This window comes from Marinobacter sp. UBA2688 (genome assembly GCF_002352785.1).
GTDB classification, from domain to species: domain Bacteria; phylum Pseudomonadota; class Gammaproteobacteria; order Pseudomonadales; family Oleiphilaceae; genus Marinobacter; species Marinobacter salarius.
Window position 1 is genome coordinate 64,481 of sequence record NZ_DELU01000007.1, and the last position, 57,671, is coordinate 122,151.

Annotated in this window: 54 protein-coding genes (2 of these 54 running past the window's edge); 24 read left to right on the plus strand and 30 right to left on the minus strand. The window is 56.5% G+C overall.

Features of this window, described 5'->3' with window-relative positions:
* The 11 genes from rfbA to B3M52_RS01725 all read right to left on the minus strand — a co-directional run.
* Positions 1-503: the 5' portion of a glucose-1-phosphate thymidylyltransferase RfbA gene (gene rfbA / locus B3M52_RS01675; RefSeq protein ID WP_286748583.1), read on the minus strand. 370 nt of this gene lie to the left of the window's left edge; only the first 503 of its 873 coding nucleotides appear in the window; the start codon lies at positions 501-503; the stop codon falls past the left edge of the window.
* On the minus strand, positions 500-1,375 hold the full coding sequence (gene rfbD / locus B3M52_RS01680) for a dTDP-4-dehydrorhamnose reductase (RefSeq protein ID WP_286748584.1): 876 nt from the start codon (positions 1,373-1,375) through the stop codon (positions 500-502). Before rfbD ends, rfbA begins: the two co-directional genes overlap by 4 nt.
* Complete coding sequence (rfbB, locus tag B3M52_RS01685) at positions 1,372-2,424, minus strand: dTDP-glucose 4,6-dehydratase (RefSeq protein WP_286748585.1); 1,053 nt, start codon at positions 2,422-2,424, stop codon at positions 1,372-1,374. Before rfbB ends, rfbD begins: the two co-directional genes overlap by 4 nt.
* An 86-nt stretch (positions 2,425-2,510) precedes the next feature.
* Positions 2,511-3,476: a Wzz/FepE/Etk N-terminal domain-containing protein gene (locus tag B3M52_RS01690; RefSeq protein ID WP_126812081.1), complete on the minus strand. Its 966-nt coding sequence runs from the start codon at positions 3,474-3,476 to the stop codon at positions 2,511-2,513.
* Complete coding sequence (locus tag B3M52_RS01695; protein WP_227544158.1) at positions 3,476-5,974, minus strand: SLBB domain-containing protein; 2,499 nt, start codon at positions 5,972-5,974, stop codon at positions 3,476-3,478. The genes B3M52_RS01690 and B3M52_RS01695 overlap by 1 nt, the downstream gene beginning before the upstream one ends.
* A 17-nt stretch (positions 5,975-5,991) precedes the next feature.
* Complete coding sequence (locus tag B3M52_RS01700; protein WP_286748586.1) at positions 5,992-7,485, minus strand: capsule assembly Wzi family protein; 1,494 nt, start codon at positions 7,483-7,485, stop codon at positions 5,992-5,994.
* Between the two features lie 245 nt (positions 7,486-7,730).
* The gene (rfaH, locus tag B3M52_RS01705) at positions 7,731-8,225 is read right to left on the minus strand and encodes a transcription/translation regulatory transformer protein RfaH (protein ID WP_286748587.1); all 495 of its coding nucleotides are present in this window, start codon (positions 8,223-8,225) and stop codon (positions 7,731-7,733) included.
* The gene (gene cysQ / locus B3M52_RS01710) at positions 8,222-8,989 is read right to left on the minus strand and encodes a 3'(2'),5'-bisphosphate nucleotidase CysQ (RefSeq protein ID WP_286748588.1); all 768 of its coding nucleotides are present in this window, start codon (positions 8,987-8,989) and stop codon (positions 8,222-8,224) included. Before cysQ ends, rfaH begins: the two co-directional genes overlap by 4 nt.
* 281 nt (positions 8,990-9,270) lie before the next feature.
* Positions 9,271-9,714 carry a pilin gene (locus B3M52_RS01715; RefSeq protein WP_075196486.1) on the minus strand — a complete coding sequence of 148 codons (444 nt, stop codon included), beginning with the start codon at positions 9,712-9,714 and terminating at the stop codon, positions 9,271-9,273.
* Between the two features lie 29 nt (positions 9,715-9,743).
* Entirely contained in the window at positions 9,744-11,297 is a 1,554-nt protein-coding gene (locus B3M52_RS01720; RefSeq protein ID WP_151982639.1) for an O-antigen ligase family protein, read from the minus strand.
* 112 nt (positions 11,298-11,409) lie between these two features.
* Positions 11,410-11,913 (minus strand): pilin, encoded by a 504-nt coding sequence (locus tag B3M52_RS01725; protein ID WP_201296223.1) that lies wholly within the window; start codon positions 11,911-11,913, stop codon positions 11,410-11,412.
* Positions 11,914-12,297: 384 nt separating this feature from the next.
* On the opposite strand from B3M52_RS01725, the gene pilB reads away from it, so the two are divergent.
* The 11 genes from pilB (at position 12,298) to B3M52_RS01780 (ending at position 25,117) form a co-directional block, all read left to right on the plus strand.
* Entirely contained in the window at positions 12,298-14,013 is a 1,716-nt protein-coding gene (gene pilB / locus B3M52_RS01730; RefSeq protein ID WP_273064373.1) for a type IV-A pilus assembly ATPase PilB, read from the plus strand.
* A 2-nt stretch (positions 14,014-14,015) separates the two neighbouring features.
* Positions 14,016-15,236 (plus strand): type II secretion system F family protein, encoded by a 1,221-nt coding sequence (locus B3M52_RS01735; protein WP_126812063.1) that lies wholly within the window; start codon positions 14,016-14,018, stop codon positions 15,234-15,236.
* A gap of 85 nt (positions 15,237-15,321) precedes the next feature.
* Positions 15,322-16,197 (plus strand): prepilin peptidase, encoded by an 876-nt coding sequence (locus tag B3M52_RS01740; protein WP_075196491.1) that lies wholly within the window; start codon positions 15,322-15,324, stop codon positions 16,195-16,197.
* Positions 16,198-16,800 (plus strand): dephospho-CoA kinase, encoded by a 603-nt coding sequence (gene coaE, locus B3M52_RS01745; RefSeq protein ID WP_075196492.1) that lies wholly within the window; start codon positions 16,198-16,200, stop codon positions 16,798-16,800.
* Positions 16,801-16,805: 5 nt separating this feature from the next.
* The gene (tsaA, locus tag B3M52_RS01750; protein WP_036209925.1) at positions 16,806-17,552 is read left to right on the plus strand and encodes a tRNA (N6-threonylcarbamoyladenosine(37)-N6)-methyltransferase TrmO; all 747 of its coding nucleotides are present in this window, start codon (positions 16,806-16,808) and stop codon (positions 17,550-17,552) included.
* Positions 17,553-17,584: 32 nt separating this feature from the next.
* Positions 17,585-19,945 (plus strand): hybrid sensor histidine kinase/response regulator, encoded by a 2,361-nt coding sequence (locus B3M52_RS01755; protein ID WP_371915667.1) that lies wholly within the window; start codon positions 17,585-17,587, stop codon positions 19,943-19,945.
* Positions 19,946-19,965: 20 nt separating this feature from the next.
* Positions 19,966-20,154, plus strand: a complete 189-nt coding sequence (yacG, locus tag B3M52_RS01760; RefSeq protein WP_036209919.1) for a DNA gyrase inhibitor YacG — start codon at positions 19,966-19,968, stop codon at positions 20,152-20,154.
* 101 nt (positions 20,155-20,255) lie between these two features.
* On the plus strand, positions 20,256-20,810 hold the full coding sequence (locus B3M52_RS01765) for a YfaZ family outer membrane protein (protein WP_075196493.1): 555 nt from the start codon (positions 20,256-20,258) through the stop codon (positions 20,808-20,810).
* Between the two features lie 154 nt (positions 20,811-20,964).
* A complete protein-coding gene (locus B3M52_RS01770; protein WP_075196494.1) occupies positions 20,965-23,166 on the plus strand; it encodes a hypothetical protein in 2,202 nt (733 codons plus the stop codon).
* 78 nt (positions 23,167-23,244) lie between these two features.
* Positions 23,245-24,171 carry a glucosaminidase domain-containing protein gene (locus B3M52_RS01775; protein ID WP_075196495.1) on the plus strand — a complete coding sequence of 309 codons (927 nt, stop codon included), beginning with the start codon at positions 23,245-23,247 and terminating at the stop codon, positions 24,169-24,171.
* Between the two features lie 49 nt (positions 24,172-24,220).
* Positions 24,221-25,117, plus strand: a complete 897-nt coding sequence (locus B3M52_RS01780) for an acyltransferase (RefSeq protein WP_075196496.1) — start codon at positions 24,221-24,223, stop codon at positions 25,115-25,117.
* Between the two features lie 21 nt (positions 25,118-25,138).
* Here the strand turns inward: B3M52_RS01780 and B3M52_RS01785 are convergent, their stop codons facing one another.
* The 5 genes from B3M52_RS01785 to zapE all read right to left on the minus strand — a co-directional run bounded on the left by B3M52_RS01785 (position 25,139) and on the right by zapE (position 33,987).
* The gene (locus B3M52_RS01785; RefSeq protein ID WP_286748596.1) at positions 25,139-27,835 is read right to left on the minus strand and encodes a LuxR C-terminal-related transcriptional regulator; all 2,697 of its coding nucleotides are present in this window, start codon (positions 27,833-27,835) and stop codon (positions 25,139-25,141) included.
* Between the two features lie 289 nt (positions 27,836-28,124).
* Entirely contained in the window at positions 28,125-29,486 is a 1,362-nt protein-coding gene (locus B3M52_RS01790; protein ID WP_286748599.1) for a DUF1329 domain-containing protein, read from the minus strand.
* A gap of 33 nt (positions 29,487-29,519) precedes the next feature.
* Positions 29,520-31,412 (minus strand): DUF1302 domain-containing protein, encoded by a 1,893-nt coding sequence (locus tag B3M52_RS01795; RefSeq protein ID WP_126812049.1) that lies wholly within the window; start codon positions 31,410-31,412, stop codon positions 29,520-29,522.
* Positions 31,413-31,639: 227 nt separating this feature from the next.
* Entirely contained in the window at positions 31,640-32,824 is a 1,185-nt protein-coding gene (locus B3M52_RS01800; RefSeq protein ID WP_213479561.1) for a thiolase family protein, read from the minus strand.
* A 65-nt stretch (positions 32,825-32,889) separates the two neighbouring features.
* Positions 32,890-33,987 (minus strand): cell division protein ZapE, encoded by a 1,098-nt coding sequence (gene zapE / locus B3M52_RS01805; RefSeq protein WP_177190585.1) that lies wholly within the window; start codon positions 33,985-33,987, stop codon positions 32,890-32,892.
* Positions 33,988-34,252: 265 nt separating this feature from the next.
* On the opposite strand from zapE, the gene B3M52_RS01810 reads away from it, so the two are divergent.
* Entirely contained in the window at positions 34,253-34,690 is a 438-nt protein-coding gene (locus B3M52_RS01810) for a YhcB family protein (protein ID WP_007155665.1), read from the plus strand.
* A 3-nt stretch (positions 34,691-34,693) separates the two neighbouring features.
* Here the strand turns inward: B3M52_RS01810 and B3M52_RS01815 are convergent, their stop codons facing one another.
* The 11 genes from B3M52_RS01815 to B3M52_RS01865 all read right to left on the minus strand — a co-directional run bounded on the left by B3M52_RS01815 (position 34,694) and on the right by B3M52_RS01865 (position 43,380).
* A complete protein-coding gene (locus B3M52_RS01815; RefSeq protein WP_213479560.1) occupies positions 34,694-35,437 on the minus strand; it encodes a Nif3-like dinuclear metal center hexameric protein in 744 nt (247 codons plus the stop codon).
* 34 nt (positions 35,438-35,471) lie between these two features.
* Positions 35,472-36,527: a histidinol-phosphate transaminase gene (gene hisC / locus B3M52_RS01820; protein ID WP_075196501.1), complete on the minus strand. Its 1,056-nt coding sequence runs from the start codon at positions 36,525-36,527 to the stop codon at positions 35,472-35,474.
* Positions 36,520-37,842 (minus strand): histidinol dehydrogenase, encoded by a 1,323-nt coding sequence (gene hisD, locus B3M52_RS01825; RefSeq protein ID WP_213479559.1) that lies wholly within the window; start codon positions 37,840-37,842, stop codon positions 36,520-36,522. The genes hisC and hisD overlap by 8 nt, the downstream gene beginning before the upstream one ends.
* 171 nt (positions 37,843-38,013) lie before the next feature.
* Positions 38,014-38,661, minus strand: a complete 648-nt coding sequence (gene hisG / locus B3M52_RS01830; RefSeq protein WP_091641007.1) for an ATP phosphoribosyltransferase — start codon at positions 38,659-38,661, stop codon at positions 38,014-38,016.
* Between the two features lie 22 nt (positions 38,662-38,683).
* A complete protein-coding gene (gene murA / locus B3M52_RS01835) occupies positions 38,684-39,946 on the minus strand; it encodes a UDP-N-acetylglucosamine 1-carboxyvinyltransferase (RefSeq protein ID WP_036209888.1) in 1,263 nt (420 codons plus the stop codon).
* Positions 39,947-39,973: 27 nt separating this feature from the next.
* A complete protein-coding gene (locus B3M52_RS01840; protein WP_036209886.1) occupies positions 39,974-40,216 on the minus strand; it encodes a BolA family protein in 243 nt (80 codons plus the stop codon).
* 60 nt (positions 40,217-40,276) lie between these two features.
* Positions 40,277-40,618 (minus strand): STAS domain-containing protein, encoded by a 342-nt coding sequence (locus B3M52_RS01845; RefSeq protein WP_286748610.1) that lies wholly within the window; start codon positions 40,616-40,618, stop codon positions 40,277-40,279.
* Positions 40,615-41,268, minus strand: a complete 654-nt coding sequence (locus B3M52_RS01850) for an MlaC/ttg2D family ABC transporter substrate-binding protein (protein ID WP_286748611.1) — start codon at positions 41,266-41,268, stop codon at positions 40,615-40,617. Before B3M52_RS01850 ends, B3M52_RS01845 begins: the two co-directional genes overlap by 4 nt.
* A gap of 26 nt (positions 41,269-41,294) precedes the next feature.
* Positions 41,295-41,750, minus strand: coding sequence for an outer membrane lipid asymmetry maintenance protein MlaD (gene mlaD, locus B3M52_RS01855; protein WP_007155310.1), 456 nt, complete (start codon positions 41,748-41,750; stop codon positions 41,295-41,297).
* Between the two features lie 38 nt (positions 41,751-41,788).
* The gene (gene mlaE, locus B3M52_RS01860) at positions 41,789-42,568 is read right to left on the minus strand and encodes a lipid asymmetry maintenance ABC transporter permease subunit MlaE (protein ID WP_178380808.1); all 780 of its coding nucleotides are present in this window, start codon (positions 42,566-42,568) and stop codon (positions 41,789-41,791) included.
* Positions 42,568-43,380 (minus strand): ATP-binding cassette domain-containing protein, encoded by an 813-nt coding sequence (locus B3M52_RS01865; protein WP_136633307.1) that lies wholly within the window; start codon positions 43,378-43,380, stop codon positions 42,568-42,570. The genes mlaE and B3M52_RS01865 overlap by 1 nt, the downstream gene beginning before the upstream one ends.
* Positions 43,381-43,606: 226 nt before the next feature.
* On the opposite strand from B3M52_RS01865, the gene B3M52_RS01870 reads away from it, so the two are divergent.
* The 12 genes from B3M52_RS01870 (at position 43,607) to yjgA (ending at position 52,950) form a co-directional block, all read left to right on the plus strand.
* Complete coding sequence (locus B3M52_RS01870; RefSeq protein ID WP_091640993.1) at positions 43,607-44,587, plus strand: KpsF/GutQ family sugar-phosphate isomerase; 981 nt, start codon at positions 43,607-43,609, stop codon at positions 44,585-44,587.
* Positions 44,587-45,144, plus strand: a complete 558-nt coding sequence (locus B3M52_RS01875) for a KdsC family phosphatase (protein WP_036209871.1) — start codon at positions 44,587-44,589, stop codon at positions 45,142-45,144. Before B3M52_RS01870 ends, B3M52_RS01875 begins: the two co-directional genes overlap by 1 nt.
* Complete coding sequence (gene lptC, locus B3M52_RS01880) at positions 45,145-45,735, plus strand: LPS export ABC transporter periplasmic protein LptC (RefSeq protein ID WP_075196505.1); 591 nt, start codon at positions 45,145-45,147, stop codon at positions 45,733-45,735.
* Between the two features lie 82 nt (positions 45,736-45,817).
* A complete protein-coding gene (gene lptA / locus B3M52_RS01885; RefSeq protein ID WP_286748825.1) occupies positions 45,818-46,351 on the plus strand; it encodes a lipopolysaccharide transport periplasmic protein LptA in 534 nt (177 codons plus the stop codon).
* The gene (gene lptB, locus B3M52_RS01890) at positions 46,329-47,054 is read left to right on the plus strand and encodes an LPS export ABC transporter ATP-binding protein (protein ID WP_075196507.1); all 726 of its coding nucleotides are present in this window, start codon (positions 46,329-46,331) and stop codon (positions 47,052-47,054) included. The genes lptA and lptB overlap by 23 nt, the downstream gene beginning before the upstream one ends.
* A gap of 152 nt (positions 47,055-47,206) precedes the next feature.
* Entirely contained in the window at positions 47,207-48,733 is a 1,527-nt protein-coding gene (locus B3M52_RS01895; RefSeq protein WP_075196569.1) for an RNA polymerase factor sigma-54, read from the plus strand.
* 124 nt (positions 48,734-48,857) lie between these two features.
* Positions 48,858-49,166, plus strand: a complete 309-nt coding sequence (gene hpf, locus B3M52_RS01900; protein WP_126812032.1) for a ribosome hibernation promoting factor — start codon at positions 48,858-48,860, stop codon at positions 49,164-49,166.
* 95 nt (positions 49,167-49,261) lie between these two features.
* Positions 49,262-49,732 (plus strand): PTS IIA-like nitrogen regulatory protein PtsN, encoded by a 471-nt coding sequence (gene ptsN / locus B3M52_RS01905; RefSeq protein ID WP_036209861.1) that lies wholly within the window; start codon positions 49,262-49,264, stop codon positions 49,730-49,732.
* Between the two features lie 28 nt (positions 49,733-49,760).
* A complete protein-coding gene (rapZ, locus tag B3M52_RS01910) occupies positions 49,761-50,642 on the plus strand; it encodes an RNase adapter RapZ (protein ID WP_036209858.1) in 882 nt (293 codons plus the stop codon).
* A gap of 7 nt (positions 50,643-50,649) precedes the next feature.
* Positions 50,650-50,919, plus strand: a complete 270-nt coding sequence (locus B3M52_RS01915; protein WP_036209856.1) for an HPr family phosphocarrier protein — start codon at positions 50,650-50,652, stop codon at positions 50,917-50,919.
* Between the two features lie 112 nt (positions 50,920-51,031).
* A complete protein-coding gene (gene mgtE / locus B3M52_RS01920) occupies positions 51,032-52,393 on the plus strand; it encodes a magnesium transporter (protein WP_007155323.1) in 1,362 nt (453 codons plus the stop codon).
* 26 nt (positions 52,394-52,419) lie between these two features.
* The gene (yjgA, locus tag B3M52_RS01925; protein WP_036209854.1) at positions 52,420-52,950 is read left to right on the plus strand and encodes a ribosome biogenesis factor YjgA; all 531 of its coding nucleotides are present in this window, start codon (positions 52,420-52,422) and stop codon (positions 52,948-52,950) included.
* Here yjgA and B3M52_RS01930 read toward each other — a convergent pair.
* The 3 genes in view from B3M52_RS01930 to rng are tightly spaced (at most 55 nt apart) and all read right to left on the minus strand, a layout consistent with a single transcriptional unit that may run on beyond the window.
* Positions 52,947-53,807 (minus strand): carbon-nitrogen hydrolase family protein, encoded by an 861-nt coding sequence (locus B3M52_RS01930; protein ID WP_051947036.1) that lies wholly within the window; start codon positions 53,805-53,807, stop codon positions 52,947-52,949. The genes yjgA and B3M52_RS01930 overlap by 4 nt on opposite strands.
* A gap of 22 nt (positions 53,808-53,829) precedes the next feature.
* Entirely contained in the window at positions 53,830-57,549 is a 3,720-nt protein-coding gene (locus B3M52_RS01935; protein WP_252971560.1) for a YhdP family protein, read from the minus strand.
* Positions 57,550-57,604: 55 nt separating this feature from the next.
* Positions 57,605-57,671, minus strand: partial view of a ribonuclease G gene (rng, locus tag B3M52_RS01940; protein ID WP_286748613.1) — the end only. Its footprint extends 1,415 nt past the window's final position; the window shows 67 of its 1,482 coding nt (coding positions 1,416-1,482); its start codon lies off the right edge, out of view — the gene reads right to left on this strand; it ends in the stop codon at positions 57,605-57,607.

Here is a 57,671-nt window from a genome sequence, read left to right on the forward strand (position 1 = left end):
TAGTCGGACTTTGGATTGGCCGGCTTTTCTTCGATGGATATCGCGTGCTGGTTGTCGTCAAATTCTACAACCCCGAAACGCTCTGGATCCGTGACCTGATAACCGAACACGGTGGCGCCTTTGTCACGTCTTGCCGCTGTTTGCAGCATTTTACTCAAGCCCTGGCCGTAGTAGATGTTGTCTCCCAATACCAGACACACGCTGTCTTTTCCGATAAAGTCTTCGCCAATGATGAAGGCTTGCGCAAGGCCGTCTGGACTGGGTTGGGCGGCGTAACTGAGGTTTATACCCCATTGATTCCCATCATTAAGAAGGCGTTTGAAGCCATCCTGGTCTTCAGGCGTGGTGATGACAAGAATGTCCCGAATGCCCGCCAGCATAAGGACAGACAAGGGATAATAGATCATGGGCTTGTCGTACACCGGGAGGAGCTGCTTGGAAATACCTCTTGTGATGGGATATAAACGTGTGCCGGAGCCCCCAGCAAGGATGATGCCTTTCATTGCTTCTCCAGATATTCACCCAAGGTGAGTGCCAACTGACTTTGCCAATCCGGAAGCTGGATGTTTAAAGCCTGTTCAAGCCTTGTTACATCCAACTTTGAGTTCAGGGGCCTTTTTGCCGGTGTCGGGTAGTCGCTGGTTGGGATGGGATGGGCGTTTTCAAGGTTCAGTGCCAGTTCCTCTCCTGCACTGGCAGCCTGCTTAAAAATTTCCTTTGCGAAGCCCTGCCAGCTGGTTTCACCGCGTGGCGCCAGATGATACAAGCCAGTTTCAAGTTTGCCGAGTATGGCCAGAGTGGTGACCTGCGCAATCAGGCGTGCAGGGGTAGGAGCACCGATCTGGTCTGCCACAATATTAAGTTCCGTCTCGCTTTTCGCGAGGCGAAGCATCGTTTTCATGAAATTGTTGCCGCGTGCGCTATAGACCCAACTGGTGCGGAAGATGAGGTGATCAGCACCGTTTTGTTCAATGGCCCGGTCGCCTTCGAGCTTGGTTTTACCATAGTAACTTAGAGGGCCGGTGGTGCTTGTTTCCTGCCAGGGGGAGTCACCTGTGCCGGGATAGACATAATCGCTGCTGTAATGGACCAGGCGGCAGTTTTGCACTTTCGCCCAAGCAGAGAGCTGTTCAGGTAAACCGGCATTTAATCGTTCAGCATCAGCCTGTTGTTCTTCAGCTGCATCGACCGCCGTCCATGCGGCGGCGTTTACGATCAGTTTAGGTCTGGTGTTGGCCAGGTATGCTGTTACTGCCTGCTCGTCCATCAGATCCAGCTCTGCTCTCCCTGGTGCACTGATTGCACCTAGTGGAGAGAGCGCGCGATGGAGCTCAAAGCCGACTTGGCCGGTTTTACCCAGCAATAAAATATTCATGCGCTTGCACCCAGCCGCTCGCGTTGATAGCTGCCATCCTGTACTCGCTGGCACCAATCGAGGTTGTTGAGGTACCACTCGACGGTTTTGCGGATGCCGGTTTCGAAGGTTTCTTCTGGGGACCAGCCAAGTTCCCGCTGAATTTTGCTGGCATCTATGGCGTATCGAAGGTCATGGCCAGGGCGGTCTTTTACGTGGATGATCAGATCCCGGTAGTTATTTTCCTGAGGACGTAGTTCCTGGAGGATATCGCAGATGGTCTGGACTACTTCAATGTTCTGCTTTTCGTTGTGGCCGCCGATATTGTAGGTTTCGCCTGGCTTGCCTTCGGTGACTACCTTATACAGCGCGCGGGCGTGGTCTTCTACGTAAAGCCAGTCGCGGATCTGGTCGCCTTTGCCGTAGACAGGGAGGGGCTTGCTCTCCAAGGCGTTAAGGATAACTAATGGGATGAGCTTTTCCGGGAAGTGATAGGGGCCATAGTTGTTGCTGCAGTTGGTTACCAGTACCGGAAGTCCGTAGGTGCGCTGCCAGGCTCGAGCCAAGTGGTCGGAGCTGGCCTTACTAGCGCTATATGGGCTGCTCGGGGCGTAGGAAGTGGTCTCGGTAAAAAGATCATTTGTGCCTTCGAGATCACCATAAACCTCGTCGGTGGAGATGTGGTGAAAGCGGAAGTTCTCGCGACGCTCCGCATCCAGACCATTCCAGTATTGACGAGCAGCTTCCAGTAGGGTGTAGGTTCCGACTATGTTGGTTTCGATGAAGGCTGCCGGGCCGTCTATGGAGCGGTCTACATGGCTTTCGGCGGCGAGATGCATGATGGCGTCCGGTTTGTGCTCTGCCAGCACACGGTCTACTTCGGCTCGATTGCAGATGTCGACTTGTTCGAAGACGTAGCGGCTGCTTTTGCTGACTGCCCCGAGGCTTTCGAGGTTGCCGGCGTAGGTGAGCTTGTCCAGGTTGACCACTTCATCTTTTGTGTCGCTGATGATGTGACGAATGACGGCGGAGCCTATAAAGCCGGCGCCGCCGGTTATCAGGAGTTTCATAGTTGGGTCGTTACTTGCTGGTGGTTTTTGACGCTTTGAGTGTTTGATTTTGCTTGGGTTGTCGGATTTCGCCTTGCTCTATCCACCTACGTTGTTTCGGGCTCGCCCTTACCACTACGGATAAACGCACGGACGAAGACGATGAATACGCCTAGCATTCCGCCTAACATGGTGGCCACTATAGCGATAAGAGCTCGTTTGGGTTCACTTTTTTCTTGGGGGACGACGGCCGGGTCTACGGTTTTGAAGACGTATTCTTGCTGCGCGTTTGCCAGCATCACCGTTCGTGTTTCACTTTCTATCAGTTGATAAAACACTTGTTGCATGCCGGCTATGTTGGTCTCATCCAACTTGTCTTTAAGGTATCTGATGCTGGCCTCCGCATCTTCAATATCTTGAGCTCGCATATGTTCGTTGATGTCTTTGACCAACCACTCGGTCCACTGCATTGCAGCCACTGGAGAGCGGCTTTTCACACTTACGGTGATCATCCCATTCTCTTTATTTTCAACAACACTCAAGTGGCCTCCCTTGAATTTTTTTACAAGGTCCCAGTTGGTTGGCTTTAAGCTTTTACCATCTTCACCTTTACCCCATTCATCAGTTTCAGGGTTGTAGATTTCGCGATTATAGACCCACTTTGCCTGCTGGGTATTCCATTCCTTCGTCGCCATGAGTGAAGCCACGAGTTGATGGCGATGAATAAAGTCAGTCAGAAACGCTCTCGATTGAAGTACTTCTTTGGCGATGATTGTCTTGTTGGCACCGTCCCTTCCGATATTAACGCCAGCAAGACTGGCTAGGCTGCCTAGCTGGCCACCAAGACGCCCCCCATTTTCGCCATCTGCGGGCGCGAGAAGTGCATTCGCTTGGTATATATCCGGTTTGCTAAGGGCGTAAGCAACACCTCCGGCGGCAAAGAGTGTGGTGATTAGGATGATTATCCATTTACCGTCCCAAAGGGTTGCAAACAACTCCCTAAGGTCGATTTCATCATCCGGATACTGCAGCAGTTCAGAACGTTGTTGGTGCGTTGTGGTTTGCTCACTCATTAAAGGTTCCCCACAGCCGCTGCACCCAGCGCCATCTGATAAACAATCTGACTCACGTTAGTCCATAGCTCCAACTGGTTCAGCCTGTCCACATCAATGGGCACAATAATGGTGTCACCCGGTGCCAGTTGCTGGCTGCGGCCACCAAACCAGCGACTTTTCTCTGGCAGCATCACCGAGCCGTCGGCCTTCACCACGTACACCCTTTCCTGATCCGCTTGGCGGGTTGGGCCGCCACTACGCTCGAGGTAGTCATCCACGGTTAGCCCCTGCGTGTGAAGGTGACTGGTGGGAAACTGTACTTCACCAAATACGCTGACTGATTGAGGGATGACAGGAACGGTCAACGTGTCACCATCCTGAAGGCGGATGGGCTGGTAGTCATCGCTCTCCACAACCGATGCGAGGTTGATCACCATTCGGCCGACGGGGCGGGAGTCCTGCACTTCTTCCAATAGATCCTGAACCTGTTGGGTGCGTTTGGCATTCTCGCCTCCGAAATCGTCGCCTTCCAATTGCACACCTACCAGGTCGCCCTGCAGCCTTTCTTCCGCTTCACGTAGGCGCTGGGCTTCCAGTTGGCGTAGTTTTTCGCGGGTAAATACAGCGCCTTCCGGGAAGGCATTGTCGGTAAGGCCGCCTGCGCGTTTGATGACATCCCGCAGGGTTTCACCGTCACGGATAGTGTATTGGCCGGGGTAGCGCACCTCGCCGTTAAGCTCAATGGTTTTGGCTCGAGCGAATTCCGGTATGGATTTGATAAGCAGTCGGTCCCGGCTTTTGAGGGTGACAGAGGCCTGGCCTTCCATCACGGCCTGCAGGTTCAGGTTCTGTATCCTGGTTTTACCGGTGCCTTCGTCGTCCACACCGAAGCGCGCCAGTTCGGCGGTATAGAGAGAAGCGGAGTCTTTAAGGCCGCCGGCTACGTATATTGCATCTGCTACCTGCCTTGAGGCAGGCAAAGGATATTCGCCCGGGTAGCGTACCGGGCCAGTCACCTGAATCGTCTGTTGCGGGGCGCCTGGTTTGGCCTGGGCTTTGAGCCTTTGCAGTACTGGGCTGAATAATTGTTGCCTGGTAAAGTTACGGCCTTCTTCCCCGCCATCTACTTTGCCAGCATCTGAGAAGATAAGCAGGCGATCTTGTTCTTCGAGCAGTATGTCCTGTTCGCTTCCGGGGTTCTGAATGGCGTCACGCAGCCGAAGGTTCAGCACGGATACTTCGTCGGTCTTTGGATCAGTGCGAACAAGGGCGGCATACCGCTGGTCAGCCACTGGCACCAGGTCCGTGTCCAGATTATTGATCACCGAGCTTACTCGCATGCCGGGCACCCAGGCGAACTTGCCGGGGCGGGTGGCCGCCCCTTTCACTTCCACATATTGCCCAGTGATGTCGGAGATGGAGGCCACTTCTATGCGGTCACCGGGTTTGACCTTTGCCTGCTTGCCTTTTGTGGTGGTGAGGTTGGCTTCGGCGATGATGCGCAGGAAGTCGTCGTTATTACGTTCAATGCGCACCAGTTGCGGATAGGCCTGCGGTGTAAGGCCGCCAGCCAGATTCACCAGTTCCTGAAGGTTGGTGCCATTTCTCAGCTCATAGAGCGCGGGGCGGTAGACTTCGCCGTCAATGCCTACACGATCGCCTACTGGCGGGATGAAAATTACATCGCCGGGTTGCAGACGATTGTCATCGGAGGTGTCACCCGCTAGCAACAGATCATACAGATCCAGCTCTCCAACCAACTTGCCGTCCCGCTTGTGCTGGATCTTACGCAGGGAGCCGGTACGTTTGATGCCGCCCGACACATAAAGGGCATTGGTAATGGTAGAGAGAGAGCTAACAGTATAAGAGCCAGCGTTTCTTGCCTCCCCCAGCACAAACACCCGCATGCTGCGCAGCTCTCCCAAAGAAACACTCGCCTGCACGCCGATGTACTGCTCGGAGACCCTTTTCTTAATCTGCTCCCTGGCTTGATCAAACGTCAGACCCGCAACGGTTTGGGGGCCTGACTGCGGAAAGCTAATGGTGCCATCCCGGGAAACGGGCAGCTCCAGTTGCTGGTTTTCCTTGCCCCATAGCTGTACCCGCAGTATATCGCCAGGGCCCAGGGTGTAATCGTTGGGAATGGGAATTTCCGTGACCGGCGCAAAAGTCGTGGGGCTTCCGGCGAACAGGTCGTAACCGAAGGGCTTCAGCCCGCCGTTCTTGCGGTCCTGTTCTTTGTTGTCTTCCTGTTCTTGCCGGGCGCGTTCCCTTTCTTCATCGGAGATGGCGTCCACCGGCTCTACCACATTCACGTTCTGTGGCCGCTGGTTCCGTTGGCCTGCCGAGCCGGCAATGGAATCCAGATCCACCCCATACTGGCTGGCCAGGGCTTCCTGCTGGGCCCGGGGCATGCTCTTGAACTGTTCAATCTGGGACTGGCTTATGGATTGGGCGGCGGTGGTTGCTGGCAATACAAGCGCCAGTGACATCAGTAGTCGTTTGGTCAGGTTCACTTAGTCAAATCCGTTTTTTAGAAGCGGTAACGCCAGGCGGCGCCGACAGACCATTGGTCTTTTTCGCCCCCCAGAAGTTCAATCTTTTTGTCGGCGGCCTGGGCCGTGAGGTCCAGCCAGCCATTGAGAAATTGTGTGCCGTAACCCACGGATACCATAGCGGCCGTTTGGTTGCCATCCGGGACGGTATAGAATATGTCGTCGTCAGTTGCAATCGCACGGTTCTGGCCATCTTTATTGAGATCCAGATAGCTTACAGACGCCGACAGGTTACGGCCATCTGGAAAGAAGTTGAACGCACCAATCGTCAGGGTTTCGGCATCGCCATCAAAAGTGGAGGCCATGCTGCGACCTTTGTGGCGGTAACCGCTTTGGTAGCGAGAATGGTTGTAAGTGATGTTGGGCATGGCATTACCCAGAAAGTCATCGGCCAACGTGTTGGAGTACTCTACAAACCATTGCTGGTCACTCTCTAACAATTGAGTGGTCCAATCCGCACCCAGCAGCCAGGATTTGCGGGCCGGGAAGGCGCCGGCCTCATCTTCGCCCATCATCTGGCCGTAGGCGCCCATGGTCTGATCGCCGATGGAAAAACCGTAGCGGGCATCAATACTGGCCAATTGATTGCCGGGGTCGTTCTCTTCCAGTTGGCCATTATCGCGGCCGATCAGGGCATTCCATATCGTAGAGGCGCCTTCAGGCCGGTCTTCACCCCCGAACATGATAGCCCTTGAAAAGCCGATATCCAGGCCCTCGACAGGCCTTACGGTCAGGCGCATACCAATCATCTTGGCCTCGGGAACCGCCCGCTCGCTTTCCAGTTGGCCAGCAAAGGTGGTGAACTGCCAGGGGCCGATCCATTTCAACCAGCTGGTTTCCGGCTCACTGGCGTCTTTACGGTTGAGCCATACGGCGGGCATGGGGCGGGCATTGTTGGACAGGATCAGACTGCTTTGCCAACCCGGGCCCCACCAGCGATCGATGGCGCCTGCACCGAATACCCAGTTGCCGGCGGTAGCTGCCAGGTAGGAGCCGTCCAGGCGCAGGGCTTCATCATCTTCTGGATTGGCTGCAAAGGCTGGCTTCAAACCGAACGCCCAAGATTCGCCCTGCCATTGCACGTTGAGACTGGTTTCAGCTGTTTCACGGGGGCCGGCCTGGAAGCCTCTCACAAAGGTCGGTTCATTGGTGGCGCCCAGCTCGTATTCTGCTCGCCAGCCCTGCTTGCCCTGCTCGTCCATCTCGAACTTCAGGTAGGCCAACGGGCCGCCAATGGCGGGGGCGTCGCTACCGGTTTCCCGGCCGAGGCCGCTGTGCACGGTGCCCATCATCACCGGCCAGGTGGAGGTGGTGCGGTCCAGGTGGCCTCTGTCTGCCAGTTTCTGGAGGGCAAAACGGGCACGGTTGTCACCGGGCTCAATCCAGGGGGCTGCGACGACTATGGAGGAATACATAGAGGTGATCAGGCACGCTACCGCCCCACCGACCAGGGTCCAGTGTTTTGAGGTCATATACCGACAACTTTCTGAAAAAAGACAGGAGAGAACGAACAACACGGCGGGAACAACTGAATCCCAACTGTATCCCTGTCGGTTGATGAAGCTTCTATGTCAAAAGCGTGACGATTTTACGGCATCCTATATGACACGCAAGTGACAAAAGTGCGGACACAGGGCCTCAGCCGCTGCTAAGTTGTTAAGTTTCGTTAAAGTGTAGTGAATGCATGGATGTTAGGTCGAAATTGCCTGATTACGTTTTACTCATCCAATCCTCGGGACCGAATAGTCGACAAGGAGACTTTAACCATTTGTTCCTTCTGCATAAAGCTGATCAGAACAATGGCGCGTTCTTCGCCATCGTAGGCCTGAAAGATGGCGCTGATGCCCTTGAATGGTCCATCTTCCAGATCCACGGCCTGACCGGGCTTGATGCCACCCTGCTCTGCCACTGTGTGCAGGCTGTCTTTTATATGTTTGATGACGTCATCCGGGATGGCGGCTGGTTTATTGGCAAAGCTGACGATCCGCAGGATGCCGCGCGTGGAGCGTAGCTTGGCCCACATGGGGTCGGTTTGCTCCAGGTTCACGAACAGGTAGCCGGGAAACAGCGGCTCCAGCTTTTTGGTGCGCTTGCCAGCCTTGATCTTCTCCACTGTGATTTTCGGGTAGAAGCAGGCGATGTCCTGATTTTGCAGATGAGTCAGGGCGCGGTCACCCTGGCTGGGTTTGTGTTGTAGTGCGTACCAGGTCATTTGTACCAGTTGCCGGCGGCAATGAAGTGAGGATTGAGCACGTCTTCTTTGCCATACTGCAGGGGCGCACCGTCCGTTGTTTCCACTTTGCCCCCGGCGGCAGACAGGACCGCGTGGGCGGCACCAGTATCCCACTCACACGTTGGCCCCAGCCTTGGGTAAATGTCTGCATGGCCTTCGGCGATTTTGCAGAATTTGAGGGAACTGCCGGCCTGTACCAGCTCATGCGCGCCAAGCTTGTCAATAAAGGCTTTGGTTTCGTCGTTCAGGTGGTTCTTGCTGGCCACAACACGTTTTGTTTCGCCGGGCTCGACCACACTGATCCGTCTCGTGCGGCCGGTGCGGTCCCGCTTGTAGGCACCCTCGCCTTTCAGGCCCCAGTAGGCTTCCTTTAAAGCTGGTGCTGTGACCACACCGAGAATGGGTTCGCCGTTTTCGATCAATGCGATGTTAACGGTGAATTCACCGGTGCGCTGAGTAAAGTCCTTGGTGCCATCAATCGGGTCAATCAGCCAGAATCGTCGCCACTGTTTGCGCTCGCTCCAGGGGATCTCTGCACCCTCTTCTGAAAGCACGGGGATATCGTGGCTGAGGCTCCGCAGGCCTGCCACAATCACCCGATGGCTGGCGACGTCTGCCGCGGTAATCGGCGACTCGTCCGCCTTAAAATCGACCTTGAAGTCCGTCATGTAGATGCTGAGCACCTTTTCGCTGGCGGCGTCTGCGATTTTTAGGACATCGGGGAGGATGGAACTGTAGTGCATGAGGGTCGGCTTCCTGCGTCAGGTCAATTACGTTTGCGCTATTATGGGCGATAGTGACGCAACACATCAAAACTAATGCGGAGGAACCTTTCATTGAAGGTTCGAGGGAAATACTGGGGTGGAGGGGTATTAGCTGATAATAACTCTCTCGATCTGCATAAAGTCTATACGTCACCCACACCCACGGAGAAGCAGTTGCGAGCAACGTCAATAGAAAGCAAATCTGTAAGACTTCTTGGTTGGGGCACCGAAGTCAGGTGCTAGTTTGAAGCGGCCAAGACTTAAATGACTGCACAGCCTGACGGACTATAGCGGTCACTCCATCCAGGGGCGCCACTTGTGTCGACAATACAGCTCCAACTCCCCGTAACGGAGCGCTCCAGCCTTAAAACGACACCTGTCAGACTCCCGTGCGCATTGCCCCCCATGGTCACCTCAATGTGACCAGAACCGTCAGGATTCAGCACAGCGATATCGATAGCGGCTGTACCCGTTGTTAACGGTGAGGGGGAATAACCAATATCAGAATTAACCAATGCTCCGCTCTGGGACAAGCGTTCCTCTACAGCAGTTTTGTAAGCCGACAACTCTCCAAGCGCTTGATTTACCTGAGACTGCATAACATATCCCTGGTAGCTTGGTATGGCAATTGCCGCAATAATGCCGACGATCGCCACAACAATCATGAGCTCAATCAAGGTAAATCCGCTGTTTTTTCCAATCATATTACGTATTCCAGAAATCGAGACATACCTTATTCAGCAAAACCCGGACCAACCTCACCAGGTATTGGGCGCGGGAAAAATCCATGTAGCCAGAAGCGCGGCAAAAGAGGAGCATTCTGGCTTTCAACATAAACCCTCAAGTCCTCCGTCATCGCTTCGTGATAGCGCCAAACCTCCTGTATCCACAAAATGCCAAAAAATAAGACGAAAGGTGCAAGCAGCATACTCGGGCGGACCCAACGTTTTACCTCCCCGCTAATAATCTTCGAGTCCGAATCAGTCGTGACCATTGGTAACGATAAAGCCCAAAAAATAGCCAGCACCAGCAAGGCTACAGACATTGTGGCAGGAACAAGAAAGACTGCAGAAACTCCAGCGTGAGCAAGACCCGCTACACATGAGGCAGTAAAAGTGACCATCAAAGAGGCTGCCCCCTGCATGCCCGACCCCATCAGTTTGCGCGGCGAAATAAGCCTTTTCACCGTCACGCAAATGAGAACAGCGACCAAACTTATCAACGCCCAGCCATACTCTGCCGCCCACATCAGATACATGTTGTGCGGATGCCCAAGAGTCCGCGCAGCCAAATAGTTACTGGTAAGAGTGGTGTGAGTGAGCCATGACTGCGCTCCCATTCCCCACGGGAAGTTCTGCAAACTCATTTCCCATGCTTCAACCCAAAGCGGCAGACGCCCTGAACCACCGGAATGCAGACCACGAATCATGGTTTTCTCGAAAACCAGCTCTGGAATAGCCCAGGAAAGCAGACACCACAGAAGCCCACCTAGCAAAACGAATCGCAATGAAGCGGCTAGCCAGGGAATTGCCATCCGGCCGAAAAGGACCATAACTATCAATGCGGCAAGAACCAGACTGACCATCGAGCCCCTCGACGTCGTGAGGAACATCACCCACCACCAGATACCTGCCGTGAAATAGACGCCCACTTGCCAAAGCGAGCGATTCGTGAGTGGTCCATACAGCAGTGCCAACGGAAACAACGGCAGAAACCACGTAGCAAGGTGCCCCCAATAACGCATATTGACGAACCCCCAGGGAATGACGTCAACAAGGTTCGAAAAACTGTCAGTAATGGCAAACGCGTAGGCTGTGAGAGTCATCGCCGCGTAGAAGAAGCAACCAACCAGAATCACACCAACCAACGCAACGGCAGCTCTTTCTGCACACCCCCTTTCACGAATCTTCCAACCCATAATGGGAAACGCCAGAAAGAAAAAGCCGTACATTCCCGGCTCGACCCAGCGATACTCGCTGGCAACAAAAGGAACTGCCAAAAGGAGAAAGCCTGCAGCAACGACAAACGCGGGCCAGTTATCACCCCATAATCGTCGCGTTGAACTCCGAGCGGGTATGAACGAAACAAAAAACGTCACAAAGACAAGAAGAAATACCTGGAAAAAACGTTGGTCAGCAAAGTTGCCAAAATAGACCGGAAGGAAATCGATGAACAGAGAAACGAGAATAACGCACAGAAAAACAGGAAACAGAAAGAGATGAAGAAAAAGACTGGAATGACCAAGCATCAAAGGATCTTCATGAGTGCCGCCTGCCTTCTTCGCCACAAGACATCCTCAGAATCACTATTAATCAGAATAGTAAAACCCCACCGAGCGGCGGGGCTTTTGAACTTCTTAACCAGCCAACCTTCGAGAGGTCGGCCAGTTAAAGCTAGTATTAAGAGTGTTCACAGCTAGCAGGAGCGTAAGAGTCCTTCCAACCCTGTGCAGCAGTACCGCCAGTCATGGAGCAAGAGTATGCACCGGCAAGGCTGCGACTAATAGTGATTACAACGCCACGAACAGAGCCGGAAGCGTCTTCACCCAAACGCACAGACCAAGTCATGTTCGGCAGGCCGCCATTTTCCACATCAAGACCTGCAGCATCACCGTAGGTATCGTCAACCAGGTTAGAGCCGGTCCAACCGATGTTGATTTGACGCGGGTCAGCACCCAGGTTGTCCGCAGTCGCAACAACTTCACCGCCGCTGTTAAAAATGCTTTCAGCGCTGGATTTCAGAGCGTTGATTTCACCAACAACCCGCGAAACCTGTGAGCGGGCGGTGTAGTCCTGATACTGAGGAATAGCAACAGCAGCCAGGATACCGATGATCGCAACTACGATCATCAGTTCGATCAGTGTGAAACCCTTCTGGGCGTGGTTCATTTGAATATTCTTCATTAGTCGACCTCTGTGTTTGTCGTTAATCCACTCGATACGGCCCGGGCCCCGGCGGAGTCGCACCCCGTGACCGGTATCTAGAGCCTGGTGTTGTTAAGCATTGCTCGTGCCAACTAAAATCAACCGCCGACAAATCCCCTATTATCAGCACTTTATAAAACATTGTGAAATCTATCACGCAGACAAATGCGGTCTAGTCGATGCCCTCATGCGTCACTGGGTGACAATTATTGTCAGATGACGCACCCCTGTGCGTCGAGCTTTCAAGACATGGAGACCACTTCATTGAGCGCACACCTTTCCAAACCGTTGCCAGCCATCTAAACTCACTCCATTAGACCAACATCCGTTTCAGACACTTAGGCTGCGTTTTTTACACAATTTATGTCTACCAATAAAAGCAATGTAACGCTTACAGGCTTGGCGAGACGTTTCGTCGACGACGGGCTTATTGATGAATCCACTGCGAAAGATGCCTTTCTTCAAGCATCCCACAACCGCATCCCACTCATTACCTACCTGGTACAGAACAACCTGGCGAACAGCGGAGGGCTCGCCTTCTCCGCTGCGATGGAGTTCGGCGTTTCGGTTCTGGATCTCAACGCCTTTATGCCGGAGATGATGCCCGATAAGGTCGTAGATGAAAAACTGATACGAAAACACAACGCCTTGCCGCTCTATAAGCGTGGGAACCGGCTGTTCATTGCGGTCTCCGACCCGACCAACATTCAGGCGTTGGACGAGATCAAGTTTAATACCGGCCTGAGCACAGACGCCATCCTGGTTGACGACGCCAAGCTCCGGGAAGCCATCGACAAGTATCTCGAGTCCCACGATACGTCGATGGGTGATCTGGATGACGCCGACCTTGAAGGCGTTGAAACCGAAGGCAGTGACCAGGAAGACGATGCCGTTGTCGCGACGAGCGATGTCGACGATGCCCCCATCGTAAAGTACGTGAACAAGATGCTTCTTGACGCCATTCGCGGGGGAGCCTCGGACGTTCACTTTGAACCCTATGAGAAAACCTATCGGGTTCGATACCGCACCGACGGCATTCTGAAAGAAATGTCGCGGCCCTCCATCAAGTTGGCCCCCAAGATTTCTGCCCGGGTAAAAATCATGGCGCAGCTGGATATCTCGGAGCGCCGGGTCCCCCAGGACGGCCGGATCAAGATGAAGCTGTCCAAGACCAAGGCCATCGATTTCCGGGTCAATACCCTGCCGACACTTTGGGGAGAAAAGATCGTTCTGCGGATTCTCGACCCAAGTCAGGCGAAGCTCGGCATCGATGTCCTGGGTTATGAGGAAGAACAGAAACAACTGTACCTGGACGCCCTTGAGCAGCCCCAGGGGATGATACTGGTGACGGGCCCCACCGGCTCAGGCAAGACGGTTTCCCTTTATACCGGCCTGAACATACTGAACACACCCGAAAGAAACATTTCCACAGCCGAAGACCCTGCGGAAATCAACCTGGAAGGCATCAACCAGGTCAACGTCAATACCAGGGTGGGCCTCGGCTTTGCGGAGGCATTGAGAGCCTTCCTGCGTCAGGACCCGGACATCATCATGGTTGGTGAGATTCGCGACCTGGAAACGGCGAACATCGCTATCAAAGCGGCGCAAACAGGGCACCTGGTGCTCTCGACCCTGCACACCAACAGCGCTGCGGAAACGCTCACGCGCATGATGAACATGGGCGTCCCCTCCTTCAACATCGCCACGTCGGTCAGCCTGATCATTGCCCAGCGACTGGGCCGTCGGCTTTGTAACTCTTGTAGACAACCTGCCGACATCCCCAAAGACGTGCTTTTAGCGGAGGGGTTCACACAGGAACAAATTGATACAGGGTTCACGTTGTACCGTCCCAAGGGCTGTGATAAATGCAATGGTGGATATAAAGGCCGCGTCGGGATTTACGAGGTGGTCAAGATTACCGACGAGCTGGCGAACATGATTATGGAAGAAGCCAGTTCGATTAAAATTGCAAAGCAGGCACAGGCCGAAGGCTTCCCGAACTTGCGGCAGTCTGCCCTCAAAAAAGTCATTGAGGGCGTGACCAGTCTTGAGGAAGCCAACCGCGTGACGAAGGATTAAGCATGGCAGAGAAAGCAGAGAAACTTCAGGCGTTCGTCTGGGAAGGCAAAGACCGCAAGGGCAACAAAACCAAGGGCGAGGTGTCTGGCACCAACCTGGCTTTGGTGAAGGCCCAGTTGCGTAAGCAGGGCATTATTCCAGACAAGGTGAAAAAGAAACCAAAACCCCTGTTTGGCGGCAGCAAAAAGATCACGCCTTTCGACATCGCCATGCTTACCCGCCAGCTCGCCACCATGATGAAGGCTGGCGTGCCACTGGTTCAGAGTTTCGATATTGTGGCTGACGGCCTTGAGAACAGGGGTCTTCAGGAGTTGGTTACCAACATCCGTAACGATATTTCTTCGGGTACGAGCTTTGCAGGCGCACTGAAAAAGTACCCCAGGCACTTTGATGATCTGTACTGCAACCTCGTGGACTCTGGCGAAAAGGCGGGCGCTCTGGAGAGCATGCTGGATCGCATCGCGACCTATCTTGAGAAAACAGAGATCCTCAAGAAGAAAGTCAAAAAAGCCATGACCTACCCAGCCGCTATCGTCGTCGTTGCTATCATTGTGACGGCCATCCTGCTGGTAAAAGTGGTACCCCAGTTCGAAAGCTTGTTTAAGGGCTTTGGTGCAGACCTGCCAGTATTTACGCAGATGGTGGTCCGGTTGTCGGAATGGCTTCAGACTTGGTGGTTTGTGGTTTTACTCGGCATTGTCGGAACTATCTTTCTATTCAAGGAAGCTATTCGACGATCTCAGAAATTCTCCGATCTCGTCGATAAATATGTGCTGAAACTGCCCGTTGTGGGCGAAATCCTGGACAAGTCGGCCGTTGCCAAGTTTGGGCGCGTACTTTCCACGACCTTTGCGGCTGGTGTTCCGCTCGTTGATGCGCTCGACTCCGTTGCCGGCGCGACCGGCAACGCCGTTTATCGGGATGCTATCCAGCGAATAAAAAACGATGTTTCGAGCGGTACCCAATTACAGGCCACCATGCGCCAACAGGATGTGTTCCCGGTTATGGCAGTGCAATTGACTGCCATTGGTGAAGAATCCGGTAACCTGGATGAAATGCTGGAGAAAGTCGCCGTCCATTACGAAGCGGTGGTGGATGACATGGTCGACAACCTCACAGCCCTGCTGGAGCCGATCATCATGGCGGTACTGGGCGTACTCGTAGGCGGCTTGATCATCGCTATGTACCTGCCGATCTTCCAGATGGGTCAGGTGGTTGGCTGATCACGCCCTTCCTTTCACCAACCCCTCTCCCCACCCCTCTTCCGCAATGGGAGGGGGGCTTTAATGGCACAGATTGAGAGTTTTGATGATTTCCGTTGATACGTTCCTCGCCACGCCCTGGCTTCTCTATACCGCAGTCATTTTCTTCTCCCTCTGCATCGGTAGCTTCCTGAATGTGGTGATCCTTCGCCTGCCGAAGATGATGCAGCAGGACTGGCGCTGCCAATGCGAAGAGTTCCTGGAGCTATCAGACGATCAGCGCAAGAACGATGAGCCGATTACGCTCTCCAAACCTGCCTCCACCTGCCCTTCCTGCGGTCACGGGATTCGCGCCTGGGAAAACGTCCCGGTCATCAGCTACCTGGTTTTGGGCGGCAAATGCGCATCATGCAAAGCCGGCATTTCACCGCGATACCCAATCATTGAGGCAATTACCGCGCTGTTTTCGGTGGTGACCATTCTGGTCATGGGGCCGTCTGAAGCTGCGCTTTGGTCGCTGTTGCTGGTTTGGGTGCTGATCGCGCTGACGGTAATCGATTTCGACACCCAGCTGCTGCCAGACAGCATGACGCTGCCCCTCATGTGGCTGGGGCTAATCCTGAATTACTTCGGCGTGCTGACGGATTTCAGCAGTGCCTTCTGGGGCGCGGTGGCAGGCTATCTGTCGCTGTGGTCGGTGTACTGGCTGTTCAAGTTGGTAACCGGCAAGGAGGGCATGGGCCACGGCGATTTCAAGTTATTGGCGGCGCTGGGCGCCTGGCTGGGCTGGGAATTGCTGCCGGCGGTGATTTTGTTGTCGTCTTTGGTCGGTGCCGTTGTGGGGATTAGTTTGATGGTGTTCCGCAAGCACGGCCGCGAAGTGCCAATTCCGTTCGGGCCCTATTTGGCGGCAGCGGGTTTGCTGTGCCTTTGGTTTGGTTCGGAAATTCAGGCGGCGTGGTATGCCTATCTGGGGGTCTGAATGGCAGTCGTAGGCCTTACCGGCGGAATCGGTTCTGGCAAATCCACGGTTGCACGGCTGTTCGGAGCACTGGGTGTGCACTGGGTGGATGCGGATGATGTTGCCCGCGAAGTCGTCGAACCCGGCACACCTGCCCTTGAAAAGATTGCGGAGCATTTTGGGCAAGAGATCCTGCTGCCGGATGGCAGCCTGGACCGTGCGGCGCTGAGGAGAATCGTATTCGATGCGCCGGAGGAGCGCGCTTGGCTCGAGGAGCTGTTGCACCCGGTGATCCGTGAGGAGCTGATGCGGCAACTGCGTCCGGATAACTATTCCCTACCCTATGTGCTTCTGGTGTCGCCTTTGTTGTTGGAAACCGACCAGCATGAACTGGTCGATAAAATCGTCGTGGTGGATGTGCCGGTCGATGTGCAGATCAAAAGAACCATGGCCAGGGACACCGACGACAGAGCACAGGTAGAGCGAATCATTGCCGCCCAGATGGCCCGTGAGAAGCGACTCCAGAAAGCCGATGACGTGGTGGACAACAACCTGGCTATGATGGATGTTGAGCGTCAGGTTGAACAGTTACACCAGACGTTCCTGGCAGCCTTTGGGCGCTAGTGTCTATGAGCCGACATCCCTCCCGCCCCGCCGTTGATGCCTTGACGCTGACCCCCATCGCCATTACCCGCTCCTGCTTCCGGGACAAGTTTGGTGTACCCCGACAACCAGGACTGACCCGCTTTGCCCACGCTGACCTGATCATCCAATCGCCCTTCGATCGCGAGGATGCGTTCCGAGGGTTGGAGACGGCCAGTCACCTGTGGCTGACGTTCCAGTTCCATGAGGCGGTACGGGCGGAATGGCGGCCGGTGGTTCGGCCACCCCGGCTGGGAGGCAACAAAAAGATAGGTGTGTTCGCCAGCCGGTCACCTTTCCGCCCCAACAGTCTGGGGCTGTCAGTCGTGAGAAACGAAGGACTGACGCGGGACGCGGGCGGTCGCCTGGTGTTGCGGATTGGGGACCACGATCTTATCGACGGCACCCCCATCCTGGACATCAAGCCCTATCTGCCATTTGCAGATTCAGTCCCGGAAGCCACCCTGGGTTGGGCGGAGTCCGCACCGACCGATCGTCTACCGGTAGTGTTCCTGAATGAGGCTGACCAACAGCTCGCAGCCTTGCCAGCGGATCAGTATCCGGATTTCCGAGACTTGATAGAAGATGTGGTGAGCTACGACCCTCGCCCATCGTTCCGGCGTGGCCGGGATGAAGAACGGATATACGGAGCGCATTTGTACGATCTGAACGTGCGCTTCCGCTTTGTCCATGATGAATCACAGGAACGTGTCGAAGTGCTAACGGTCTGTTAAACTGCAGATCGGTTGATTTTTCGACACAGGGAATGCGTGCCTTGCCTCCGATCCGGTTATTCAGACGAATAGGTGTACGGCCACTGGCTGCCAGGCTGCTGGTATATGTTCTGTTGTTCAGCCTGATCCTGTCGCTGGCTGCCACCGGCGTTCAGATGATTGGCGAGTTTGAGCGCAGAACCGAAGAGTTGCGCAGCACCCAGGAACGCGCTGCGGAACTGGTTGCCGGCAGTATGAGCAACAACCTCTGGTTGATGAACTATAGCGAGGTTGCCAACAGCCTGGATGACATGCGCGCCATTCCGGTTATCCAGCATGCCCGGGTGATCACAGCCGCTGGCGAGGAGTTCAACACGGGTACCTATCCGGATGGCCGGGTGATCAGCCAATCCTTCCCCCTGGTGTTCAATCGCGCGTCCTTCAATAGCCCGGAAGCCATGGGCACCTTGACTGTGACGTCGTCTGTGGAAACCGTCTACAACGAGTTGATGGACCGGGCATTGCTCACACTGCTGTTCCAGTCGATGATCGTGATGCTGGGCACTCTCGGGCTTCTGGTCATTGTTCGGCTCACCCTTTCCCGTCATCTGGAATCGATTGCCGACTACGCCGCCCGGCTTAACCTGGACGCATTGATTGAACCGCTGAGGCTCCGCCGCAAGCCCCCAAAGCGGGGTGACGAACTGAGTGAGCTGGAACAGGCGCTGAACACCATGCGCCTGCAGCTGCTGGAAGACACCCGCTCCCTGCGCCAGACCTCCATCCAATCCCAGGATGAACGAGATCAAGCCGTGCGGGCAAACCATGCCAAGAATCAGTTCCTGGCCAACGTCAGCCATGAGTTGCGCATTCCGCTGCAATCGGTGCTGGGCTACGCCAATCTCCTGTCAGATACCCCCCTCGATCAGGACCAGCGGGAATATGTCCACACCCTGCTCAACGCTTCGGAGGGATTGTCGGCCATTATCAATGACCTGCTGGACATCTCCAGTATGGAAGCCGGCAAGCTGGTGCTGGATGACATTCCCTTTGACCTTCGCGACACCTTGAATGATCTGGTGCATATGCTGGGTGCACGGGCTCGGGAAAAGGGTCTGGCGCTGGAACTGCGAATTGACGAGAACCTGCCCTGGGCCCTGAAAGGGGATCCGGTACGGCTGAGGCAGATTCTGCTCAACATGACATCAAACGCCATCAAGTTTACCGACTCCGGGCACGTGCTGATCAGCATCGAGGTGCTGGGTCGGCGGGATAACAACGTACGACTTCGGGTGGCGGTTGAAGACACGGGCGTGGGGATCAACCCCGAGGATATACCGCTGGTGTACGAGCCCTACGTTCAGCTCGGTCAGCGTTTCCAGCGACAATTGCCGGGTGCAGGCCTGGGCCTGACCATTTGTCGCCAGCTGGTTCAGTTGATGGACGGCTCACTGGACCTTGAGAGTAAACCCGGCGAGGGCTCCACCTTCTGGATGGAGCTCAGCCTGCAGGTTGCGCCAGAGAGCGCCGCCCGCGGTCGACCGGATACCAGCATGATCCGCGGGCGGCACATTCTGGTGGTGGACTCCTATGAACTGTCCCGCAAGATTACCCTGGAAATGCTTTCGCGCCACGAGTTGGATATCGAAGCAGTGAAATCCGCCGGCGAGGCACTGACCTCATTGCGGTTGGCCTCGGACAACCACAAGCCCTTTGATGCCTTGGTGCTGGACGGGTTTGTACCGGATATGGACAGTGACCTGTTGTGCCGACAGATCCGTAGCAACCCTGAATGGGGCCATACACGGCTATTGATTCTGTCGTCCAACCCCCAGCGGGGGGATGCAGAGCACTTCCGACAGGCCGGCGCCGATGCCTTCCTGAGCAAGTCCCTGCGGGAATCGTGCCTGACCCCTATCCTGCACCAACTGTTTTCGGATTCCGTCCGTAACGAACGTCGCTTCCTGACCCGGTTTTCCCTGCAAGCCGTCAGTGACAATACCCGCCGCCAGGAATTACCCTGCGGCCGCATGAAAGTTCTGTTGGTGGAAGATAACCCGGTCAACCGCACCCTCACCCGCCGGCTGCTGGAAAAGTTGGGCTGTGATGTGATGACGGCGAATGACGGCGAAGCCGCCTCCAGTCTCTGGCAATGGCACCCCTTTGATTTGATTTTCATGGATTGTGTGATGCCCCGGGTGGATGGTTTCGAGGCCACTCGCCGCCTGCGCCAATGGGAGAAGGACCACAACCGTAATCGGGTACCTGTGGTGGCGCTGACTGCAAGCGCTATGGAAAAGGATGAAGAGCGCTGCCGCGAGGCAGGCATGGACTCGTTTGTTGCCAAGCCGGTCAATATTGAAATGTTGCGGGCGGTTCTGGAACAATACTGCCAATCCTCCGCATCCACCTGAATACCCGACACAAGGCCACCATGAACGTAGAATGTCCCACCTGTAAAAAGTCCGCGGAATGGAATGAGAATAACCCGTTTCGCCCTTTCTGCTCCGAACGCTGTAAACTGATTGATCTGGGCGCCTGGGCCAATGAGGAATATCGTGTTCCCGCAGAAAATGCATCCCCCGACGATCTGGATCAGGGCGGCGACACAACCACCCATTGATCGCCCGCATTAACCCGCCCTTAACCCGTTTTAAGTTGAGCCACTTGGGCCGGACCGTTAACATTCCGGCGGTTACATTCAAACATTAAGAAGGTCGAAGAATGAAAGCGTCCCGAATTCCCCTTATCGTTCTGTCACTTGCGGCAGCACCTGTATACGCCTCCGATGTGGACCTGAGCCTGACCAACGACTCGGTCAAGGGCCAGGTCAACTTCTTCGGCACCAATTCCGACATCCAGGTCGGCACCGGCTATACCTATCACGAAGGCAGCCGTCACATCGGCAACGTGGATTTCCACGCCCAGGGCCGCACGGCCATTGGCAACCTGCCCACCACAGCGGGCATTGGTGTTCGCGCCTTCGGATGGGATGATGATCGGCTGGACGGCGGCGCCGTGGCTCTCGGCGGCTTTGCCACCGTAAACGTACCCAACGCACCAGGTCTGTCGTTCACCGGCGGGCTTCACTACGCGCCCAGCATCCTTGCCTTTGGCGATTCCGATGACCTCACCAGCCTTGAGCTTCGCGGCAGCTACCGTGTTATCCGCAACGCCGAGTTATTTGCCGGTTACCGCTACCTGAATACCGACTTTGACGGTCGTGGTGACCTGAACCTGGATGAAGGCGTCATGGCCGGTATGAAGATCTTCTTCTGATCAGGTCCTGATCCCGCAGGATAACCCTGCCCGCCACTATCAGGGCGGGGTTACCACTCCCCATTTCGTGCCCTTCCTCACTCTTTGTGCCTTGCCAACTTGATAGACTTCTGGCTCACGCTCCTGGAACGTTTTATCTGGCATGGACAACCCTATGTTTCACTTAGCTGCACGGGCCTTCACCGCTGTTTTCACCCTTTCCACTGCCACACTGATCATCGGCTGTGGCGGTAGCGGCGACGCGAACGACGACGTGGCAGGCCGGGGAAACAGCTTCCCGCCGACGAAAAACGCGATCGACGACTTCACGCCCGGCTCAACCGGTGATTCCAACAATGCGTCCGGCCTGGCCAAAGATGAAGTGCGGATTACCATGGAGGTGCCGGAATCCGTTGCACCAGGTGGTGAGTTGACCCGCCGCAACCTGAGGATTGTAGAGCCCGACACCATTCGGGTTTACCAGACCGATCAGACTCTCCGCGAGCTCGGCTCCGTAGAGATCCGGTCCCGCCGGGAAGACAGCGGGCGAACCGTCATCCGTTTTGAAAACGGACGACCGATAGGCCCCAATGTCGTGATCGAAGCCACTTACGGCAACAGCCGCATGCGGTCACTCGCAGCCGATGAGGACCGGGACGTGAAAGTGAACCCGTTCTCGGAGTACCTCGTGGCGAACTCGCTGGATCGCTACAGCTCCGGCGAGTTCTCCCAGATCATGGACTGCGTGAACGACGTCAATGGCTCACTGTGTTTGAACAAGTACGTCTGGCCCACGCTCGCCGATCAGGTCCATGATTTTGAGATCGACATCCCCGGCAATCTGGATGTCGACGGAGCACTCGCCCTGCTTGAGCAACGGGGAGATTTTGCCCGGTATGTCGACGCGATGGCCGATTATGCACTATTGGGGGAAAGCTCCTCCGGCAAGATAGAAGCCAGCGCCGCGAATTACCATTCAGTGTTCTGGGGCGTCGAATTGGGGCAAACATTTCTTGAATCCAGCATTGCCGGCTCCGGCCAATGGGGCGTAAGGATCGCCCGCGAGGAAACCACAACCGACCAGAACGGTACCGGCTATGTTTACCCGGGCATGACGTTAACCTCCCTCGACGCCTTCAACATTCGGGTCACCTCCCTGGCCAGCGACATCCCCTATGACCGTCGAGCCCTGATACACGCCGATGGTAATGAATTCTTCAACCGCCCGGCCTGGGACCTGAACACCCACTCTTCCTCACCCGGTGCCGCGACGGTGGAGGACGAGATTCGTCTGCTGGCCGGTCGAGCCCTTTACCAGAGCATCACCGGCCGTGGTAGCTCCCGGATTATCGGCTGGACCCGCAACCCCTATTTCATGAACGCGTACGTCGGTGGCGGCACCGAGCAGCCCGATAGAGTCATTAGTGGGTATTTCAGTGCCGGGAAAGCCATTGAATTGCGCTCGGAAAGCGGCGAGCTGAAGCGCGAGCGCACGCTGGAAGATCATTACCTGTCCGTGTTTGAACTGAACCTGCTAAGGAAAGAAGGATTCGAGCGTCAGAAACTGGATGGCCGCAACTACAACGTGGCTTACCTGTCCACCCGCATGGGCGATGAGAGCCAGCCCTTTGTGGTGGAGTCCGGCGTTGGGGTCTGGCAGATCAGCGGCCCATCCGTCACCCAGACCATGGCGACCACCACCCTGCGCAGGGACAACACGGGGAATGTCACTGTTTCCGTGCCGGCGGACAACCCCAGCCAGCGGGATGCCAACTGGGTCATCAGTGAGCGTCAGTCGCGGGTGTATGACCCAAACAGCGGAAACCGTATCGTCAGTAACGGGCGCCTGAATCTGGACCGCGACAGTGCCTCCGGCCTGGATGAGAAACCGGATATCGCCGTCGGCGCATCAACGCCGAACGGTTCCCTGATGGCTTTCAACCTGGACACCAACGCTATTGGTGATGGAATTCTGGTGGCTGCCGAGCAGGCCAATGCCTCTCCACCCAGCCAGGGGCGCTACCGCCTTCAGGGCGTGGGGTTGGGAATGGAGCAGGTCAGCAACCGGCTGATGCATTTCGATAACGCCCTGCTGGTGATTGAATCTTCCGGCAGCGCCCGTCTGGAGGGCCGGACGCTCGAGGTTGTCCATCAAGTCAATGCCGAATCTGTCTCCACTCCACAGGCACAGTCACCCGGAACGGTATCCCTGGCGTACACGGCCAGCAACACCGGGGCTACAACGTTTAGTGCGGGCAGCCTGACGCTGGACGGCTTTTTCACCAGCGATCAGGATCAGTTTTTCCTGCAACTCAGGCAGACAGAGGGCCAGGAAGAGGTACTGGGGTTGCTCATGGCGACACGCCTGCCAGAATAGCGGGGAGCAAACCACCCGGGCGACGTTGGCGTATAACCTGTTATAATTGCTGTCATATCGATTGTAACGAGAGGTTTTATGTCTTCTGGTATCCGGGCACTGTGGTTGATAGTTCCGCTGATGGTTTTTGGTTTGTGGGGCATACTGCACACTCCTGACCCAGACCACGACCGCGACGCCGAGGACTCGGATGTCGCCCTGGCCAAACTGCCTTCACTCCCTGGCTGGTCACGAGCGGACTTGCCGGATTTCTCTGCCTACCGTGATACCACCGAGAAAAAAGCCGCGTTTTTCTCGTTCCTGTACCCACGTATCGTGCTGGCAAACTCCCGTATTCTGATCGAGCGCGATTATCTCGACAGCCTGGCCGGCAAGGACGAACTCAGTAAATCGGAACTGACCTGGCTGAAGAACCAGGCCGAGCGGCTGAGGGTGGATGAAGAACCCGGCAGCGAAACCATGTTCCGACGCCTGCGAAACCGCCTCGATGTGATTCCGCCCTCGCTGGTGCTGGCTCAGGCCGCCAATGAATCCGCCTGGGGCACCTCCCGTTTTGCACGTAGAGGCAACAACCTGTTCGGACAATGGTGCTTCTCGCAGGGCTGCGGTCTGGTACCCCGGGGACGCGTTGAGGGTGCCAGTCATGAAGTGGCGAGCTTCTCTTCGCCTTATCTGTCCGTGCGCTCTTACATCCAGAACCTGAATCGCCATCCAACCTACCAGTTGCTCAGGGACATCCGCCTGAAAGCCCGCAATCGTGATGATATCGCCAGTGGCCCGAGCCTTGCTGCCGGTTTGCTGGGGTATTCCGAACGCGGTGAAGACTATGTGGAGGAAATTAGAAGCATGATCCGCCACAACAACCTCGACTATTACGATGAAGACTTCCAGGCCATTGTTCGGGGAGCCAATTCCCAAGAGCTCCTTGAGTTGGCTGCGGCAAAGCAGGAGAAGGCACTCCTGCCTGGGGCTACCACCGCTGACGAAACCAGTAGCGAAGACTGAATCCACCATCACATAACCGAGTGAATTCGAATTCCGGAGACATCGATCAATGTCCAGGTTCTTGCCCGCACCCGTCAAAGGTGTGCTCGCAGTGCTTTGTATTGTTCTTAACACCCTTTGGCTATTCCCGATCCTGATGGTGTTTGCGGTAATCAAGTTGCTGGTTCCGACGCCTTCGGTTCGCAAAGGCTGCACCATCGTTCTGAACCGCATCGCGTGGTTCTGGATTGGCTTCAACAATGTGCTGGCTGACGTGCTTCACAACATCAAGTGGGATGTCCGCGGCGCTGAGGGCCTGAGCCGCGAACACTGGTACTTCGTCACCTGCAACCATCAGAGCTGGGCCGATATTCCGGCCATCCAACACGTATTGAACAGCCGCATCCCGCTACTGAAGTTTTTCCTCAAACAACAATTGATCTGGGTACCTTTACTGGGCGTGGCCTGGTGGGCGCTGGACTTCCCCTTCATGCAGCGCCACACCAAAGAGCAGATAGCCCGGCGTCCGGAATTGAAGGGCAAGGACGTGGAAGCCACTCGAGCCGCCTGTGAGAAGTTCCGGTATACACCGGTGACCATTTTCAACTTCATGGAAGGTACACGGCTCACACCGGCCAAACACCAGAGTCAGAATTCGCCCCACAAACACCTGCTGAGGCCTCGCGCAGGCGGTACGGCCTTTGTACTGGAAGCCATGGGCGAGTCCCTGCACACCATGCTGGATGTGACCATCGTGTATCCGGACGGCAAATCCGGCATCTGGGATTACCTGTGCGGGCGAATCCAACGGATTGTGGTTGATATTCGAACGCGGGAAATTCCACACCGTTTCCTGGGCATGGACTACGAAAACAACCGTGAAACACGGGCGGACTTCCAGCGTTGGGTAAGCCAGGTATGGGAAGAAAAGGATGCGCTTATAGACGAACTGAAGCGTTCAGCCTGAGTGCTGGGCTGTAGCGCGCCGCTACAGCAGCCCTAATTCGCGGGCACGGACGATGGCCTGCGTGCGTGACTTCACCTCAAGCTTGGCGTTGATACGACGAGCATGGGTTTTGACCGTGTGCAAGGAGATGTGAAGGCGGTCAGCAATGTCCTGGTTCGACAACCCCTGGGCAATCAGCTCAAGCACCCCCTGCTCCCGGTCGCTGATGGGCTCAGCCAGAGACGCATGCTCTTTCATGTCGGTGAGGCCGTACAGCCTTCCTATTGCGCCGACAAATGGTGTATCCGGCAGTTGGGGCCAGGTTTTCTCAAGCAGCTCCTGAAGCTCTCCCCTCAGCTCCGCGAAGGGGCTGATGTAGTGCTCCTCTCCTGCCATGGCTATAGTGGCGGTCAGTATTTTCTGGGCAGCAGCAGGGCCTTTCTGGCGCCAGCTAAGGACACTTTCCAGCAGCCTGGAATATAAGTCCAAACCGAAAGGCAATGTCTCCCCGCCGTTGTCCCGAATGTTCCGGACGGTTTCAGCAGCCTTGATGTCATCACCCCGCGCCAGTTCGATCCTCGCCTGCAGGCATTGCAGCATGCCAGGCATCATTGGGAACATTTCCGGCACGCAATTCACCTCCCGCCATGGCTTGAGCCGTTCCATAGCCTGTGCCGCCGTGTCCGTCTGACCCAGAGCCAGCCAGCCGCTGATTTTCAGAGCCTCAAGCACAGGCACATAGACGGACTCGTCGACCTGCCACGACTGCATGGTTCGCTCGGCACGACCAATCCAGGCAAACGCATCGTCCATCCGATTCTGGGTACGGCAAATCAACACCCTCAGCGCCATGGCCAGCAGCAACCCAAGATCGCGGGTTTGCTCAGCATGGCGAACACAGGTCACCAACAGCCGGTCTGCTTCCGCCTGTCGTCCCTGGTGCCAAAGCACCATCACCAGATTTAGCTGTAGGCGTGTTTCGCCAACACGTGCGGGCCGCGATGACTCGTTCATGGCGGTATCCAGACCAGTGCGCAGCAGTTGCTCTGCGTGTTTCAACGACCCCTTGCCAAGCTCGATCCGTGCGTGGGCATAGACTGCCAGAACTTCCGAACCAGCGTCTCCAGCCTCTCGAGCCAGCCTTGCGGCAATGCGATTGGCCTCCCGGGCATCGCCAAACCTGCCAGCGGCGCATAGCGCACTGGAACGAACCAGCTGCGTCACCAGCTGGCCCTGAGTAGACAACTCCTCCGCCTGCAGGGCTCTGTCTGCGACCATCAGGGCCTCATCAACACTGCCCTCGCCGCGGAGAATAAAGGCCCTGAGCGCATCGACCCGGCCAGCAAGTTCGGGACGCTCGCCATTATCGAGATCGTTGATCAACATTCTTGCCTGCCTGAACTGACCACCGATGGCATGGACCCAACCGTAGACAATCTTCAGACGCGCGCTTTTCTCCAGCAGCCCCGACGGCAACGACCGGCGAAGCCGAAGCAAAGACGCGGTATCCTGGCCAATCAACAAAGCCTCTGAGCCTTCAGAGGCTATCCGGACCGATTCCTCAAGACTGCCGCTGACCAGCGCATAACGCAGCGCCTCGGGAAACTGATGACGGTCACTAAACCAGCGGCTGGCTTTCAGGGCACGCTCCTGCGACTCATCGAGGGCCGGTGTCTGTAACCAGTCGTGCAGCAAAGGGTTCAGGCGGAACCAGCGCCCACGCCCCGGCAATGGACGCAGCGGGATACCGCTTTCCGAAGCCGCAGAGGGTCGAAAGGCATGATCACACCCAGCATCAGCCAATGACAGGAACAGTTCGTCCGAGACGATCTCCATTTCCGCCATGATTCTCAGAGAACGCTGTTGACCAGGCGTTAAATGAATCAGCACAGCATCCCTGAGAAAACGCTCAACACTGAAGGTTTCCTGTATCGGCAATCGGGATTCCGGCGCGGAGTCCAGTTCCCGCTGGTACAACCCCAAAGGCGTAATCCATCCCTCAGTCAACGAAAACAGATGCTCCACAGCAACCGTGGTCAGTTGATTACGGTCGATCGCAGCGCAGAAGAACTCGAACGTTTCCAGCCGTGTCAGTTCAAGGGAATCCGCGCCGATTCTATTGAATCGGCCTTCCAGTTCGAATGTGTGGGTCTCAAATGGCAGCGGCTTTCTGGACACCATCACCAGCGCCAGACCAGAAGGGATGTTCTCAACCAGCTGCTGAAGCAAGGCGATGGCTGCCGGATTGGCGACGGTGCCAACGTTATCAATCACGAGCACACTGTCGCGGTCCGAGTCGCTCCAGTGAGCATCGGACAATAGTAGGGCAAGCGCATCCGTATTGCTGGAAGCTTTCTGTTGCCCTGACGGTCGCGAGGTGGCACCGGGCGGTGTCAACGCGATTTCAAGCAAGGCCAACAGTCGCCCGGCATCATTTTCCTGCCCGGTCAAAGCCAGCCATCGGAGGGTGTCGGGGCTACGGGAGGTTTCACGGAACGCCGCACTCAGGGCATGAGTTTTGCCATAACCGGAAGGCGCCTCAAGCAACAGAACCGAGCCCGGTGTTATTGCCGCGGTCAGTTTTTCGGTTAGCGCTGGCCTTTTGAGGTAATTCGGAACGGGCTCCGGCATCCGTACTCGCTGGCGCAACAAATCCCTGATCAACTCGCCACGATGAGTACCGCCTAATGTTGACTGGAACTCATCGTTGGCCGCACGGCCATCATCGAATGGTTTCACTCTTTGCCCCGTTGAAAGCCCGGAATCTATGAGCCCGATGGGCCCTTATCCGGCAAATGTGATCTCTGCTTTGTCGTTGCTGCGGCGCCCTGCATCGGGTACGCCTTTAGTATTAGTAGGGAGAGGTTAAACCAAATCGGGGGTAGGCTGCAAAAATTTGACGGGAAGAGAACGAAATACCGGCAAATTCCCAACATTCGAGGAAATTCAAGGACTTTAACAAAAAAGCGGCGGACCCAAGGGTCCACCGCTTTCCAGTCAGCCGGGATTGCTCCCGGATAACGGTGACTTACCGCGTACCTGCACGACGCAGAGCAGCGGGTGTGTAGTCACGTGACATGCGATCAACCCCAAACTCGTAAGGGTTGGATTCTTCGTTGGTCAAACCCAGAACCAGATACCGTCCAGACAGCAGGTCGTACAGGGTTTCAATGGCGTACCAGGGAACGATCTGATCATAGAACTGCATGCTGTGCGCTTCTGCCACACGCCACAGTTCTCCACGACCATCGTAATGATCGATTACTGCCGCCTGCCAGGAGTCTTCATCGATATAGAAGTCACGCTGGGCGTAGATATGACGCTCACCGTCCTTCAGTGTGGCACGCACGTGCCAGACACGGTGCAGCTCATAGCGGGTCAGATTCCGGTTGATATGGCCGGCCTTGATGATTTCGTCATAGTCCAGGCTTCGGTCGACCAGCTTGTAGGAGTTGTACGGAATGTACATTTCCTTCTTGCCAACCAGCTCCCAGTTGTAACGGTCAGGCGCGCCGTTGAACATATCAAAGTTGTCGGAGGTACGCATGCCGTCCGCAGCGGTACCCGGGCCGTCATAGGCAACCTGCGGGGCGCGGCGTACACGACGCTGACCGGCGTTGTATACCCATGCGCGACGCGGTTCCTCAACCTGGTCGATGGTTTCGTGAACCAGCAGTACGTTACCAGCAAGGCGGGCCGGGGCGGTGATGGCCTGCTTGAAGTAGAACAGTACGTTCGGGTCCTGCCCCGCCTCATAGTCTTCCAGATAGGTTTTCCACGTCAGTTCGTCCTGGAATTTCACAACGCTGAAGGCGCCGTCTTCTGTCGGAGTCACCTGCCCTACGTTGCGTTGAACGGAACCACCGCGATAGCGGGTGATGTGGTTCCAGATAACTTCCAGGCCATTCCGTGGAATCGGGAATGGCGTAGCCGTCTGGTAGTTACCCAGGCCATTACCATTCTTGATCAATTCCACACTCGTGGCGTTGTCAACGGTATCCTTCATGACCTGTTCCGGGTATGCAGCGGAACGGTGTGTCTCGTATACCGGCATCACGTATTCGTCATAACGCTTGATCATTGCGACCTGCCCCGGGGACAGGTTCTCCGCATACTGGTCAACGTTGCTCTGGTTGATAGTGAACTTTGGCTCCTCGTTCGGGAACGGGTTCACGTAGATACCATCGTTTTTGTACCCGGCAGGAGGTGTCGTCAGACCTCCATCCCAGGCCGGAATAGCGCCCCCGTTACCCGCCTTCTCAGCACCCATTGGCGTAAGCGAGTCACCGAGCTTGGCCGCTTCCTGTGCGGAAACCGCGCCAAAGGCGTTACCCGCAATCAACGTTGCGGACAGAATGCCAGTGGCCAGTAGCTTCTTGTTCAGTTTCATTTAAATTACCTCGTTAAACGAATTCAGGCCGAATCAGAATGAGTAGGAAACGCTCGCACTCACGAAATCACGGTCGGTCAACTCGTTATACGGCTTGCCACCGAAAAAGTTTGTGTAACCGATATTACCGGTTATACGGTTTTGGTATACACCCTGAAGTGACAGGCCGATAGCCTTGTTGCCTTCGTTGAAGTTACCACCAGGCTGCGGCGCATAACCCTGAACGTCATGGCTCCAGGCCAACTGCGGCGACAGGTTGATACCAGCGATTGCGTTCGGGTAGTCCCAAACCAGGCGCGTGCGGTAGCCCCAGGAGAAGGAAGTCGTAAAGCCCTCGTTGTTGCAGTAGCTGACGTTGATATTCTCTGGCGGATTCCCACCAGCACCTTCACAGAGATCACCAACGCTCGACGGAATAGTACCTACACCGAACGTACCCGAGCGACCGTAACGGGCTTCATCTTCGTCCGGAAGATCGTGAACGTAGGTAGCACCAAATTCAGTGATCAGGGAGAGGCGACTTGCCCCCATGACCTGATCAAAGAACTTAATCAGCGTGAACTGAGCCTGGGAGACATTAAAACGATCGTAACCGTCCACAGCCGTACCGGCCAAGTTTCCGCCATTGGCTTCTTCAAGACGCTGCCGCTCCAGAAGGCTCAATATTTCATCATTTGGCCCTCTCTTCTGAAGACCGCCATATATCAGTTCGAAAGCATTCCACTGCAGAGGCACGTTGTCACGGAAGCTATATTCAGCCCCCAGAGACCAACCACCTGGGGTCGTGGTGTTGATACTGATACCATAGAGATTGATGTTTTCAGGATACTCAATAAAGTAGCTCGGAAACGTGGAGTTCGGTTTGCTCGGATCATTTTGCTGACTGCCGCTAGGTGAAGACGGGTTGCTCACCAAGCCACTGACATACGGCAGACGGCTGTTGTACTTGATGTAGTAGAAACCAAGCTCTGAGTCGTTCAGGGCTGGCACATACCAGCGCAGCGCGACACCAAACTGGTCCTTGGAATCCGCCTCACGGTCCGCCAGACGAGGAGCAATGAACCCCTGCGCCGCCGCTTGGGAATCAGGCAACTGACCGGCCAACAAAACCGGGCCACAGCCGTCAGCGGCAAAGTCGTTTGTCGAGAAGAATGTGCCGCAATCATCTGGGCGAACCGGCTCCCAGTCAGCTTGCACAAACGCTTCAACAGTCACGTTTTCCGTAATACCCGCCGAGGCGTAGAACATTTCAACAGGCAACAGCGCGTCTTTTAGTTCGGAGCCTGGTGCCCGGAAAGCAGGTACGTCGACCGGGTTAATGGTATTGATACCGCCCTGGATGAACGTGCTTTCACCCCAGCTCAACACCTGCTTGCCGTATCGGAGACTGACCGGAACATTACCAAAGTACCAGTCCGAGAATACGTAGGCGTCAAGGATTTCACCGCCAGAGGCATTATCTTTGGCTTCGTCGTTCAGTTCACGGCGCTGACCGACGGGATCCACGGCCCGGTTCTCATCTTTCAGTTCGAAGTCATACCAGTACCGACCACGAACAAAACCACCAACGCGAGTCAGCGTGTCGCTGTCTACGTTGTAGTTCAGGAACAGCTCGCTGTTGCCTTTGACGATTTTGGAGTAGGTATCCCCTTTCTCGAAGTTGAGGTTACCGTCATCATAGTTGTTGGTGGACGCACCAACAGTGGTGTTTGCAAACTGTGGCCCCAAGTTACCCTGGGCAATCAACCTTCGGTCCTGTGACTCGGTACGCCAGCCAATGCCCGCCGACAGCGTCGTATTGAAAGAGGCTTCCACATCCCCCACGTAAAATGAATAGGCAGCTGCCTGCCCGGATACTCCGGCTGCAACCGCTACGGCCAGCGGCAACTTGGTCCACTGCTGCCATTGATGTGTTTTTCTTGTCATTGGAAGGCTACTCCATTGTTGTTCTGAGTCGCTGCTCTGATTATTGGTGTTCACGATGTTTGGAGGCTTCATGCACAGTGCTCGTGATGTTGGCACTATAGCTAACGCCATCGAACGCTTTGATCAGTCAAAAGTATGATTTTACGATTACGCCCCTCTCTGCGGCAGACTTCCCTCGCACTGACTCACTATAGTCAACAAATTTGGATGCAACCAGCCGGCACAAATCACAGCAATTCAATAGCCATCGCCGTTGCTTCGCCACCACCAATACACAGTGCTGCAACGCCCTTCTTCTTGCCGTAGTGCTTGAGGGAGTGCATCAGCGTCACCAGCAGGCGGGAGCCGGTGGAGCCAACCGGATGGCCCTGGGCGCAGGCGCCGCCGTGGATATTAACCTTCTCCGGGTCCAGGCCGAGTTCGCGGATGGGCATCATCGCCACCATGGCGAAGGCTTCGTTGATCTCAAACAGGTCCACGTCGTCTTTTGTCCAGCCGGTTTTGGCGAAAAGGGTTTCGATGGCACCCACCGGAGCACAGGTAAATTCCGACGGATGCTGGGACTGGGTGCTATGGGCAACAATCCGTGCCAAGGGTTTAAGGCCGCGCTTTTCGGCTTCGGATTCACGCATCAACACCAGTGCAGAGGCGCCATCCGATATTGACGAGGCATTGGCCGCGGTGACCGTGCCGTCTTTGGCAAAGGCCGGGCGCAGGCTCGGGATCTTTTCGATGTTGGCGTTGTGGGGTTGCTCGTCGTCCTCAACCACTACCTCGCCTTTGCGGGTTTTGACGGTAACCGGGATGATTTCATCTTTCAGCAGCCCTTCTTCAATGGCTCTCTTGGCCCGGGTCAGGGAGGTAATCGCGTATTCGTCCATCTCTTCCCGGGTGTAGCCTTTCTTGTCGGCCATTTCCTGAGCGAAAGCCCCCATCAGCCGACCGGTTTCCGCGTCTTCAAGGCCGTCCAGGAACATATGGTCCTGAGGCGCCTGGCCAGGCCCCATGCGGTAACCACTGCGAACACCCTGAAGAATGTACGGTGCATTGGACATGCTCTCCATACCACCGGCAACCATAATATCGTTGGTGCCGGCCTTGATCACATCGTGGGCAAACATGGCGGCTTTCATGCCCGAACCGCAAAGCTTATTGATCGTAGTGGCACCAGTGCTGTCCGGTAGCCCTGCCTGGCGCATTGCCTGGCGAGCCGGCCCTTGCTTGAGCCCTGCCGGCAGGACATTGCCCATGATCACTTCCTGCACGTCTGCCGGCTGCAAGCCGGCACGGCGGATAGCTTCGGCAATACTGATAGCGCCCAGCTCCGGCGCGGAAACCGCGGCTAGACTGCCCTGAAATCCGCCCATGGGGGTGCGCGCACCGCTGACGATGACGACGTTGTCTGTGCTCATTGCTTGATCTCTCTATAGTTTGGGTAGTTCGTTATCGGATTGGACTTCGTTTAGTCCGACGCCTATCAGGCCTTGTGAGGTGCCTCGAGGTATTCCCTGGATTGCATTTCCAGCAACCGGGACTCCGTGCGCTCAAACTCAAACCCTAGCCGCCCGCCGGCATACAGGTCCGTAATCGAAGCTTCTGCGGAAATGATCACCTTGACGTTGCGATCGTAAAATTCGTCAATCATGTTTATGAATCGCCGGGCCTGATCGTCCTTGTCTTTTCCCAGCACCGGGACATTGCTGATAATCACTGCATGGAACTCCCGCGCCAGCTCGATGTAGTCGTTCTGGCTGCGTGGGCCATCGCACAGAGTCTTGAAATCAAACCAGACCACGTCATCGGCGTGGCTGAGGGCAGTCAGCTTTCGGCCGTTGATATCCAACTCCAGGCTGTGGCTGCCCGCCTCAAGCGCAAGCCCGTCGTAACTTTTCTGAAGGCTCTTGTCGGCATCCTCATCCAGGGGAAAGTGGTACAGCTCAGCCTGCTCCAGGGTTCTCAGGCGATAATCCACACCGCCATCCACATTCACCACCTCGGTGTGTTTCTTGACCAGCGCGATGGCGGGCAGGAAGCGGGCACGCTGCAGGCCATCCTTGTAAAGCCCGTCAGGCACGATATTGGAGGTACAGACCAAGGTCACACCACGGCTGAACAGGCCATCCATCAACGTTGCCAGTATCATGGCGTCACCGATGTCAGAGACAAAAAATTCGTCAAAGCAGATCACCCGGGTTTCGTCCGCAAACATTTTCGCCACGATATCCAACGGGTTTTTCTCGCCTTTCAGGCTTTTCAGTTCCTTGTGAACACGCTGCATAAACCGGTGGAAGTGCACTCGCATCTTGCGATCAAAGGGCAGAGCTTCATAGAACGTATCCATGAGGTAAGTTTTACCGCGACCCACGCCGCCCCAGAAATACAAACCCTTCACCGGATCTTCTTTGCCCTTCTTGAACTTGAGGCGAAGTTTGACCATCGGTTTGTCACGCTCCCTTTCCGCCGCCACCAGTTTGTCGTAAAGTGACTGCAAACGGCGGACCGCATCTTCCTGGGCCGGGTCTTTGTGAAACTCGGGCCGCTCAAGGTCCTGCTGGTATCGTTCCCATGGAGTCATATGGGTAGTGGTCATACGGATTCGCTTTTGGGGTGTCATTAAGGCGTTTCCCGAAGTATGGTCATTCATAACGGCGGCGTATTGTGGCCGATTTTGGCTTTTTTCGCCACGTTCAACACCCTGAGAAACCGCTGCAACCGCGGGGGCGAGCCAGACATACGACGCAATACGACGATTGGCGCACGAGGCAATCGTGCGTGAACGGGCCTTGGGACGGTATACTTCGGGAAGGAATTCCCTATTCATTAAAAGGATCACACAGCTTATGACAAACCTGATTCTGGCAGCCATCGCCGCATTGATTGTCGGCATTGTCATCGGAGTACTGGTTGGCCGGTCTGGTCAGGGCTCTACGCTGCGGCAGCGCCGGGCTGAACAGCAGATCGAGGAGCTGAGAAACGAGTACACACGCTATCAGGCGCAAGTGAACGAGCATTTTATGGAATCTGCGCATCTGCTGCGCCGCTTCAACGATACCTACCGGGACGTAAATCAGCACATGGCGCGGGGCGCTAACCGCCTGTGCAACGACGAAGACTGGCTGTTGGAGCTCGAGAAAGAGAACGCCAAGGCGCGCCTGGAAGGCGCCGCCAGCAAGGATGATGCAGAGCCACCCCGGGACTACGCCCCCAAGAGCGACCCCCAGGAAAAAGGCACCCTGGCCGAAGACTTTGGCCTGGCCGAAAAACAGCAGAAAGCCTGACGCTTACACCGGGTTATCGCAGTCGATAAACCGGTGACTTACTCCAAATGTTTGCTCCAGGGCTCGCCCCAGGGCCTGAACGCCATACCGCTCAGTGGCGTGATGGCCAGCTGCGTAGTAATGAATACCGCATTCCCGGGCAGTATGGGTAGTGGGTTCTGAAATCTCGCCACTGATGTAGGCATCCAGCCCGGCTTCCAAGGCGCTGCCAATGAACCCCTGAGCTGCACCGGTACACCAGCCGACCCGGGAAATCTCTGCGGAGCCGTCCCCGACCCAAAGCGGAGCACGGGCCAGACGCTCTCCGATCAACTCCGCGAACGCCCGGGGCGCCATCGGGGCGCTCAGTTCACCCTGCCACACAAGTCCGCCCAGTGGCCGGGGATTGAGAATACCCAACACCTCGGCCAACTGCCGATTGTTGCCATACTCAGGGTGATCGTCCAACGGCAGGTGGTAAGCAACCAGATTGATATCGTGCTCCAGCAGACGCTTGATCCTGTCCCGCTTCATGCCACGGATGGCCTGATCCTCACCTTTCCAGAAATACCCGTGATGCACCAGAATCATGTCGGCATCGGCTTCGATCGCCGCGTCCACGAGCGCCCGGGAAGCAGTGACGCCACTTACTATGGTACGGACCTCTTCAGTGCCCTCGACCTGCAGACCATTAGGGCAATAGTCCTTGAAGTCTTGCGGGGCCAACCAGTCGTTCAGTGTGCGGAGTATCTCATTGCGTGAAGCCATGCTGCCTCCGTAGGTTTGCCTTGAATGTCTCGTGTTACACCAACGGTTTAAGGCACTCGACCAGTCGCTTGTTCTGGTCCGCCGTGCCGATGGTGATGCGCAGGAAGTCCGAGATGCGGGGCTTATTGAAGTGACGCACGATAACCCCCTTCTCCCGAAGCCCCTTCGCCAACGCCTCACCGGCATGATCCGGGTGGCGCGCAAGAATAAAGTTGGCCTTTGAGGGCAATACATCGAACCCCAAGGCTTCCAGTTTCGAGGTAACCCACCCTCGCTCGCCAATGACGCCTTCGCAGGTGGCTCGAAACCAGTCTTCATCCTCGAATGCTGCAATGGCGCCGACCTGAGCCAGGCGGTCAATAGGATAAGAGTTAAAGCTGTTCTTGACGCGGTTCAGGGCTTCGATGACCTCCGGGCTGCCGATGGCGAAACCGACGCGCAACCCGGCCAGGGAACGGGCCTTGGACAGCGTCTGGCAAACCAGCAGATTGGGATATTTCCCCACCAGCTTGATCGCACTCTCGCCGCCGAAATCCACATAGGCTTCATCCACAACCACGACCCGGTCGGGATTGGCGGCGACGATAGCCTCAACCTTATCCAGCGCCAGGTAACGCCCAGTGGGCGCATTGGGATTGGGGAAGATGATGCCGCCGTTCGGCTGCTTATAGTCCTTGGGATCAATCTCAAAGCTGTCGGTCAGCGGTACGGTCTTGCCTTCGATGTTGTAGAGGCCGCAATACACCGGATAAAAACTGTAGGTGATATCGGGGTACAACACGGGCTCACCGTGCTGGAACAGACCATAAAAGATGTGTGCCAGCACTTCGTCGGAACCGTTACCGAGGAAAACCTGCTCGCCCTGCACGCCATAGTAATTCGCGATGGTGCTTTTCAGAGCTTCACTTTCGGGGTCCGGATAAAGCCGAAGGCTGTCATTCAGTTCCGTGTTGATCGCCTCGATCACCTTCGGAGACGGGCCGAAAGGGTTTTCGTTGGTATTCAGTTTCACGAGGTTGGCCATTTTCGGCTGCTCCCCCGGTACATAGGGGACCAACTCTTTGACCCGTGAACTCCAGAACTTACTCATCTGACTGGCCCTCCCGAACCCGATACTCTGCAGAACGGGCGTGAGCCGTTAACCCTTCTCCACGCGCCAGAACAGAGGCAACTCGCCCCATCTTGTCGGCACCGGCTGCAGAAAAACCAATCAGGGACGACCGTTTCTGGAAGTCATAAACCCCCAGAGGAGAGGAGAAACGCGCCGTCCCGGACGTCGGCAACACATGGTTCGGCCCGGCGCAATAATCGCCCAGCGCCTCCGCCGTATAGCGCCCCATAAAGATGGCACCGGCATGGCGAATCTCGTCCACCAGATTTTCCGGATCTTCCACCGAAAGCTCCAGGTGCTCCGGCGCAATACGATTGGAAACGCGAGCCGCTTCCGACAAGTCGGCCACGTGAATCAGTGCAGCTCGATCCGTCATCGAGGTAGCGATGATGTCGGCCCGCTCCATGGTCGGCAGCAGCTTGTTGATGCTGGCTTCCACGGCATCCAGGAAATCGGCATCGGGACTGATAAGAATGGACTGAGCCTGCTCATCGTGCTCGGCCTGAGAGAACAAATCCATGGCAATCCAGTCTGGGTCAGTCTCGCCGTCACAAATCACCAGAATCTCCGAAGGACCGGCAATCATGTCGATACCAACGGTTCCGAACACCTCTCGCTTGGCGGTAGCGACAAAAATATTGCCCGGCCCAACAATCTTATCGACGGCAGGAATGGTCTGTGTGCCGTAGGCCAAGGCACCCACCGCCTGGGCACCGCCCACACAGAACACACGATCCACACCGGCAATCGCCGCAGCGGCGAGAACCATATCGTTCACCACACCATCCGGCGTAGGAACCACCATGATCACCTCGCCCACGCCCGCGACCTTAGCCGGGATGGCGTTCATTAGCACGGAGGAGGGATAGGCAGCCTTGCCACCGGGCACATACAGCCCTGCCCGATCCAGCGGCGTGACCTTCTGACCGAGTACAGTGCCGTCATCGTCTTTATACTGCCAGGACGTCTGATTCTGGCGCTCGTGATAGTCACGCACCCGCTCGGCGGCCTTCTCAAGGGCAACACGCTGCCCCTGGGGAATAGCCTCCAGCGCCTGCAGCAACCGCTCCTGCCCCATTTCCAGCTCAGCAACAGTGCCAACCTTCAAGCGATCAAACTTCTCGGTAAACTCCAGAACCGCAGCATCCCCACGGGTTTTCACCTCATGCAGGATATGACGAACCGACTCATTCACCTGATGATCCACACTGTCTTCCCACGCCAATAGCTTGGCCAGCGCACTGTCAAAGTCACTGTCGGAAGCGTTCAATCGTCTGATGCTGATATCGGTCATCACTAAATCCTGTTTCGGATTGTTTACTCTTTGTGTTTAAGGCAACGCCTTGGCATGGGAAGTGATCAGGGACGGCTTTCCAAAACTGTACGGAGCCATGGATGGCGAAGTCCAAGCGTCACATGGACGTGCCGAAGGAGCGTGTTTTGGAAAGCCGTCCCTGAGTGCTTCTTACTCTGAAGCTCGCCTTTTTTCAACGGCGATCGACATTTTCTCAATTATGGGATTAATGCCCCGGTGTTTCATCTTCATCGAGGCACGGTTAACCACAAGGCGAGAACTGATGTTTTCAATCAGCTCGCGAGCCTCAAGACCATTCGCTTTCAAGGTATTGCCGGTATCAACGATATCGACAATCTCGTCGGCGAGCCCGAGAATCGGAGCAAGCTCCATCGCACCATAGAGCTTGATGATATCGGCCTGCCGCCCCTGGGCCGCGTAATAGCGCCGAGCCAAGTTTACGAACTTGGTCGCCACACGCAAACGGCCCTCTGGCGCTTTGCAGTCTTTCTTCCCGGCCGTCATCAACCGACACCGGGAAATATTCAGGTCCAGCGGCTCATACAGCCCCTCACCGCCGTGCTCCATCAGCACATCCTTACCGGTTACCCCCAGATCCGCTCCACCGTATTGCACATAGGTGGGCACGTCGGTGGCCCGAAGGATCAAAACCCGTACGTTCGGGTCCGTGGTGGGAAACACCAGTTTCCGGGACTTCTTAACATCGTCGACCAGCTCGATACCCGCTTCTCTTAACAGCGGCAGGGTCTCGTCGAGGATTCGCCCCTTCGACAGCGCGATGGTGATGGAATCGGTCATGCGTCTTTCCGGTTCAATGTGTTCAGGCTGGCAGGCGGCGGATACTGGCACCCAACAGCTGCAATTTTTCTTCGATACACTCGTAGCCACGGTCGATGTGGTAGATGCGATCAACGATGGTGTCTCCATCCGCCACCAGCCCGGCAATGACCAGGCTCGCGGACGCCCGCAGGTCCGTTGCCATCACCGGGGCACCGGTGAGGTGATCCACGCCCTTGATGATCGCCGCGTTGCCCTCAAGAGTAATGTCCGCACCCATGCGGATCAGTTCCTGCAGGTGCATGAACCGGTTCTCGAAAACCGTTTCCACGATGGTGCCAGTGCCTTCGGATACCGCGTTCATCGCCGCAAACTGCGCTTGCATATCGGTCGGAAACGCAGGGTATGGCGCTGTGCGTAGGCTAACCGCTTTTGGCTGATTGCCTTTCATATCCAGCGAAATCCAGTCCTTGCCCGTATCAATGTGGGCACCGGCCTCTTCCAGCTTCAGCAGGACCGCTTCCAGCAGATCCTCGCGGGTATCCTTGAGCTTGACCCGGCCACGGGTAGCTGCTGCTGCAACCAGGTAGGTGCCGGTTTCGACGCGATCCGGCAGCACATCGTAGTGACAGCCATGCAAACGCTCGACACCGTTGATCTCAATCGTTGCGGAGCCATGACCCTTGATGTCAGCACCCATGGCGATCAGGCATTCAGCGAGATCCACCACTTCCGGTTCCCGGGCAGCGTTTTCCAGGATGGTTTTACCATCGGCCAACGCGGCAGCCATCATCAGGTTTTCCGTACCGGTGACGGTCACGGTGTCCAGAAAGATGTGCGCGCCTTTCAGGCGGCCATTGGTCTTTGCCTTGATATAACCGTTTTCGACCTTGATGTCGGCGCCCATCTGTTCCAGGCCATGAATGTGCAGGTTCACCGGCCGGCTACCGATGGCACAGCCACCCGGCAGGGACACTTCCGCTTCACCAAAGTGCGCTACCAACGGCCCTAACACCAGGATCGAGGCCCGCATGGTTTTCACCAGTTCGTAGGGCGCATGGAACTGCTTGATGGTGTTGGCGTGAACTTCGACGCTCATTTTTTCGTCGATCATCAGTTCCACACCCATGCGGCCCAGCAGCTCGATCATCGTGGTGATGTCGTTCAGGTGCGGCAGGTTGCCCACGGTCACCGGCTCATCCGCCAACAGGGTGGCAGCCAGAATCGGTAGGGCGGCGTTCTTGGCGCCGGAAATCCGGATTTCGCCATCGAGAGGCTTGCGGCCTCTGATCAGAAGTTTGTCCACAATGGTGTCCTGTAGTTTGCGGGCGTGTCAGCCCTGGCGCGCGGCCCATTCAGCCGGTGTAAAGGCCTTGGGGTGCAGGGCATGAATGGTACCGTCCAGAATGTGCTGGAACAGCGCCTTGTTGATCAGTTGCTGCCGTTTGATGGTTGGCAAACCCTCGAATACATCGCCCACTACAACAACAAGATAGTGATTGCCATCGACCTGCACTTCGACCTCACAGCCGGGCAGCGCCTCTTTAACCAACTCGGCAACTTCGGTGGCTTCCATAAATAATCCTCGGGCGTTTTTAAATCAGGGGCGAGATTGTAACCAATTATGGCATTCGGGTCAGCTATGGTGCAGGTTTTCAGAAGAGGACTGGGCGGAAAAACCCGGCAAATGGCGATCAAGGCCGCTCAGGGCCGCCAAAGAGTTCAGCCGTTCACTTACGCCGGTAAATCGCAGAGCCTGACTGCGGGCAACTGCAAGGCGGTGCCAACACAGCAGCAGAGACAGCACCACGCTGTGCGCGGTGCCCATGGCGGACAGGTCCACCTGTAAATCCGCCTTGCTCGCCCGTATCCACTTCTCGCCTTCCCGCCTGACGGAGATCACGGTGAGCGGATCAACCGCGCCGCTCACCAATAGCGTGTCGCCATCAAGAGTCACCACGGGCCGGCTCGCATTCATGATTTGTCGACTTCACCTTCGAGATTCAGCGATTCCACTGCATCGCCCCAGTCGTTGATAACAGCCTGGACCTTGCCGCCGCTCTTCTCCATCTCCTGGCTGAAACGATCACGGAAAGCCAGCCCGATGTTCACACCTTCGACGATCACGTTTTCCATCATCCAGCGTCCTTCATCCGTTTCGTACATGGAATAAGTCACAGGGTAGCGGTTACCAGAGGCACTGATCACCTCCATACGCACAGACGCCCGACCGTCGTCATTCGGGTTGATCGTGGCTTCCTTTACCTCGATGGTAAAATCGTCAGCACTCACCAGAGCCTGAGCGTAACTGTCGAAAAGACTGCGCTTGAACTTCTCAACAAACTCGTCGCGCTGCTCCGGTGATGCCTGCCTTGCATAGCGACCCATGACCCGGGCGGCAATTCGGCGAAAGTCGACGAAGTTCTTCAGCTCCTGATCCATGCTCCGATAAAACGCCTGTGGATTCTGCTCGTACAGGCCCTTTTCTTGATGGAGCTTGTCGACCAGGCGCTGGGTATTTTTATCCACATACGTGCGGAGGTCCTCCTCCGGTCCGGCGTGGGCCGGTGCTGCCAGCGCCACCATCAGCAACGCAACAATCATCAGGCAATGTCTGATCAGAACCATGGTTTTCTCCCGTGAACCACTTTCTTTCATTGTGACTGCCCGGAGGCAAAGTTGGATATGAGCCGCTCAAGATTCATGGCGGATTGTGTGGAATAGAAGGTATCCCCGTCCCCCAGGGACTCCATATCACCGCCCACCGATATATCAATGTACTGTTCACCAAGCAGCCCGGATGTACGTATTACTGCTGAGCTGTCCGCCGGAATATTATCCACACTGGCATTAACATCAATGGTCACGCGGGCCTGGTAGGTTTCCCGATTCAGGGTTATCTCCCGGATCTTGCCGACCGTGACACCAGCCATGGACACTTTTGCCCGGGGCGTCAGCCCGCCAGCGTCGTTAAAATTGGCGTAGAGCGTGTACGAACTTTCCGGGGCCTTCGGTGTCAGCCCACTGACCTGCAACGCCAGGAACATTATGGCGGCGATGCCTGCGATCATGAAAAGCCCCACAATCACTTCTGTTGTTCTCTGTGCCATTCCGGCCCCCTGTTTCCTGACGTTTCAGTATACCGCGGTCAGAAGTCACCAAACATGACGGCGGTAAGCACAAAATCCAGCCCGAGTACGGCCAGCGACGAATACACCACGGTTTTCGTGGTTGCGGCACTGATACCAGCTGAGGTGGGCACACAGTCGTAACCCTGATAGACCGCAATCCAGGTACAGACGAACCCGAACACAAGGCTCTTGACGACACCGTTCAGAACATCGGCGGTGAAGCTTACGGAAGACTGCATGTTGCCCCAGAAAGAGCCTTCAAACACGCCCAGCCACTCCACACCCACGAGCATGCCGCCCCAGATACCAACCACCGAGAACACCGCAGCCAGCACGGGCACTGAGATAAAGCCCGCCCACAACCGCGGGGCAATCACCCGACGCAGCGGATCAACACCCATCATTTCCATGCTGGAAAGCTGTTCGGTGGCTTTCATCAACCCGATTTCCGCCGTCAGTGCGGAACCCGCACGGCCGGCAAACAACAGCGCAGTCACCACGGGGCCCAATTCCCGCACCAGAGTCAGGGCAATCATCTGACCGATCGCGGCCTCAGACCCGTAGTCACTGAGAATGGTGTATCCCTGCAACCCCAGAACCATCCCGATAAACAGGCCGGACACCACAATGATGGCCAGGGACAGAACTCCGACCGAGTAAAGTTGCTTCAGCAACAGCGGAAAACCAACCGAGGGCCGCGGAACACCTGCCAGGGCACCGACAAGGAAACGCCCGGAGCGGCCCAGCGATGCAATCACGTTCATCCCCAATCGGCCAAAAGCCGCCAGCCGGTCCATCAATCTCCCCTCCCGGCAACACTCCAGTCCTGAGCCGCATCGGCAGCCGGATAGTGGAACGGCACCGGACCATCCGGATGACCACGCAGGAACTGCTGAACCTGCTCCGATGGGTGCGTCCTCAATTCCTCGGGCGTGCCGTCGCCGATAATACGACCGTCCGCAACGATACAGGCGTAGTGACAGATACTCAGGGACTCCGGCACATCATGGGATACCAGCACACTGGTCAGGCCCATGGAGCTGTTGAGATCCCGGATCAGCTTCACCAGTACACCCATGGCAATCGGATCCTGGCCGGTAAAGGGCTCGTCGTACATGATCAGCTCAGGGTCCAGCGCGATGCTGCGGGCCAGGGCCACGCGCCGGGTCATACCACCTGACAGCTCTGCCGGCATCAGATCCCGGGCTCCGCGAAGCCCCACAGCTTCGAGCTTCATTAGAACGATGTCGCGGATCATGTCCTCCGGCAAGGTGGTATGAACCCTGAGCGGGAACGCCACGTTTTCAAAGACACTGAGATCCGTGAACAGCGCTCCACTCTGGAACAGCATCCCCATCTTTTCCCGCAGACGGTAAAGCGCCTTGCGCTTGAGCTGAGGAACGTTCTCCCCCGCTACGAATATGCTGCCCGAATCTGGTTTCAGCTGGCCGCCGATCAGCCGCAACAAGGTAGTCTTGCCAGTGCCACTCGGCCCCATGATGGCGGTAATCTTGCCGCGGGGAATGTCCAGGCTGACGCCATCAAAGATACGACGATTCCCGCGACTGAAAACCACGTCTCTCAATTCAATGTAGGGGGATGTGTCCATACCTGCTTCCAGAACCGCCTGAGTGTCGGTGAACCCGCATTCCCAGCCTTTAATGAGTGCGCTACATTATGTCAACCTGCCGTGAACCTCAATCCATCCTTCACAAAATGAACTGATGTCAATGATCAGTTTTGCTGAACGTCTTGTCATGAAGGGCAGCCAAAGCCGTTGAAGTGATATACTTTTGCCACGACGAAAGCATCAACATTTCGAACCCGGAAGCCAGATGAACACCGAAACCAGCCAGACCTTCAAAGAATCCGCCCTCCGAGCCATCGAGATCGAGCGTGAGGCCATTCACGCCCTGACCGACCGGATTGATGACCGTTTCGTCCGCGCCTGCGAAGTCATCATGGCGTGCAAGGGGCGTGTTGTCGTGACCGGCATGGGCAAATCCGGCCATATCGGCAACAAGATCGCTGCCACCCTCGCCAGCACCGGAACGCCCTCGTTCTTCGTACACCCGGGCGAGGCCAGCCACGGTGACCTGGGCATGATCACCAGCCAGGATGTAGTGCTGGGCATCTCCAATAGCGGCAACACCAGCGAAGTGCTGACCATTTTGCCGTTAATCAAACGCATGGGAGCCCCGCTGATCAGTATGACGGGCAACGAGAACTCCATCCTGGCTCGGGAGGCCGTTGCCAACCTGGATATCAGCGTCGCCCAGGAGGCCTGCCCTCTCGGCCTGGCCCCCACCTCCAGCACCACGGCCACTCTGGTGATGGGCGATGCCCTGGCCGTGGCACTGCTTGAAGCCCGGGGGTTCAGCACCGAGGACTTTGCGCTCTCACACCCCGGTGGCAGTCTGGGCCGCAGGTTGCTGCTGCGTGTCAGCGATATTATGCACACTGGGGACCAGATTCCCCGAGTGCAGGAAGACACCACCCTCAGCGGCGCATTGCTGGAGATTTCCCGCAAGGGGCTGGGTATGACGACGGTCATTAATGCCGAGGGCGACCTGGTCGGTGTATTTACAGACGGCGACCTGCGCCGCACCCTGGACCGCTCCGTGGACATTCACAACACGCCGATTGCCGAGGCCATGACCCGCAACGGTCGTGTGATCCACGATGACCAACTGGCCGCCGAGGCACTGAACATGATGGAAGAGCTGAAGATCAACGCCCTGCCCGTCATCAATCGTGACGGCAAACTGACCGGCGCTATCAACATGCACGACCTGTTGCGGGCGGGAGTGATCTGATGGCTGACACTCTGCGCCCTCAATGGCCAGCGGAGCTGATTGAAAAAGCCGCTGCCATTCGCCTGCTGGCCCTGGATGTGGACGGCATCATGACCGACGGCACGCTGCTGTTCAGCGCTTCAGGCGATGAGATGAAAGGGTTCAATATTCTCGACGGCCTGGGCATCAAACAGGTTATGGCTGCTGGCATCAACGTTGCCGTCATTACCGGACGGCGCTCGCCGCTGACAGAGAAACGCATGAATGACCTCGGCATCCCACACCTGATGCAAGGCCGAGAGGACAAGAAAATCGCCCTGCGGGAACTGGCGGCACGGCTGGAGATCGCGCCACACCAGATTGCCTACATGGGTGATGACCTGCCGGACCTGCCCGCAATCCGTTACGCCGGACTGGGCATAACAGTACCCAACGGCTACTGGCTGGTGCGCCAGCACGCGGATTTTTGCACGTCGGCCGCAGGGGGTAGCGGCGCGGTCCGTGAAGCCTGCGAACTGCTGCTCTGCGCCTGCGGGCAGCTCAACGCAAGCCTGCAACCCTACCTGGAGCAGGACTGAATGGCCGCTGAAGCCCTCTTTACCCGGCCCTGGGTACGAACCCTGGGGCTGGCTGTCACGATAGTGGCACTGTTTTTCCTGCTCTGGCAAAGTGACGAGTCATCAGAGCCGGTGGATGCCGCCGCGCTGAGAGGCGAATCGGAACCAGACGGTTTCGTGGTCAATGGTCGCTATCTGTCTTTCGACGAGACCGGGCGGCTTACCGCACACTTCGAAAGCCCACGTATCGAGCAATTCGAGGCCCGCAACGAAACCATTATGGAATCGCCGAATGCGACGCTCTACGGCGACCCCGGCAACGCACCCTGGCAAGTCCAGGCCAACAAAGGCCAATTCATGGAAGCTGACGACCTGGTCCACTTGACGGGGGATGTTCGGGTGTCCCAGCAAGCCCAAGGTGGGCGCCCCCTGACATTAACCACGTCAACGCTGACACTGGATAACACAGAGCGTACTGTTTACACAGACGCCCCGGTGGAACTGACCGACTCGTTCAGCCTGACCCGCGCAACCGGCATGAAGGCATGGATTGATGACCGAATCCTCGAACTCGACTCTGACGTGGAAGGACGCTATGAGACCGGCAAGTAAATTCATGCCCAACCCTCACCGCAATAGGCACCAACCGGTGGCATCGCGCCCGGCAGTCTCAGCGATTGTCCTGGCGCTGACAATGACCGTGGGCATGCCGTTCGCCGCGGCCTTTGATCTTGAGTCTGACCAACCCATCAGGGTCAATGCCGACAACGCGCGGCTCGACGAAGGCCAGGGCATTGCAACCTATACCGGCTCGGTTGAAATGAGCCAGGGCGATGCCAACCTTATGGCGGACAAAGTTGTACTCCACCGGGATGTGAATGGCGTCAGCCGCATTGAAGCCACCGGTACCCCGGCACGCTACCGCCAGCCTGCCATGGAAGGCCAGGGCGAAACCGACGCCCGTGCGCTAACGATCACCTGGTCCGCCTCCGACAACCGGGTTACCTTTCAGCGCGAAGCTGTGATCGAACAGGGCGGCAACCTGTTCCGGGGCGACGTCATTCATTATGACAGCGCCGAACGCGTGGTGACCGCAGAAGGCTCTGCTGACCAGGGCGATGGCAGCGGTCGCGTCGAAATGGTCATCCAGCCGCGCGGCAACGCCGGTAGCAATCCAGATAACAACCCTAACGGACAGGACATCGATGGCAGTTCTCAGGGCCAGTAACCTCGCAAAAAGCTACAAACAGAAGAAGGTCGTCATCGACGTTTCCCTGGAAATTCGCAGTGGCGAGATCGTCGGCTTACTCGGCCCCAATGGCGCGGGCAAAACGACGTGTTTCTACATGATTGTTGGCCTGGTTCCCGCCGACAACGGTCGAATCACCATCGACAATCAGGACATAACGCCGCTGCCCATGCATGGTCGTGCCCGCAAGGGAATCGGGTACCTGCCCCAGGAAGCATCCGTGTTCCGCAAGCTTACCGTACGCGACAACATACTGGCGATCCTGGAAACCCGCCGCGAACTCAAACGCGCTGACCGGGAGGCCAAGTTAGAGGAACTGCTTGAAGAGTTTCACATTACCCACATCCGCGATAGCGTCGGCATGGCCCTGTCAGGCGGCGAGCGACGACGGGTGGAAATTGCCCGGGCGCTGGCGATGGAGCCGGCGTTCATCCTGCTGGACGAACCCTTCGCCGGAGTCGACCCGATCTCGGTGAGCGACATCAAGCAGATCATCCGACACTTGCGGGACAAGGGTATCGGCGTACTGATCACCGACCACAACGTGCGGGAAACCCTCGACATCTGCGAGAATGCCTACATTGTCAGCGGCGGCCACATCATTGCCTCTGGTAATTCGGACGATATACTGGCCAACCAGCAGGTCAAGGAAGTGTATCTGGGCAACGAGTTTCGCCTGTAGTACACTCGGCAAAGAACTTGCTTGGTGCGGCAAGTAGCCAGCATACAAAGAGTTTTTGTGCAACCTGGGCTCCAGAAAGCGCCCTGATGACGTAAAGAGAGAGCCTGAGTGACGGAAGAGAGAGACCGAGTGACGGATCCTGAACCATGGTTATGAAAGCCTCACTACAGTTAAAGCTGGGCCAAAGCCTGACCATGACGCCCCAGCTGCAACAGGCTATCAGGCTTCTGCAGCTCTCCACCCTGGACCTCCAGCAGGAAATCCAGCAGGCATTGGAATCCAACCCAATGCTGGAAACCTCCGAAGACGACGACAACCAGAATCCGGAATCAACGGACAGTGACAACGAGTCGTCTGAAACGGCGTCAACCGAGGAATCCAACACCGCTTCAGACACCGCTACTGAGTGGGACGAATCCGAAAACGGACCTGACTGGTCATCAGAAACGGACAGTCCCGACACCATTCCCGATGATCTTCCCGTCGACACCGCCTGGGATGACATTTACCAGTCAGCCCCCGCGTCAGCAGCCCGTAACGACGACGAAAACGACCACGACTTCGAAACCCGTAACTCCCCCACCGAAACGCTCCAGGACCACCTGGAATGGCAACTGAACCTGACGCCCATGAGCGAGCGGGATCAGGCCATCGCCCATGCCCTGATGGATGCGGTTGATAACCACGGCTACCTGACCTCTCCGCTTGAAGAAATTCATTCAGGCATGGTGGACGAATCCGACGAAGACCCGCTGGAACTGGACGAAGTGGAAGCCGTTCTTCATCGCCTGCAGCACTTCGATCCACCCGGCGTGTTCGCCCGTAATCTGCAGGAATGTCTGCTGATCCAGCTGAATCAGCTGCCCCCGGAAACACCCTGGCTGGCTCAGGCGCGACTGGTGATTACCCACTACATAAACCTGCTGGGCAACCGTGATTACGCCCAGCTGTTACGCCGCAGCCGCCTGAAAGAAGAGCAGCTACGGGACGTTCTGGCACTTATTACCGGGTTAAACCCCCGTCCCGGCGACACCCTGGATCAGGCCGAGCCAGACTACGTCATCCCGGATGTAATCGTGCGCAAGCACAATGAACGCTGGCGCGTGGAACTGAATCCTGAAATTGCACCGCGCATTCGTGTGAATGCAAGCTATGCTTCTCTTATAAAGCGTGCGGACAGCAGTGCTGACAACACCTACCTGCGGGACCAGTTGCAGGAGGCAAAGTGGTTCATCAAGAGCCTGCAGAGCCGCAACGAAACCCTGCTTAAGGTGGCCACGCGCATTGTCGAGCACCAGCAGGGATTTCTGGATCATGGCGAGGAAGCCATGAAACCATTGATTCTCTCGGATATTGCCCAGGCGGTGGAAATGCACGAGTCGACCATTTCAAGGGTCACCACCCAGAAATACATGCACACGCCGCGGGGCATATTTGAACTTAAGTATTTTTTCTCGAGCCATGTCAGTACCGACGAGGGTGGAGAGTGCTCATCCACGGCAATCCGCGCGATGATCAAGAAGCTGATTGCAACGGAAACTCCGAAAAAGCCATTGAGCGATAGCAAAATTGCAGCCATGCTAGGAGACCAGGGTATCAAGGTGGCTAGACGAACCGTGGCCAAGTATCGCGAGGCAATGCACATTCCTCCGTCCAACGAGCGAAAGCGATTGGTGTAGGAAGCGTCTGTTCCCGGCCTCACGGGGAGAGCCCTTTCCTGAAAGTATACCGCCTGCAGCATAACGCTGTGGCACACAGCCGGTATCCTAACGGGTGCCGGCAAGCTGAAAACAGGAGAAGCCTATGCAACTCAATATTTCAGGCCATCACGTAGAACTGACTCCCGCACTGAAAGATTACGTATCAGGCAAATTTGAAAAGCTTGAGCGGCACTTCGACCATATCAGCAATTGCCAGGTTACCCTTGAGGTGGAAAAAGTGCGCCAGATGGCGGAAGCTACGCTTCACGTGATAGGTGGTGAGATTCACGCAAAGGCCGAAAACAGCGATATGTACGCTGCCATTGATGGACTGGTAGACAAGCTGGACAGGCAGATTCTAAAGCACAAGGAAAAGAACGTAGACCGGATGCACGGGAACGGCGCCCGCTAGGACGACGCCCCCGGCATGACAGTTAATCGAGCTGCGGCACTGGCTAACCATGCAACACGTGCCGCAGCCTTTTTTTACGGAAATGCAGTCGATTCATGACCGACACATCCCTGACTATCGAGAACATTCTCGCGCCGGAGCTAACCCTTTGCCGGGTGCCTGCCTCTAGCAAAAAGCGGGTTATGGAAACCATTGCCGAGCAGATCCAGCAACACGACGCTTTGCTCAGCGACACCCAGATATTCACTAATCTGGTCGCACGGGAGCGACTGGGGAGTACGGGTATCGGACAGGGCATCGCGATCCCCCACTGCAGACTGGAAGGGCTGGATCACGTGGTTGGCGTTTTGCTGACCCTGGAAGAAGGCGTTGCGTTCGATGCTATCGACAACCAGCCGGTGGACCTCGTCTTCACCTTGATTGTCCCCAAGGAAGCCACCAGCGAGCATCTTGAGCTTTTGAGCCAACTTGCTGAGAAGTTCAACGAACGTGCATTCTGCGACCAGCTGCGTCAGTGCACTGATGCAGGCTCTCTCTATCGCCGGATGACAGCCGAAACAAGCTGAACAACTCCACATCCAAGGTGAACGGGCTATGAAACTGATCATCGTCAGCGGCCGATCAGGTTCCGGGAAAAGTACCGCGTTACATGTTCTGGAAGACCTGGGCTTTTACTGCATTGACAACCTGCCCATTGGCCTCCTGTTCCCCCTCACACAGGAAGCCACCAACCAGAACTCTCCCAGCCGGCTGGGAAAGATGGCGGTCAGCATCGATGCCCGTAACCTTTCCGGAGAATTGAGCAACTTCGAGGATATCTACCGCAGCCTTCAGGATACTGGCGTAACCATCGAGATCATCTATCTCGACGCCGATGAACAGTCTCTTCTGCAGCGCTTCCATGCCACGCGCCGAAAGCATCCACTGAGTGATGACAAGACCTCCCTGAGGGAGGCCATCGGTAACGAAAAGAAGCTTCTGGAGCCGCTGTCCAAGCTGGCAGACCTCTACATCGACACCACGGGGCTGTCCATGTACGAGCTCCGGGATATGGTAAAGCAACGAGTCGCGGGCAGGCGCCACCAGGAACTGGCACTGCTATTCCAGTCATTCGGATTCAAGCACGGCGTGCCGTTGGATTCGGACTATGTGTTCGATGTGCGCTGCCTGCCCAATCCCTATTGGGACACCAGCCTTCGGCAGTTTGTGGGCACCGACCAGCCGGTTATCGATTTCCTGGAAAAGGAGCCGTTGAGCCGTAAGATGGTCGAAGACCTGACCCAATTCCTGGAAAACTGGCTACCCTCGTTCGCAGACAGCAACCGCAGCTATATGACCATATCCATCGGCTGCACCGGTGGCCAGCATCGCTCGGTTTATATCTGCGACCAGCTCGGCCGCTATTTCTCGGGCAAATACAGCAATGTGCAGGTTCGCCACACCGAACTGCCCCACCTGCAAAGCAGGGAAAGCTGAACCGCCTATGATCCGCCGCCCCATTACCATCATCAACAAACTTGGGCTCCATGCCCGGGCCGCAGCCAAACTGGTGGGCAAGGCATCTGAATTCGACAGCAGCATTCAGATCAGCCGCAAAGGGCGACAGGTGGACGCCAAAAGCATCATGCCAGTCATGATGCTCGCCGCCAGCCAGGGATCAGAGGTAGAGCTGATTGTAGACGGTCCGGATGAGTCCGAAGCTGTCGATGCGCTGGTTACGCTGATCAACGACTACTTCGGGGAAGGCGAATAACCACCTCCACACTGGACATCCTTGCCCGTCTACGGCATTCACCTACAACTCTTCCTCACCTATGTTGCCTAACTCCGCTATAATACGAGGGTTTTCTGACCGTGGGTGATCCATGACCGATATTCTGGAGAAAAGCCAAGCGCGCCAACGCCTTCGCTCCCTGAGCGAAGCGCTGGACAGTGGCGCCCTGAAACAGGTTGCCCGCATCCTGAATGGCGGCCTGAGCCCCAGTGACATCGCCCACCTGCTGGAGTCATCACCACCCCGCCAGCGTGCCCTGCTCTGGAACCTGGTCGACAAGCAGCTTGAAGGCGAAGTCCTCCAGTATCTGAATGACGATATCCGAGGTTACTTCCTGAGCCAGCTGAACGCTCAGGAACTGGCTGACATCATCGAGGATTTCGAGTCGGACGATCTGGCCGACTTACTGCAGCAGTTGCCCGACACGGTCATCCAGGAAGTCCTGGACACCATGGACGAGCAGGATCGCCAACGTGTCGAAGAAGTCCTCTCCTACCCGGAAGATACCGCCGGCGGCCTGATGAACACGGACACCATTACGGTGCGCCCGGACATCAGTATCGACGTGGTTTTGCGCTACCTGCGCCGTCATCGCAACCTGCCGCCGATGACGGATAGTCTTATCGTGGTCAGCCGACGCGACGAGTTCATCGGCATGTTGCCTATCACCAAAATGCTCGTATCCAACCCGGCGGCAACCGTGCGGGAGGTGATGGACACGGACATCGAACCGATACCGGTTACGCTGTCCGACACCAAGGTGGCAACCCTGTTCGAACGGTACGACCTGATCTCAGCACCCGTGGTCAGTGAGGAAGGCCGACTCCTGGGCCGAATCACCATCGATGACGTGGTTGACGTTATTCGCGAAGACGCAGACCACTCCCTGATGAGCATGGCCGGTCTTGATGAAGACGAAGACACCTTCGCACCGATTCTGAAGACCACCCGGCGCAGGGCCGTGTGGCTGGGCATCAACCTGCTTACGGCCTTTACCGCTTCGGCCGTGATCGGGCTGTTTGAGGCGACCATCGAAAAGGTTGTGGCGCTGGCGGTATTGATGCCCATCGTGGCATCCATGGGCGGCATTGCCGGCAGTCAGACCCTGACCCTGGTCATCCGCGGCATGGCCGTGGGACAAATCAGTGGCGCCAACGTGGGCTGGCTGCTAAACCGCGAATTTATTGCGGGTGCCCTGAACGGATTGCTCTGGGCAGTGGTGGTTGCGTCAGCGGCAACCCTCTGGTTCAGCGACATCATGATTGGCGCCATTATCGCCGCCGCGCTGATTATCAACCTGATCGCTGCGGCACTCGTGGGCACCGTGCTACCTCTGTTCCTGAAGTCCCGCAACATTGATCCGGCACTGGCCGGTAGCGTTATACTGACAACGGTCACGGATGTGGTCGGCTTTATGGCCTTCCTTGGTCTGGCGACGATATTCTACGGATAACCTGTATCCGACAACACGGACTGAAAATGAACGACTCCCAAGACGACGCCCCGGAATACCTCGGCCCGAGCAAATCCCAACTCAAGCGCGAAATGCACCAGTTGCAGGATCTTGGCAGGCGTATGCTGGATCTGAGTAACGATCAGCTCAATACCCTGCCGATCAGCGACACCCTGCGGGCGGCCATCGAGGAATCCCGTCGCATTCGCCAGAACGAAGCCCGTCGCCGCCACCTGCAGTACATCGGCAAGATTATCCGCCAGGAAGACGACCCGGAAGGGCTGACTCGAGCCATTGATGCTTTCGATGCCGGAAGCGAAGAGCACACCCGCCGACATCACCTTGCTGAACGTTGGCGAGACCGGATGATTGAGGAAGGCGACTCGGCCGTCGGCGAATTCCTGAACTACTGCACAACGGCGGATATACAGCATCTGCGCAACCTCGCGCGCAACGCTCGCCGGGACGTGCAGAAAGAAAAGAATACCGGCCAGCCACGAAAGCTGTTTCGCTACCTCAGAGAGTGCATCGACGACGCGGAAGCCGCCGGAAACTAAAGTCTCCGGTGCTCCCAGACGGGCATCCGTGTGCGGATGTCCTTGAGTGTTTCGCGATCAAGCTCTCCAACGACGACACCCGGCCCTTCATCGATCTCGGATAGTATTCGGCCCCAGGGATCGACGATCGCGCTGTGCCCATAGGTGCGCCGGCGCTCACTGTTCTGCCCACCCTGGGCCGCTGCCACAAGCCAGAACTGATTCTCAATCGCACGGGCACGTATCAGCGCATGCCAGTGGGCGTCACCGGTATACCAGGTAAAGGCACTGGGCAGGGACACCCATTCTGCGTCCTGCTCCCTGAGCTGTCGGAACAGCTCGGGAAAGCGCAGGTCGTAACAGATGGCCATGCCGAGTCGGCCTGCCGGTGTATCAATCACAACCACGTCTTCACCCGGCTCGAAGGTATCCGACTCACGATACTGCCCCTGGGCATCTTCAACGGTGGCGTCAAAAAGATGAATCTTGTCGTAGCGGGCAACCTCACGGCCCCGGTCATCGTAGACATAGCAGCAGGCACGAACCCGATCGGTCACAGTGGACCAGTCCGGCCTCGCCGCAATGGGTAGCGAACCACCGACCACCCAGATGCCAAGTTCGGTCGCCTGCTGTGCGAGGAATTGCCGAATCACGTTGTCCGGTTCCGCTTCCCGGCGGCCACAGCCGATCATCTGTTTTGTGGCCAGTACCGCAAAGTTTTCAGGCAGCACTGCAATGCTGGCACCTGCGTCGGCCGCCTCCTTCAGCAGCCTTGCTGCCTCGTTGAGGTTGGCAGCGATGTCATGGGTACTCACCATCTGTATCGCAGCTACCCGACTTGCCTGCCATTTGACGGGGTTGTCTCTTTGCGTTGACATCACGGCCCTCCTGCCAAAACCATCAATTGCCGGTATCGAATACCCGCCTCAGTCGCACGTCTGGTTCGTCCCAGCTTCCACTTACACTATAGGTCGCACTGGTGAGTTTGCTCAATGGATCACCCAACACTTTGTCGAGGACAAACAACGCGCCGCCAATCGGAGCACCTGCCCCCATTAACAAAGCGGCCAGTGGCAGGTTCTGGGTCAGAGGCAACACCACCACCATTCTCATGTCGAGGGTTTCCTCAATCATGTTGGAGGTGCCCGTCAGCTTGAACGCGCCGGAAGGCCCTACCACCTGCAGCTCTGGATCCAACGTCAGCAGGCCGTTAATCATGCTGGCCTTGCCGGAGATGGCATCGAAGGCGACACCCGCTTCGTACAGATCGGAGAAATCGAGCTTCAGGCGTCGCCAGAGCGTGTCAGCATTGAGCAGGTTGAACACCCGGAACAGCTGAGCCGTATTGTTGCCCTCAAGGATGACACCGTCATCAAAACGCACACTGACCGAGCCACTAAGGCCCGAAACGTCAAACTGATCCGGGCGGCCGGGCCAGTCAATATCAAGCTTGACGGCCGTGTTCTTGCTGCGGAAGGGAATCTCAGCGCCAACCAAGGTGTCCAGGTCTGCCAGCGACTTACCGTTGATATCACCGGTAAAACGGGTGATTTCCCGCCCAGCTGCGATGCTCCAGGCCAGCTCTCCCGTCAGGGTCAGGGATTTGAGAGTGCCAACAATGTCCTGTACTAGCAGTTGTGTGGCTTCGGGCCTCAGTTGGAACGACCAGCTACCGGCGTTTTCCCCATCCATGTTGAGATCGGCAATATGGACATCCACGTCCGGCCAGTTGCCGAGGCCCAGGTCACGGAATGTCTGTGCCTGCTGTTCGGGCTCCTGTTCATCGCCCGACTCACTATTGCCCCTGGAGAGCATCAGGCGCTCAAAGTCGACGCTGACCGGTCGATCGTCCTGGGGCCAGAGCACATGGCCTGACGCCCATTCCGAGTCGGTAGTGATCAACCACTCACTGTCACTTTGCCGCGCAGACACCGTAATATCAGTCAGTTGGCGGTCGCCCAGAAACAGTTCGTTCAGGGCAACGTCTACCATTCCCGACTCCCAGGTCATATCCAGGTTGGCGCGATCTTGCCAGTCGACTGACATATCAACGCCAGACTCTTGCCGGGGCGTGACCGTTACCCTCAGGGGCGCTTCATCATCAATTTCTTTTGCCAGCGGTTCAGGCCAGTCAACCGAGAGCCCGGCCAGGTCCGAATACAGCGTAACGGCGGAAGCGGTGTCCGTTGAGACGTCCAACGTTGCCTGGTAGCCAATGTCGCCACTGAGCCCCATGTCCATGCCCTCCGGCAACTCAGTTCGATCCAGGAGCTGGCGAACGTCAAGGCGACCATATTGACGGATATTGAGCGATTGACCGTTCTCACTCCGCCGCATCAGAACCGTGACCGGAGCTCCCATAAACCGAGCTTGCAGGGGGTTCTCGGAAAATCCCTCATCGCTGTTAAACCCCAGTTCCCCATTGACCTGGGTCCACTGTAGATCGGCTTCGGGATAAGTCAGGGTACCGGAATCGGCTCTGACGCTGGCGTTGATGGTGGGCGGCGCATCGGATATCAATGGCAAACCAAGCCCGAGATCCAGGTGAAAATCGCCATCCAGGACGATGCTCCGCCCTGCTTCTCCCGCCAGCTCACCCAGGGGGCTGTTGTCCATCCAGAAAGCCAACGCTGACCCGGGAACCGGGGCTGACGCATCGACGTACACCTGAATATCCTCACCCTCCGGGACAACCCTCACCTCGCCGGGCTCCAGTTCCAGCCCTCCCGTTCGTCCTGCGCGGATGTCGACCCGGGTGCGACCATCCTGAATAAAGACTTCACCACTGGCATCCGCCACCTCGGGCCATCGCTCGTCGTAGCGGATACTGGCTTCTTCGAATCGGTAAACCATTGAGGACGAGAAAGAATTTTCCGGGGCGTCACGATCAATCTGGCCATGACCGTAAAACTCACCGCTGGAGATATCGGCCTTGGTGATCGACGTCGTCAGCCATTGGTAGAGGTCAGGGTCGACAACCTTCATTGGCACGAAGTCGGCAAGCATATCGGCCGTACCATCCCGCACACCGACCCTCAGCCCCAAATTGTCCTCCCCGCCCTGATCCATCCGCAGGTCAAAGGCACCCGTCAGCCGGGTGTTGGCACCATAAACCATACGGATATCATCCGCGTATACGCGGGTTACCCCTCCCTCAAAACGCCAGGCCACACCTGCGCGGACGTCGCCGAGGCTCCAGAACCCCCGGAACAGCTCCGGAAAACCGAGTGACAACCCCTCGCTGTTCACTCTGACGAAACCGCCTTCCCGGTCAATAACCAGGCTACCATCAAGACCAGACACACCGGGCGCACCGTCATGGGCTCTGACGCCAATATTGTTCAACGCTGCCGTCAGCTCAAAGCCACCGCTATCATCCGTAGGCAGATTAAGCATCACCCGGTCCAGGCGGCCGGTGGGGCGATAATTCTCAAGGGCCCTTTCAGCCCTGCCTGGCAACAGGTTCATGCCTGCGACCAACCGTCTAAGGGGTTGGAGTGGAAGCGCATCAGCGATCAATCTTCGGCCCCCGTCGCGATGACTGAACCGGAGGCTGAACGGAGAAACCGTATTGCCGTTCCACTCCCACTCAAGTTCCTTTACGTGAAACTCACCGGTGGCGTACCAGGGCTTAGCCGCCGCTTCTGGCTGACGCTCGCCCAACGTGTCGTGCCTGCGCCAACCAAATTTCGCCCTGATGTTCTCTAGTGGGGCCAGGGATTGGAGACCGACACCGAGTTGCAGATACGGCGTTTTCAGGTTGCCACTGACTTGCTCGATGTGCCCATCCCGAAACGTCATCCAGACCTGACCTCCGAGATCAAAACCTTCCGCCCGAATGTTCCGCCAGGCGTACTCCTCTGCGAGTCCATCAAACAACCGGCCGGAGTTAATATCTGCATAAACCTGCCCCGTGAAGTCACCACGGAAGAAGTGCCGACCAACCAGCTCGAAGCTGGCCAGTTGTTCGGTCGTTCCCGGCCGCATGGCACGGCCTGATGCATGAAACAGCCCGCGCCGGTAGATCAGATCCAACTGAGGCACCTCTACGTGCCGCAGGGTGCCATTGGCGTCGCGAATACCAAGGTCCAGGCGTGTAATCTTGACGGAAGGGTCGGACAGCCATTCGCCGGCAATATCCAGCCAGAGTTCCAGGTCGCTTGCCACGGGATCGGGAATATCGACACCTTCGACGGTCACCGCCCCCCTCGGTGTCTGGTTGATCGTCAGTTCCAGCCCATCGGCGTCAAAATCAGCGAACACAATACGCAGGCGCATGAGCGAGGCGAGAAAATCGAGGCCAATGCGGACGCTCTTCAGTGACCCGGCAACGTCACTACGGTCGTTTTCGGAGACGACCACGATATCGCGGGCGACAATGGTTGGATCCAGCCAGTTCCAGCTAGAGGAGAGCGAACCAATACTGACCGGCTGGCCCAGCTCAGACGACAACCGTTGTTCAATCGAAGAGCGATATTCGTTGATGTTCTGAGTAACCTGGCGCCCTATTCCGGCATAAAGTGCAAGCAGGACGACGACCGCCAGCAACAACCACCAGATCAGACTGGCGGCGCCCGAGACGATTCGAAGTAACAGATGTTTCAGAGTTTGATCAGCCACACTGGATGCCATCAGGGGTAATCGCCACGCCTAACCAATGCCTGCCGGGCCGGCGTTACAGCAGTACCACATCATACTGCTCCTGACTGTAGAATGGCTCAACCTGAAAACGGATGGTTTTT

Excerpts from the sequence above, each read along its gene's own strand:
- rfbD (WP_286748584.1), bottom strand. The coding sequence starts at position 1,375 with ATGAATATTTTATTGCTGGGTAAAACCGGCCAAGTCGGCTTTGAGCTC.
- rfbB (WP_286748585.1), bottom strand. The coding sequence starts at position 2,424 with ATGAAACTCCTGATAACCGGCGGCGCCGGCTTTATAGGCTCCGCCGTC.
- B3M52_RS01690 (WP_126812081.1), bottom strand. The coding sequence starts at position 3,476 with ATGAGTGAGCAAACCACAACGCACCAACAACGTTCTGAACTGCTGCAG.
- B3M52_RS01700 (WP_286748586.1), bottom strand. The coding sequence starts at position 7,485 with ATGACCTCAAAACACTGGACCCTGGTCGGTGGGGCGGTAGCGTGCCTG.
- rfaH (WP_286748587.1), bottom strand. The coding sequence starts at position 8,225 with ATGACCTGGTACGCACTACAACACAAACCCAGCCAGGGTGACCGCGCC.
- cysQ (WP_286748588.1), bottom strand. The coding sequence starts at position 8,989 with ATGCACTACAGTTCCATCCTCCCCGATGTCCTAAAAATCGCAGACGCC.
- B3M52_RS01715 (WP_075196486.1), bottom strand. The coding sequence starts at position 9,714 with ATGATTGGAAAAAACAGCGGATTTACCTTGATTGAGCTCATGATTGTT.
- B3M52_RS01725 (WP_201296223.1), bottom strand. The coding sequence starts at position 11,913 with ATGAAGAATATTCAAATGAACCACGCCCAGAAGGGTTTCACACTGATC.
- pilB (WP_273064373.1), top strand. The coding sequence starts at position 12,298 with ATGTCTACCAATAAAAGCAATGTAACGCTTACAGGCTTGGCGAGACGT.
- B3M52_RS01735 (WP_126812063.1), top strand. The coding sequence starts at position 14,016 with ATGGCAGAGAAAGCAGAGAAACTTCAGGCGTTCGTCTGGGAAGGCAAA.
- B3M52_RS01740 (WP_075196491.1), top strand. The coding sequence starts at position 15,322 with ATGATTTCCGTTGATACGTTCCTCGCCACGCCCTGGCTTCTCTATACC.
- coaE (WP_075196492.1), top strand. The coding sequence starts at position 16,198 with ATGGCAGTCGTAGGCCTTACCGGCGGAATCGGTTCTGGCAAATCCACG.
- tsaA (WP_036209925.1), top strand. The coding sequence starts at position 16,806 with ATGAGCCGACATCCCTCCCGCCCCGCCGTTGATGCCTTGACGCTGACC.
- B3M52_RS01755 (WP_371915667.1), top strand. The coding sequence starts at position 17,585 with ATGCGTGCCTTGCCTCCGATCCGGTTATTCAGACGAATAGGTGTACGG.
- yacG (WP_036209919.1), top strand. The coding sequence starts at position 19,966 with ATGAACGTAGAATGTCCCACCTGTAAAAAGTCCGCGGAATGGAATGAG.
- B3M52_RS01765 (WP_075196493.1), top strand. The coding sequence starts at position 20,256 with ATGAAAGCGTCCCGAATTCCCCTTATCGTTCTGTCACTTGCGGCAGCA.
- B3M52_RS01770 (WP_075196494.1), top strand. The coding sequence starts at position 20,965 with ATGTTTCACTTAGCTGCACGGGCCTTCACCGCTGTTTTCACCCTTTCC.
- B3M52_RS01775 (WP_075196495.1), top strand. The coding sequence starts at position 23,245 with ATGTCTTCTGGTATCCGGGCACTGTGGTTGATAGTTCCGCTGATGGTT.
- B3M52_RS01780 (WP_075196496.1), top strand. The coding sequence starts at position 24,221 with ATGTCCAGGTTCTTGCCCGCACCCGTCAAAGGTGTGCTCGCAGTGCTT.
- B3M52_RS01790 (WP_286748599.1), bottom strand. The coding sequence starts at position 29,486 with ATGAAACTGAACAAGAAGCTACTGGCCACTGGCATTCTGTCCGCAACG.
- B3M52_RS01795 (WP_126812049.1), bottom strand. The coding sequence starts at position 31,412 with ATGACAAGAAAAACACATCAATGGCAGCAGTGGACCAAGTTGCCGCTG.
- B3M52_RS01800 (WP_213479561.1), bottom strand. The coding sequence starts at position 32,824 with ATGAGCACAGACAACGTCGTCATCGTCAGCGGTGCGCGCACCCCCATG.
- zapE (WP_177190585.1), bottom strand. The coding sequence starts at position 33,987 with ATGACTCCATGGGAACGATACCAGCAGGACCTTGAGCGGCCCGAGTTT.
- B3M52_RS01810 (WP_007155665.1), top strand. The coding sequence starts at position 34,253 with ATGACAAACCTGATTCTGGCAGCCATCGCCGCATTGATTGTCGGCATT.
- B3M52_RS01815 (WP_213479560.1), bottom strand. The coding sequence starts at position 35,437 with ATGGCTTCACGCAATGAGATACTCCGCACACTGAACGACTGGTTGGCC.
- hisC (WP_075196501.1), bottom strand. The coding sequence starts at position 36,527 with ATGAGTAAGTTCTGGAGTTCACGGGTCAAAGAGTTGGTCCCCTATGTA.
- hisD (WP_213479559.1), bottom strand. The coding sequence starts at position 37,842 with ATGACCGATATCAGCATCAGACGATTGAACGCTTCCGACAGTGACTTT.
- hisG (WP_091641007.1), bottom strand. The coding sequence starts at position 38,661 with ATGACCGATTCCATCACCATCGCGCTGTCGAAGGGGCGAATCCTCGAC.
- B3M52_RS01840 (WP_036209886.1), bottom strand. The coding sequence starts at position 40,216 with ATGGAAGCCACCGAAGTTGCCGAGTTGGTTAAAGAGGCGCTGCCCGGC.
- B3M52_RS01845 (WP_286748610.1), bottom strand. The coding sequence starts at position 40,618 with ATGAATGCGAGCCGGCCCGTGGTGACTCTTGATGGCGACACGCTATTG.
- B3M52_RS01850 (WP_286748611.1), bottom strand. The coding sequence starts at position 41,268 with ATGGTTCTGATCAGACATTGCCTGATGATTGTTGCGTTGCTGATGGTG.
- mlaD (WP_007155310.1), bottom strand. The coding sequence starts at position 41,750 with ATGGCACAGAGAACAACAGAAGTGATTGTGGGGCTTTTCATGATCGCA.
- mlaE (WP_178380808.1), bottom strand. The coding sequence starts at position 42,568 with ATGGACCGGCTGGCGGCTTTTGGCCGATTGGGGATGAACGTGATTGCA.
- B3M52_RS01865 (WP_136633307.1), bottom strand. The coding sequence starts at position 43,380 with ATGGACACATCCCCCTACATTGAATTGAGAGACGTGGTTTTCAGTCGC.
- B3M52_RS01870 (WP_091640993.1), top strand. The coding sequence starts at position 43,607 with ATGAACACCGAAACCAGCCAGACCTTCAAAGAATCCGCCCTCCGAGCC.
- B3M52_RS01875 (WP_036209871.1), top strand. The coding sequence starts at position 44,587 with ATGGCTGACACTCTGCGCCCTCAATGGCCAGCGGAGCTGATTGAAAAA.
- lptC (WP_075196505.1), top strand. The coding sequence starts at position 45,145 with ATGGCCGCTGAAGCCCTCTTTACCCGGCCCTGGGTACGAACCCTGGGG.
- lptA (WP_286748825.1), top strand. The coding sequence starts at position 45,818 with ATGACCGTGGGCATGCCGTTCGCCGCGGCCTTTGATCTTGAGTCTGAC.
- lptB (WP_075196507.1), top strand. The coding sequence starts at position 46,329 with ATGGCAGTTCTCAGGGCCAGTAACCTCGCAAAAAGCTACAAACAGAAG.
- B3M52_RS01895 (WP_075196569.1), top strand. The coding sequence starts at position 47,207 with ATGAAAGCCTCACTACAGTTAAAGCTGGGCCAAAGCCTGACCATGACG.
- hpf (WP_126812032.1), top strand. The coding sequence starts at position 48,858 with ATGCAACTCAATATTTCAGGCCATCACGTAGAACTGACTCCCGCACTG.
- ptsN (WP_036209861.1), top strand. The coding sequence starts at position 49,262 with ATGACCGACACATCCCTGACTATCGAGAACATTCTCGCGCCGGAGCTA.
- rapZ (WP_036209858.1), top strand. The coding sequence starts at position 49,761 with ATGAAACTGATCATCGTCAGCGGCCGATCAGGTTCCGGGAAAAGTACC.
- B3M52_RS01915 (WP_036209856.1), top strand. The coding sequence starts at position 50,650 with ATGATCCGCCGCCCCATTACCATCATCAACAAACTTGGGCTCCATGCC.
- mgtE (WP_007155323.1), top strand. The coding sequence starts at position 51,032 with ATGACCGATATTCTGGAGAAAAGCCAAGCGCGCCAACGCCTTCGCTCC.
- yjgA (WP_036209854.1), top strand. The coding sequence starts at position 52,420 with ATGAACGACTCCCAAGACGACGCCCCGGAATACCTCGGCCCGAGCAAA.
- B3M52_RS01930 (WP_051947036.1), bottom strand. The coding sequence starts at position 53,807 with ATGTCAACGCAAAGAGACAACCCCGTCAAATGGCAGGCAAGTCGGGTA.